The sequence below is a fragment of the Arthrobacter sp. JUb119 genome, assembly GCF_024807995.1.
GTDB lineage: Bacteria > Actinomycetota > Actinomycetes > Actinomycetales > Micrococcaceae > Glutamicibacter.
This window is the reverse complement of sequence record NZ_JANUFE010000003.1, coordinates 453,905-510,786: the sequence shown is the minus strand read 5'-3', so window position 1 is coordinate 510,786 and position 56,882 is coordinate 453,905. Positions and strand designations below refer to the sequence as shown.

The 56,882-nt window shown below is 60.9% G+C and carries 53 protein-coding genes (2 of these 53 running past the window's edge); 22 read left to right on the top strand and 31 right to left on the bottom strand.

Translation table 11 applies throughout. The features are described from left to right. The 3 genes in view from M2368_RS11340 to M2368_RS11330 are tightly spaced (at most 57 nt apart) and all read right to left on the bottom strand, a layout consistent with a single transcriptional unit that may run on beyond the window. A protein-coding gene (locus M2368_RS11340; protein ID WP_402741493.1) for an ABC transporter substrate-binding protein crosses the window boundary here: on the bottom strand, positions 1–1,394 show its 5' portion. The gene continues 142 nt to the left of window position 1, outside the view; 1,394 of the gene's 1,536 nt are visible here — the first part of the coding sequence; its start codon is at positions 1,392–1,394; its stop codon lies beyond the left edge, outside the window. A 57-nt stretch (positions 1,395–1,451) separates the two neighbouring features. After that, a complete protein-coding gene (locus M2368_RS11335; protein WP_133834755.1) occupies positions 1,452–2,126 on the bottom strand; it encodes an ATP-binding cassette domain-containing protein in 675 nt (224 codons plus the stop codon). Next, complete coding sequence (locus tag M2368_RS11330) at positions 2,123–2,827, bottom strand: ATP-binding cassette domain-containing protein (RefSeq protein ID WP_105662163.1); 705 nt, start codon at positions 2,825–2,827, stop codon at positions 2,123–2,125. The genes M2368_RS11335 and M2368_RS11330 overlap by 4 nt, the downstream gene beginning before the upstream one ends. A 196-nt stretch (positions 2,828–3,023) precedes the next feature. Here M2368_RS11330 and M2368_RS11325 point away from each other — a divergent pair, with 196 nt between their 5' ends. Together M2368_RS11325 and pstS are read left to right on the top strand one after the other, a co-directional pair. Beyond that, on the top strand, positions 3,024–3,185 hold the full coding sequence (locus tag M2368_RS11325; protein ID WP_166650852.1) for a hypothetical protein: 162 nt from the start codon (positions 3,024–3,026) through the stop codon (positions 3,183–3,185). Between the two features lie 210 nt (positions 3,186–3,395). After that, positions 3,396–4,472, top strand: a complete 1,077-nt coding sequence (gene pstS / locus M2368_RS11320) for a phosphate ABC transporter substrate-binding protein PstS (RefSeq protein WP_498724523.1) — start codon at positions 3,396–3,398, stop codon at positions 4,470–4,472. Between the two features lie 54 nt (positions 4,473–4,526). Here the strand turns inward: pstS and nhaA are convergent, their stop codons facing one another. The 6 genes from nhaA to M2368_RS11290 form a co-directional block, all read right to left on the bottom strand. Then, positions 4,527–5,804, bottom strand: coding sequence for a Na+/H+ antiporter NhaA (gene nhaA / locus M2368_RS11315; RefSeq protein WP_498724511.1), 1,278 nt, complete (start codon positions 5,802–5,804; stop codon positions 4,527–4,529). Between the two features lie 86 nt (positions 5,805–5,890). Continuing rightward, a complete protein-coding gene (locus M2368_RS11310; protein ID WP_166650850.1) occupies positions 5,891–6,052 on the bottom strand; it encodes a hypothetical protein in 162 nt (53 codons plus the stop codon). Between the two features lie 68 nt (positions 6,053–6,120). Then, positions 6,121–6,762 carry a GntR family transcriptional regulator gene (locus M2368_RS11305; RefSeq protein ID WP_498724510.1) on the bottom strand — a complete coding sequence of 214 codons (642 nt, stop codon included), beginning with the start codon at positions 6,760–6,762 and terminating at the stop codon, positions 6,121–6,123. 88 nt (positions 6,763–6,850) lie between these two features. After that, on the bottom strand, positions 6,851–8,338 hold the full coding sequence (gene tcuA / locus M2368_RS11300; protein ID WP_498724509.1) for an FAD-dependent tricarballylate dehydrogenase TcuA: 1,488 nt from the start codon (positions 8,336–8,338) through the stop codon (positions 6,851–6,853). 95 nt (positions 8,339–8,433) lie between these two features. Continuing rightward, positions 8,434–9,198 (bottom strand): response regulator, encoded by a 765-nt coding sequence (locus M2368_RS11295; RefSeq protein ID WP_498724508.1) that lies wholly within the window; start codon positions 9,196–9,198, stop codon positions 8,434–8,436. After that, positions 9,191–10,828 carry a sensor histidine kinase gene (locus M2368_RS11290; protein WP_498724507.1) on the bottom strand — a complete coding sequence of 546 codons (1,638 nt, stop codon included), beginning with the start codon at positions 10,826–10,828 and terminating at the stop codon, positions 9,191–9,193. Before M2368_RS11290 ends, M2368_RS11295 begins: the two co-directional genes overlap by 8 nt. Positions 10,829–10,983: 155 nt before the next feature. Between M2368_RS11290 and M2368_RS11285 the strand changes: the two genes are divergently transcribed. The 5 genes from M2368_RS11285 (at position 10,984) to M2368_RS11265 (ending at position 15,275) form a co-directional block, all read left to right on the top strand. Continuing rightward, the gene (locus M2368_RS11285) at positions 10,984–11,970 is read left to right on the top strand and encodes a Bug family tripartite tricarboxylate transporter substrate binding protein (protein WP_498724506.1); all 987 of its coding nucleotides are present in this window, start codon (positions 10,984–10,986) and stop codon (positions 11,968–11,970) included. Beyond that, the gene (locus M2368_RS11280; protein WP_498724505.1) at positions 11,967–12,533 is read left to right on the top strand and encodes a tripartite tricarboxylate transporter TctB family protein; all 567 of its coding nucleotides are present in this window, start codon (positions 11,967–11,969) and stop codon (positions 12,531–12,533) included. The genes M2368_RS11285 and M2368_RS11280 overlap by 4 nt, the downstream gene beginning before the upstream one ends. Continuing rightward, positions 12,534–14,063: a tripartite tricarboxylate transporter permease gene (locus M2368_RS11275; RefSeq protein WP_498724504.1), complete on the top strand. Its 1,530-nt coding sequence runs from the start codon at positions 12,534–12,536 to the stop codon at positions 14,061–14,063. A 189-nt stretch (positions 14,064–14,252) separates the two neighbouring features. Continuing rightward, complete coding sequence (locus tag M2368_RS11270; protein WP_498724503.1) at positions 14,253–14,807, top strand: type 1 glutamine amidotransferase domain-containing protein; 555 nt, start codon at positions 14,253–14,255, stop codon at positions 14,805–14,807. 159 nt (positions 14,808–14,966) lie between these two features. After that, positions 14,967–15,275, top strand: a complete 309-nt coding sequence (locus tag M2368_RS11265) for a DUF4193 family protein (protein WP_105662132.1) — start codon at positions 14,967–14,969, stop codon at positions 15,273–15,275. A gap of 152 nt (positions 15,276–15,427) precedes the next feature. Here M2368_RS11265 and M2368_RS11260 read toward each other — a convergent pair whose 3' ends face one another. Both M2368_RS11260 and M2368_RS11255 read right to left on the bottom strand, forming a co-directional pair. Next, positions 15,428–15,895: a DUF4383 domain-containing protein gene (locus tag M2368_RS11260; RefSeq protein ID WP_434689522.1), complete on the bottom strand. Its 468-nt coding sequence runs from the start codon at positions 15,893–15,895 to the stop codon at positions 15,428–15,430. Positions 15,896–16,136: 241 nt separating this feature from the next. After that, complete coding sequence (locus M2368_RS11255) at positions 16,137–16,931, bottom strand: YsnF/AvaK domain-containing protein (RefSeq protein ID WP_498724502.1); 795 nt, start codon at positions 16,929–16,931, stop codon at positions 16,137–16,139. Between the two features lie 420 nt (positions 16,932–17,351). On the opposite strand from M2368_RS11255, the gene M2368_RS11250 reads away from it, so the two are divergent. From M2368_RS11250 to M2368_RS11240, 3 genes are all read left to right on the top strand, one after another. Beyond that, positions 17,352–18,437, top strand: coding sequence for a carboxylate-amine ligase (locus tag M2368_RS11250; RefSeq protein WP_498724501.1), 1,086 nt, complete (start codon positions 17,352–17,354; stop codon positions 18,435–18,437). 184 nt (positions 18,438–18,621) lie between these two features. Continuing rightward, positions 18,622–19,986, top strand: a complete 1,365-nt coding sequence (locus M2368_RS11245; RefSeq protein ID WP_498724500.1) for an MFS transporter — start codon at positions 18,622–18,624, stop codon at positions 19,984–19,986. Positions 19,987–20,056: 70 nt separating this feature from the next. Next, positions 20,057–20,527, top strand: a complete 471-nt coding sequence (locus M2368_RS11240; protein WP_498724499.1) for a GNAT family N-acetyltransferase — start codon at positions 20,057–20,059, stop codon at positions 20,525–20,527. A gap of 201 nt (positions 20,528–20,728) precedes the next feature. Here M2368_RS11240 and M2368_RS11235 read toward each other — a convergent pair whose 3' ends face one another. The 3 genes from M2368_RS11235 to M2368_RS11225 all read right to left on the bottom strand — a co-directional run bounded on the left by M2368_RS11235 (position 20,729) and on the right by M2368_RS11225 (position 23,195). Continuing rightward, positions 20,729–21,277, bottom strand: a complete 549-nt coding sequence (locus tag M2368_RS11235; protein ID WP_498724498.1) for a DUF4822 domain-containing protein — start codon at positions 21,275–21,277, stop codon at positions 20,729–20,731. Positions 21,278–21,429: 152 nt separating this feature from the next. After that, complete coding sequence (locus M2368_RS11230; protein ID WP_400341522.1) at positions 21,430–22,056, bottom strand: response regulator; 627 nt, start codon at positions 22,054–22,056, stop codon at positions 21,430–21,432. Then, positions 22,053–23,195 carry a sensor histidine kinase gene (locus tag M2368_RS11225; RefSeq protein ID WP_498724497.1) on the bottom strand — a complete coding sequence of 381 codons (1,143 nt, stop codon included), beginning with the start codon at positions 23,193–23,195 and terminating at the stop codon, positions 22,053–22,055. The genes M2368_RS11230 and M2368_RS11225 overlap by 4 nt, the downstream gene beginning before the upstream one ends. Positions 23,196–23,405: 210 nt before the next feature. On the opposite strand from M2368_RS11225, the gene M2368_RS11220 reads away from it, so the two are divergent. After that, positions 23,406–24,125, top strand: a complete 720-nt coding sequence (locus M2368_RS11220; protein ID WP_498724496.1) for an ankyrin repeat domain-containing protein — start codon at positions 23,406–23,408, stop codon at positions 24,123–24,125. Positions 24,126–24,655: 530 nt separating this feature from the next. Here M2368_RS11220 and M2368_RS11215 read toward each other — a convergent pair. The 4 genes from M2368_RS11215 to M2368_RS11200 all read right to left on the bottom strand — a co-directional run bounded on the left by M2368_RS11215 (position 24,656) and on the right by M2368_RS11200 (position 30,020). Further along, complete coding sequence (locus tag M2368_RS11215) at positions 24,656–25,765, bottom strand: tartrate dehydrogenase (protein ID WP_426736142.1); 1,110 nt, start codon at positions 25,763–25,765, stop codon at positions 24,656–24,658. Between the two features lie 14 nt (positions 25,766–25,779). Further along, on the bottom strand, positions 25,780–26,718 hold the full coding sequence (locus M2368_RS11210) for a phosphoglycerate dehydrogenase (RefSeq protein WP_426736143.1): 939 nt from the start codon (positions 26,716–26,718) through the stop codon (positions 25,780–25,782). 176 nt (positions 26,719–26,894) lie between these two features. Then, positions 26,895–28,475, bottom strand: a complete 1,581-nt coding sequence (locus M2368_RS11205; protein WP_498724495.1) for an SLC13 family permease — start codon at positions 28,473–28,475, stop codon at positions 26,895–26,897. 357 nt (positions 28,476–28,832) lie between these two features. Continuing rightward, positions 28,833–30,020 carry a mandelate racemase/muconate lactonizing enzyme family protein gene (locus M2368_RS11200; RefSeq protein WP_402735013.1) on the bottom strand — a complete coding sequence of 396 codons (1,188 nt, stop codon included), beginning with the start codon at positions 30,018–30,020 and terminating at the stop codon, positions 28,833–28,835. Between the two features lie 129 nt (positions 30,021–30,149). Between M2368_RS11200 and M2368_RS11195 the strand changes: the two genes are divergently transcribed. Further along, entirely contained in the window at positions 30,150–30,878 is a 729-nt protein-coding gene (locus M2368_RS11195; RefSeq protein WP_498724494.1) for a GntR family transcriptional regulator, read from the top strand. A 693-nt stretch (positions 30,879–31,571) separates the two neighbouring features. Here M2368_RS11195 and M2368_RS11190 read toward each other — a convergent pair. From M2368_RS11190 to eat, 10 genes are all read right to left on the bottom strand, one after another. Then, positions 31,572–32,795, bottom strand: a complete 1,224-nt coding sequence (locus M2368_RS11190) for an MFS transporter (protein ID WP_498724493.1) — start codon at positions 32,793–32,795, stop codon at positions 31,572–31,574. Positions 32,796–32,841: 46 nt separating this feature from the next. Continuing rightward, complete coding sequence (locus tag M2368_RS11185; RefSeq protein ID WP_498724492.1) at positions 32,842–33,585, bottom strand: NADPH-dependent F420 reductase; 744 nt, start codon at positions 33,583–33,585, stop codon at positions 32,842–32,844. A 96-nt stretch (positions 33,586–33,681) separates the two neighbouring features. Further along, complete coding sequence (locus tag M2368_RS11180) at positions 33,682–34,191, bottom strand: flavin reductase family protein (protein WP_498724491.1); 510 nt, start codon at positions 34,189–34,191, stop codon at positions 33,682–33,684. Further along, positions 34,188–35,522, bottom strand: coding sequence for an NtaA/DmoA family FMN-dependent monooxygenase (locus M2368_RS11175; RefSeq protein WP_498724490.1), 1,335 nt, complete (start codon positions 35,520–35,522; stop codon positions 34,188–34,190). Before M2368_RS11175 ends, M2368_RS11180 begins: the two co-directional genes overlap by 4 nt. A gap of 380 nt (positions 35,523–35,902) precedes the next feature. Continuing rightward, a complete protein-coding gene (locus tag M2368_RS11170; RefSeq protein ID WP_400341501.1) occupies positions 35,903–36,304 on the bottom strand; it encodes a MerR family transcriptional regulator in 402 nt (133 codons plus the stop codon). A 646-nt stretch (positions 36,305–36,950) separates the two neighbouring features. Next, positions 36,951–37,751, bottom strand: coding sequence for a 3-oxoacyl-ACP reductase (locus M2368_RS11165; protein ID WP_498724489.1), 801 nt, complete (start codon positions 37,749–37,751; stop codon positions 36,951–36,953). Positions 37,752–37,806: 55 nt separating this feature from the next. Continuing rightward, positions 37,807–39,207, bottom strand: a complete 1,401-nt coding sequence (locus M2368_RS11160) for an aldehyde dehydrogenase family protein (RefSeq protein WP_498724488.1) — start codon at positions 39,205–39,207, stop codon at positions 37,807–37,809. Then, positions 39,204–39,974 carry a gamma-glutamyl-gamma-aminobutyrate hydrolase family protein gene (locus M2368_RS11155; RefSeq protein ID WP_498724487.1) on the bottom strand — a complete coding sequence of 257 codons (771 nt, stop codon included), beginning with the start codon at positions 39,972–39,974 and terminating at the stop codon, positions 39,204–39,206. Before M2368_RS11155 ends, M2368_RS11160 begins: the two co-directional genes overlap by 4 nt. A gap of 19 nt (positions 39,975–39,993) precedes the next feature. Beyond that, a complete protein-coding gene (locus M2368_RS11150; protein ID WP_498724486.1) occupies positions 39,994–41,385 on the bottom strand; it encodes a glutamine synthetase family protein in 1,392 nt (463 codons plus the stop codon). 49 nt (positions 41,386–41,434) lie between these two features. Next, positions 41,435–42,871 (bottom strand): ethanolamine permease, encoded by a 1,437-nt coding sequence (eat, locus tag M2368_RS11145; protein WP_498724485.1) that lies wholly within the window; start codon positions 42,869–42,871, stop codon positions 41,435–41,437. A gap of 174 nt (positions 42,872–43,045) precedes the next feature. Between eat and M2368_RS11140 the strand changes: the two genes are divergently transcribed. Then, a complete protein-coding gene (locus M2368_RS11140; RefSeq protein WP_498724483.1) occupies positions 43,046–43,771 on the top strand; it encodes a FadR/GntR family transcriptional regulator in 726 nt (241 codons plus the stop codon). Between the two features lie 393 nt (positions 43,772–44,164). Here M2368_RS11140 and M2368_RS11135 read toward each other — a convergent pair whose 3' ends face one another. After that, positions 44,165–44,962 (bottom strand): IclR family transcriptional regulator, encoded by a 798-nt coding sequence (locus M2368_RS11135; protein WP_287041613.1) that lies wholly within the window; start codon positions 44,960–44,962, stop codon positions 44,165–44,167. Between the two features lie 150 nt (positions 44,963–45,112). Here M2368_RS11135 and M2368_RS11130 point away from each other — a divergent pair, with 150 nt between their 5' ends. The 4 genes from M2368_RS11130 to M2368_RS11115 are packed head-to-tail and all read left to right on the top strand — an operon-like array spanning position 45,113 to position 49,264. Continuing rightward, positions 45,113–46,105, top strand: coding sequence for a 2-dehydro-3-deoxygalactonokinase (locus M2368_RS11130; protein ID WP_498724482.1), 993 nt, complete (start codon positions 45,113–45,115; stop codon positions 46,103–46,105). A gap of 41 nt (positions 46,106–46,146) precedes the next feature. Continuing rightward, positions 46,147–46,791, top strand: coding sequence for a 2-dehydro-3-deoxy-6-phosphogalactonate aldolase (locus M2368_RS11125; RefSeq protein WP_443453573.1), 645 nt, complete (start codon positions 46,147–46,149; stop codon positions 46,789–46,791). Continuing rightward, positions 46,788–47,936 carry a galactonate dehydratase gene (dgoD, locus tag M2368_RS11120; RefSeq protein WP_013350471.1) on the top strand — a complete coding sequence of 383 codons (1,149 nt, stop codon included), beginning with the start codon at positions 46,788–46,790 and terminating at the stop codon, positions 47,934–47,936. The genes M2368_RS11125 and dgoD overlap by 4 nt, the downstream gene beginning before the upstream one ends. Next, a complete protein-coding gene (locus tag M2368_RS11115) occupies positions 47,930–49,264 on the top strand; it encodes an MFS transporter (protein ID WP_498724481.1) in 1,335 nt (444 codons plus the stop codon). The genes dgoD and M2368_RS11115 overlap by 7 nt, the downstream gene beginning before the upstream one ends. Before the next feature lie 567 nt (positions 49,265–49,831). On the opposite strand, the gene M2368_RS11110 is transcribed toward M2368_RS11115, so the two are convergent. Beyond that, complete coding sequence (locus M2368_RS11110; RefSeq protein WP_365945408.1) at positions 49,832–50,776, bottom strand: HNH endonuclease; 945 nt, start codon at positions 50,774–50,776, stop codon at positions 49,832–49,834. 221 nt (positions 50,777–50,997) lie between these two features. Between M2368_RS11110 and M2368_RS11105 the strand changes: the two genes are divergently transcribed. Next, positions 50,998–51,504: a hypothetical protein gene (locus tag M2368_RS11105; RefSeq protein WP_498724480.1), complete on the top strand. Its 507-nt coding sequence runs from the start codon at positions 50,998–51,000 to the stop codon at positions 51,502–51,504. 475 nt (positions 51,505–51,979) lie between these two features. On the opposite strand, the gene M2368_RS11100 is transcribed toward M2368_RS11105, so the two are convergent. Continuing rightward, positions 51,980–52,960, bottom strand: a complete 981-nt coding sequence (locus M2368_RS11100; protein WP_498724479.1) for a hypothetical protein — start codon at positions 52,958–52,960, stop codon at positions 51,980–51,982. 208 nt (positions 52,961–53,168) lie between these two features. Here M2368_RS11100 and M2368_RS11095 point away from each other — a divergent pair, with 208 nt between their 5' ends. The 4 genes from M2368_RS11095 to M2368_RS11080 form a co-directional block, all read left to right on the top strand. Then, complete coding sequence (locus M2368_RS11095; protein WP_498724478.1) at positions 53,169–54,263, top strand: nucleoside hydrolase; 1,095 nt, start codon at positions 53,169–53,171, stop codon at positions 54,261–54,263. Positions 54,264–54,380: 117 nt separating this feature from the next. Beyond that, on the top strand, positions 54,381–55,187 hold the full coding sequence (locus M2368_RS11090) for an ECF transporter S component (protein WP_498724477.1): 807 nt from the start codon (positions 54,381–54,383) through the stop codon (positions 55,185–55,187). A 7-nt stretch (positions 55,188–55,194) separates the two neighbouring features. Further along, the gene (locus tag M2368_RS11085) at positions 55,195–55,953 is read left to right on the top strand and encodes an energy-coupling factor transporter transmembrane component T family protein (RefSeq protein ID WP_498724476.1); all 759 of its coding nucleotides are present in this window, start codon (positions 55,195–55,197) and stop codon (positions 55,951–55,953) included. Beyond that, a protein-coding gene (locus tag M2368_RS11080) for an ABC transporter ATP-binding protein (RefSeq protein WP_498724475.1) crosses the window boundary here: on the top strand, positions 55,950–56,882 show its 5' portion. The gene runs 468 nt beyond the window's last position; the window shows 933 of its 1,401 coding nt (coding positions 1–933); it begins with the start codon at positions 55,950–55,952; its stop codon lies beyond the right edge, outside the window. The genes M2368_RS11085 and M2368_RS11080 overlap by 4 nt, the downstream gene beginning before the upstream one ends.

Below are 56,882 nucleotides of genomic sequence, written 5' to 3'. Positions count from 1 at the left end.
GTGCCCAGGATCCGGGCTTCGGCCAGCATGATCTGCTGCTGGCGCTGTTCCCCGGCTTCGGTTTCCGAGGCCCGGGCGATCGCCTGGTCCACGTCCTTGTCGCAGAGCTGGGCGATGGCGAAGCCGCCTTCGCAGGTGAAGTCGGAGGCGAAGTACGCAACCGGGTCCCCGGAATCCAGCACGGTGGCGCGCGAGAGGATGAAGGCATCGAAGGCGCCGTCCAGTGCGTCGGCCTCGATGTACTGGTATTCGCGCACATCCTGCTTCACGATGAATCCGGCCGCTTCCAGCTGCTGCTCCAGGATCACCGCGACTTCTGGCAGTTCGGCGCGGTCGGTGAAGGTGCCCAGGGTGATTTCCACGTCCTTGACCTTGGCTGGTTCGGCACGCTGGGCCAGCAGCTGCCGGTATTCTCCAGAATCGCGCAGCCCGGCGGCGTAGGGCAGGGCCGGGCCGAGCAGGCCCTCGGCTATATCGGCGCGGTTCTCGTACACCGACTCCACGATGGCCGCCCGGTCGATGGCTTCGCGGGCCGCGGCGCGCACCGCCGGGTCGGCGAACGGGCCCTTCTCGGTGTTCAGGTACAGCGTGTTGGTGCGCGGCATCGGCACTTCGGTGAGCAGCTCCTGGTCCACCGTGGCGGCCTGCCCGGCGGGGATGGCCTCGATGACATCTGCTTCCGAGGTGCGCAGCGCGGCGGCGCGGGCGGTGCCATCGGGCACGAACTTCACGTCGATGCCCGAGGCTGCGGCCTTTTCGCCCCAGTAGCCCTCGTACCGGTCCAGGGTGGCCCCGGAAATCCCGTCTACGTCCACGATCTGGAAGGGGCCGGTGCCGTGGCCGGCCGGATCCACCCCGTTGGCGGTGTAGGCTTCGGCGGCGAAGATGGCCAGCTGCGGGCTGGAGAGCCGCTGGGGCAGCAGCGGGTCGGGGTCCGCGGTGGTGATCCGCAGTCCGTGCTCCCCGCGCACCGCGACCTTCAATGCGGTTCCGTTCAGGATGCGCGGCACCGGGGTCGAGTCGATGGCCCGCTGCAAGGAGTTCGCCACCGTTTGGGCGGTCAGCGGCTGGCCGTTGTGGAAGCTGACGCCTTCGCGGATCTCGAAGTCCCAGGCAAGCTCGCCGCTGCGTTCCCAGCTGGTAGCCAATGCCGGCTGGGCGTCCCCGGACGCGTCGAGATTGACCAGGGTTTCGGCGGTGGACCAGCGCGAGAGCTTGAACGCGTCGTCGCTGAGCGGGCTGAGCCCGGAGCGGGGCGGCTGCATGTGGGCTACGGAGATGCGGTCGGTGCTTCCGGCCTGCTCGGCGGCCGCGGAGAAGCAGCCGCTGAGGGCAAGTGCCCCGGCCAGCGGGATTGTGAGCAAAGCCAGGGTCTTGGGGCGGGGTCGATTCATGGGTGCGAGGTCCTTGGGGATGGGTGATCGGTGATGGGTGATCAGCTGGTGGGCGGGTTATCGGGACGGTGGGCGGATGGCGATGGTGCGCGAGCATTGCGCGGCCAGCTGCGGGTCATGGGTGATCAGCAGCAAGGCAATGCCCGAGTTGGCGGCGGTGGAGAGCAGCTGGCCGGCGACTGCCTGGGCGGTGTCCGGATCCAGGGCGCTGGTCGGCTCGTCCGCCACCAGCACCGAGGGGTTCACCGCCACGGCGCGGGCCAGCGCGGCCCGCTGCAACTGTCCTCCGGAGAGCTGGTGCGGGCACCGATCCAGCAGCGCCGTGTCGAATTGCGCCAGCTCGGCAGCCCGGTCGATGCCCGTTCCGGGGCCGGCTGGGGGAGCCAACCGGTGGATGGCCTGCTGCAGCGAGGTGCGGATGCTCCAGCGCGGCACGAAGGCGGCGGCAGGATCCTGGGGCACGCCCTGGACCAGCCGGCGGCGTGCTGGCGCGTGGCTGCGCTTCGGTGCGCTCCAGTGCTGGCCCAGCACGCGGATTTCTCCGGAGTCCGGCAGTTCCAGGCCCAGCACGATGTCGGCCAGGGTGGATTTGCCGGCGCCGGACGGCCCGGTGACGGCCACCGATTCGCCCGGGGCCAGCGTGAAGCCAAGGGGCTCCAGGACCAGTCGGCGGGCTGCGCCGTGCCCGCGCAGTGCGCTGAGCGCGGATACTTCCAATGCGGGGATGCTCAAGCCGGTACCCGTTCCAGCCGGGGCGCGCGGGTGCTGGCGATCTTCCCGGAGTCCAGGACTAGGTGCCGGGTGGCCAGTGCCTGGGCAACTGCCGCGTCGTGGGTGACCAGCACCAGGGCCTGCTGCTGGCCCAGCAGGGTGCCCAGCAGTTCCAGGATGAGGTCCCGGGCGGTGTGGTCCAGGGCGCTGGTCGGTTCATCGGCAAGGATCACCGGGGCCTGGCTGAGCACGGCCAGGGCTATGGCGGCGCGCTGTGCTTGCCCTCCGGAGAGTTCTGCGGGACGTCGTGCGAGCAGTTGCGGATCGCCCAGCCCGGCGTCTTGCAGGATGCCGCGGACTTGCTGCGCGCTGGCGCCGGTGGCCTTGCGCAGTTGCCGTCCCAGCGGCAGCAGCGGATGCAGGGCGTCCTGGCCGCGCTGCGGGATGTAGCCGATGCGCGTTGATCCGGGAGTGCGGGTTCCGGTGAATTCCAGTCCGGGTGCCCAGTTCCCGGTGATCATCGACAGCAGCAGCGACTTGCCAGCACCCGACGGGCCGGTGATGACCACGCGCTCGCCGGGAAGAAGCATGAACTCCTCGACGTCGAGCAGCGGGCTGGCGGCGCCGGGCAGTCCCAGGCGCGCGTTACGCAGGCACAAGGCCGGGCTGGGCGGCAGTGGGGCGCGGGGCTGGCGGGCGAGCCCGGGCTCTTCAAGAGTCATAATGAGAATCATTATCACTTAAGTTTTCTCGGCAGCGCAAATCAGCCTGCGGGATCGGCAAGGCGGCCGTGGCGGGCCGCGGCTGCTGGCCAAGCTGGGTGAATTCGCCTAATTTTCCGGTTCCATATCGTTCCTTGGCGCTTGTGCATACCGTGGAATCAGGGTGCGGCAGCAAACTGAGCAAGAGGAGAAAGCGATGATGGAGTCGTTATGGCAGGCGAAGCGTTCTTCCGGTGGCACCGGCCAATTCCAGCCGGGCGCAACCCATGACGCCATCGTCGTGTGCCCTGGGCTCACCGGGTCCGCTACGCAGGACCTCGCTGCCATTGACTCGAGGACTGGCACCGGAGGGGACTAGGTGTCTGGAAAAGCAATTCGACGCCCGCGGGCCCGCCGAGTATTCATCGGCTGTAACCAAGGAATGATTTCGGAAAGTGCAGGGATGATGATTCACTGGAATTTCAAGTTCATCCGCCGTTCACCTTGGACCCCAGGAGAAGTTTTGCGAACCACCGGACCTGCCCGGCCACCTCTGCCTCGAACCGCCGCTTTCACCGCGATTGCCAGCATGGGCCTGGTCCTGCTGCTTTCGGGCTGCGGGTCGGACTACCCGCTGGGAGAAGAGCAGCGCAAGGCCGCTGAATCGAATAGCTCTAGCCTCCAAGGCACGCTGACCGGCGGCGGATCCACCGCGCAGAATTCCGCCATGAACGCTTGGACCACCGAATTCTCCACCATGCACCCCCAGGTCCAGGTGCAGTACGCCTCGGTGGGCTCCGGCGCCGGACGCGCCGGGCTCCTGGCAGGCGGCACCGAATTCGCCGGATCCGACGCTTACCTGAAGGAAGAGGAAGTCCAGCGCTCCATCGAGACCTGTGGCCCGCAGGGTGCGATCAATATCCCGGCGTATATTTCCCCGATCAGCATCGCCTTCAACCTGCCGGGCATCAAGGAATTGAACATGGATGCCCCAACGATCGCCAGGATCTTCTCCGGTGAGATCCGCTCCTGGCAGGACCCGGCCATCGCCCAGCTGAACCCGCAGGTCCAGCTGCCCGACCTGCCGATCACCGGGGTGGCGCGCGCCGACGATTCGGGCACGACCGAGAACTTCACCGAGTACCTGCATGCGGTTGCTCCCGAAGCCTGGCCGCACGAGCCGGATGGCGGCTGGCCGGATGCCACCGGCCTGGAGAAGGCCCAGGGCAATGCCGGTGTGGTGACCACCGTGACCCGCGCCGTGGGCGCGGTCACCTATGCCGATGACTCCCTGGTGGATAAGTCGCTGGGCAAGGTGAAGCTGAAGGTCGGCGAGGAATTCGTGGCAGTCAGCGGGGAATCAGCGGCCAAGGCAGTGGCCGAATCGGAACGGGTCCACGGCCGCGGTGAGCACGATATCGCTCTGGAGCTGGACCGCAAGACCACCGCCGCCGGCGCGTACCCGATGGTGCTGGTCTCCTACCTGCTGTTCTGCAGCGGCTACGAGGATCCGCAGACCGTGGAACTGGCCAAGACCTTCGGCCAGTACGTCGTCAGCGACCAGGGGCAGAAGACCGCAGCCGACTCGGCCAAGAGCGCGCCAATGCCGCAGCAGCTGGCCGAAGATGCCCGCGAAGCCATCGATTCGATCTCCGCGCGCTCCTGATTCGGGCGAACAGCCTTGCTGCATCCATCCGCAGGATGGATGCAGCAAGGCTAGCTATGCAGCAGCCTTGGCTGCCGCGCGGTACGCGCGATTTCGCGACCCGAGCAGCGCCGCGCCGATGACCGCGGCTAGCAGCGAGCCGCACAGCACTCCGACCTTCACGTACTGCGCTTCCTCGCCGCCCTGGCCGAAGGCCAGCTCGCCGACCAGCAGGGAGACGGTGAAGCCGATGCCTGCCACGAAGGACAGCCCCAGCACATCAGGCCATTTGATGCTGCCATCCAGCTTGATTCCCGGGAGCCTGGTGATCAGGAAGGTGGCGGCGGTGATGCCCATCGACTTGCCCAGCACCAGGCCGGCAATGATGCCCAGCGCCACCGGGCTGGCCAGCGCTTCTCCCAGTCCGGACAGGCCGCCGACCGGAACACCGGCGGCGAAGAAGGCGAACACCGGAATGGCGATGATGGAGGAGGGAATGGACCACCGGTCCGCGAAGTGGGCGGCCAGGCCTTCGTGGATCGCTTCGCCCTGCTCGGTGCTCCCGGTGCGCACATGCGCCCGCTGGGTGGCAATCACCGGAACCATGAAGCCCAGCAGCACGCCGGCCACCGTGGCGTGGATTCCCGAGGCATGCACCAATGCCCAGACGGTGGCGCCGAGCGGGATCAGGACCCACCAGGCGCGGACCCCGCGCTGCACTGCCAGCGCGAATGCCGCCAGTGGCAGCAGCGCGAGGAGCAGCGGCAGCCAGGCCAGGTCATCGGTGTAGAAAATGGCGATGATGGAAATGGCCAGCAGGTCATCGACCACCGCCAGCGTGAGCAGGAAGGTGCGCAGGGCAGGGGGCAGGAACTTGCCCACCACTGCGATCACGGCGATCGCGAAGGCGATATCAGTGGCTGCGGGGATTGCCCAGCCGTTGATGGCGGAGCTTCCCGATGCGGAGATGACAAGGACGTAGAACAGTGCCGGCAGCGCCACGCCGCCTACGGCTGCGGCCACCGGAACGATCGCCGTGCGCGGATTGCGCAATTTGCCGACAACGAATTCTTCCTTGAGTTCCAAGCCGACAACGAAGAAGAAGATGGCGAGCAGGCCGTCAGCGGCCCAGGCTCCGACCGAGAGATTCAAGTGCAGGGACTCGGGGCCGAAACGGAAGTCGCGCAACCCCTCGTACCATGGGGCTGCAGGGGAATTGGCCAGGACCAAGGCGGCGAGGGTGGCGCAGAGCAGCAGCAGCCCGCCCATCGAGTCCTGCTTGAGGGTTTGGCGGATTCCACGCCACAGGGCGTGGGGTGCTTGGCGGGATACGCCAGTTGAGGGGTATGGCAAAGTAACGGGTCTTTCTGGGATCCGGGAAAAGGGCACGAGGGCGCGCGGAATCCACAGGAGAAAAACCAGGAATCGGGACCGCGCAACTAGTGGCGCGGTGGCGGGCAGCCGGCGATCTCGCCGTGGGCGTTGGTTCCCCAGGAACTCAACCACCCATTGGTGCCGCTGGCTAGCTTGGTCAGCAGTTTTCCCTTGGGGAAAACGGCAGCGAGAAGCCGCTGCGCATGCGTTGAGACAACCAGAGCCATGCTTCCAGTCTACAGACCAGCGATGCATTGGCCTAACTCGAGACGTCCCGGCTGCCGTGGGCCCGACGCTAATGCATCAGGCTGGCGAACATCTTCAAGCGCACCGCCTTGGCGGTGGCCATGTGCGCCTGGATGAGTCCGCTGGCCTTGGCGCTGTCGCGCTCGCGGATGTTCTCCACGATGCGCTGGTGCTCCTCCAGCGCATCGGTCCACCGCGAGCCGACCGAGAGCGTGGATGTAGGGGCATGGATCTGGTGGGTGGCCAGGCGCTCCAGCAGATCCTCCAGCACCGGGTTGTGCGCGGCGCGCCAGAGCGCGCGGTGGAACTCGATGTTGGTGGCCAAGCGGGTGGCGTCATCTGGTTCGGCCAGTGCGCGGTCCCGGTCAACCAGGGCCTGCAGCCGCATCAGGTCCACTTCGGTGCGCACCGAGGCGGCTTCCTGGGCGGCCTGGCCCTCGAGCAGGATGCGCAGGTCGTAGACCTGCATGATCTGCTCGGGGTCGATTTCCTTGACGAAAAGACCGCGGGCGCGGCGTTCCAGCAACCCTTCATGCAGCAGGCGGGTCAGGGCTTCGCGCACCGGGGTGCGGGAAACTCCAAAGCGTTCTGCCAGGGCGACCTCGCGCAGGGCATCCCCGGGCTGGAATGCGCCTTGCAGCAAGTCGTCCTTGAGCTGGGCATGGATTGAATCCGAATCGAGCTTGGCCATGATCCCCATTCTCGTCTAAGGCTGGATGGCGGGTAAAACCATTGTTCCGCCAGTACAGGCGTACTGGCGGAACAAGGGGATTTAGTACTTAGGCAAGGTTACCGGCACGCCGGCCGAAGACCACACCGGCAGCCAGGCCGGAACCGCCCGGGTAGTTGGCCGAGAACAGGCCGCCGAGCATTTCGCCGCAGACGTACAGGCCTTGGATGATCTTGCCGTTCTCGTCCAGCACCTGGCCGTCGGTGTTGCCCTTCAGGCCACCGAAGGTGAACGTGATGCCGCAGGTGACCGGGTAGGCGTAGAACGGGCCGGTCTCAAGCGGGTTGGCCCAGTTGCTCTTAGGCGGAGTTACCTTCGCGGCGCGCCCATCGAGCACGTTCGGGTCGTAGGCGATGGAGGTGTCGATGGAAGCATTGAATTCCGAGACGGTCTTGGATAGCGCCGCTGGATCCACGCCGATCTTCTGCGCCAATTCCTCAACGGTGTCGGCGATGACCTCGGAGATCTCCGGCATCTCGTACTCTTCGGCGCGCAGCATCGGACGCAGCGAAGCGTCGAAGACCTGGTAGGCGATGGAGTCCGGCTGCTGCAGGATCACCTTGCCGTACTTGGCGTAGGTCAGGTTGCGGAAGTCCGCGCCTTCATCCAGGAAGCGCTCGCCGCGGTTGTTCACGATGATCCCCAACGGGTAGGACTGGCGGGTCAGGCGGTTGGTCAGCTCGCGGTTGGATTCGTTCTTCGGGGTCAGCGCGTCCCATTGGACCGAGTGGCAGGTGCTCCAGTCCCCGCCCTTGGCAGCGCCGATTTCCAGGCCGGCGGCCAGCATCTCGCCATTGTTGAATGGGGTGCCGCGGACCTTGGCGTTCTGCCAGCCTTCGCCCAGGTGCTCCTGGCGCCATTGCGGGCTGGATTCGAAGCCGCCAGCGCCGAGGATGACCGACTCGGCGCGCAGTTCCTGCTCTTCGCCGTTGGCGCGGACCTTGACGCCCACCACCTTGCTCTCTTCCACGATCAGGCCGTAGACGTCCTGCTCGAAACGGACTTCGGTGCCCAGCTTCTGGGCTACTTCCAGGTGGTCCTTCATCAGGCCTTCGCCGCCGTCGACGTTGCCCACGTGCAGGCCGCCCCAGAACAGGTAGCCGCCCTCGGGGGTCTTGTAGGTCTGGCGTTCGTACATCAGCCGGTACTTCAGGCCCAGAGATTTGAGCCAGCGCAGGCCGGGTGCTGCTTCCTTGACCAGGACTTCGGCCATTTCCTTGTCGTTGCGGCCTTCGGTTACCTTGGCGATGTCGCCGGCGTAGTCGGCCTCGGAGTAGGGCGGAACTTCGGAGAGCGGGTGGCGCTCATCGAATTCGACCAGGTCCTGCAGGTCTTCCAGGCCGTTGTGCGCGATGCGGGTTGCGCCTGCGGTGTAGTAGCTGTTGCCACCGAACTGGTCGCGGGGTGCCTTCTCCAGGAGCAGTACCTTGCGGCCGCGGGTCACTGCTGCGTGTGCTGCGGTGAAGGCCGCGTTGCCGCCGCCGACCACGATGACGTCTGCGACGTTGGCAGCGGTTTCCTGAGCATGGGTTGTCATGGGATGACCTTTCGGAAATGAAGACGTGGGAAAACGTGGATCCGAAATTAGTGTATACACTAATGTGCATTAAAAGCCAGTGGAGTGCAGGAAATTTAGCCGACCCACGAATACCGGTGCTCGGGACGGCCTGCCGAACCGTAGCGCGGACGCAGCTGAGCCTTGCCCGCCGTGACCAGGAAGTCCAGGTAGCGCCGGGCACTGACCCGGGAGATCCCGCAAATTTCGGCAACCTCCAAGGAAGACAAGGTGCCATCCGGCTGGCCCGGTGCGCTCCGCAAGGCTTCTCCGATCAGCGCCATGGTCGGTGCGGTGAAGCCCTTGGGCAACCGCTCGGTTTGCGCGCCGGTAACTGCCCCGGGTGCAAGTTCGAGGACTTCGGGGATCCTGGCCTCCCCTCGTCCACTGGCGGCCTGGAGCAGCTGGTCGATCTCGGCCTGGCCCAGCTCGTCGATCTGCTCCTCTGGCTGCGCCACTGCTTCGGGCTGCTCCGAAACGCGCTGGGCATAGAGCGCCAGGCGCTGCTTGAACTCGTCCACGGTGAAGGGCTTGACCAGATAATCCTCGACGCCGTGGCCCACTGCTTGGCGCACCGCATCGCGTTCATTGTTGGCGGTAATCATGATGACATGCGCGTCGGATCCAGCTGCGCGCAGCTGGGCCAATACTTCCAGCCCGGTCAGATCCGGCAGGTGCACATCGAGCAAGACCAGATCCACCTGACCGGACTGCACAAAGGGAACCACGCCGGAACCGCGCTCCAGCACGCCGACCACTTCAAAATGCTCCATGCCCTGCAGATAGCGGCGGTGCAGCCCGGCCACTGCGAAGTCGTCATCGACCACGAGTGTCTTAATCATTGAAGTAATCTCCTTGCACGGGAATGGGAATGCTCTGCTTAACCATAGGTCCCTTCAACGGAGGCCAGGCGGCGATGACCTCGGCTCCGCCCAGATCGCTGGACCCGAACTTCAGCACGCCACCGCGCCGGGTCCGGATGCGGTCGACCAGGGCCAGGCCGATGCCCCGTCCGTGGACTGCGCCCGGCGCGCCGGTCTTGCTGCTGTAGCCAAGCTGCACCAGGCGGGCCGCCTCGCCTTCCTTGATGCCCGGGCCGGAATCGCTGACCGCGATGCGCACGCCGGTGGGCCCGGCGTTCAAGTGCAATGACACCACGCCGCCATCGCCGGCGGCCTCGATGGCGTTGGCCAGCAGGTTCGCGGCGACGGTGATGGCATCGTCGTCAATTACGGTTCCGGGCACCACTGCGGAGAACGGGTGCAGTTCCAGCCGGACCCCGGCTTCGCTGGCCACGGCCTGCTTGGCAACGAAGAGCGCTGACAGGGTGGGGTCGCCCAGATGCGTTTCCGGATGCTCGCCGCGAGCGCCGGAGAAACGCTGGATATGCTCCTTGGCTTCTTCGTATTCGCCGATGGACATCAGCCCCGAGAGCAGGTGCAAGCGGTTGGTGAATTCGTGGGCCTGGGCGCGCAGCGTATCGGCCAAGGACCTCTGGCCGCGCAACTCGCGCAAGGTCTCTTCCAGCTCGGTATGGTCGGTCAAGGTCAGGGTGCGTCCATAGTGCTTGGGACCCAGCATCGCCTCGCGGCGGGTGGCAATCAGCACCCGTTCTCCGGAAAGCACGTTCTGCACCGATTCGGCCTCGGGGGAGTCGCTGCGCAGCAGGTCCACCAGGCTCTGGTCCAGGACCTCTTCGGCTTGCTGGCCCACAGTGTCTTCGGGAAGATCCAGCAACCGGCGCGCTTCGCCGTTGACCAAGGTGAGCCGGCCGTTGCCATCCACGCCCAGCACGCCGTCGCTGACTCCGTAGAGCACGGCCTGCTGCGCCTGCTTCAGCGAATCCACCTCTTCGGGATCAACCCGGTAGATCCTGCGGATGGCCCGTTCCACCAGCGCGGCCGCCAGGGAGCCGATGGCCACGGCCAGGATAATCCACGGCGCGAATGCCCAGACGATATCAACCAGGCTGGCGCGCACCTTGCTTTGCAGGATGCCCACGGAGATGGTGCCAACGATCTTCCCCTCATCGAAGACCGGTTGCTTCACCCGCAGGGTGACGCCCAGGGGGCCTTCCTCCACACCTCTGAAGGTTTCGCCGTTGCGGATGGATTCGTGATCCGAGGAAACCGGCTGGCCGATGGACCCGGGATCGGGGTGGGCCACGCGGATGCCGTTCAGATCGGCAATGGTCACATAGTCCACTCCGGATGCCGATTCGGCCAGGTGGGCCAGCGGGGCGACGACTTCGGCTGCGTTTTCGGGATCTTTTGCCAGCGCGTGGCCAATCGGGGCCAGCCGGGCCGTTTCCTCGGCCACCAGGGCGACGCGGCTGAAAGCGCTGTCCTCCACCCGGTTGATCTCGAAGCGCATCACGATCACCGAAACTGCCAGCAGCGTGATCAGCACGATGGCTAATTGCAGGAACAGGATGCGAACCCGGAAGCGCTGGCTGTTCTTTATCCATTGCATGGTGGACCCGCTTGCTCCCGTTGTTTTTATTTTCTTAATTGCCAGTTATGACCAGAACCGCATTCCCGGTGTGTTTCGGCTCACTTTGACTGCACACTGGGAAAGGCCGCACCGGGAATCGGTGAGGTGAATCACTAACAATGAGGTTACGGAAAATGGTGAGCAAACGCAGCTTGAGCCGGTCCCTGTACGGCGTTGTCGTCGTGGCGGTAGCGGGACTCGCATTCACCAACGCGGCAGCGTCGGGCGGAGAGTCCTCGGCGCGGAACAAGTTGGTCATCATGGCCCCTGCCTCGCCCGGCGGCGGCTGGGACGGCTTCGCCCGTGAAGCCCAGCAGGCACTGAAGTCCATCGGCGCAGTGAACAACGTGCAGGTCACGAACATCCCCGGAGCTGGCGGCACCATCGGCTTGAGCCAATTCGTGCAGATGACCGGGCGCCACGACATGCTCATGGCCACCGGCGGGGTGATGATCGGCGCCATCGAGCTGGCCAACTCCGAAGCCACCATGAAGGACGTGGAGCTGATCGCGCGCATGTCTGATGACTACGCGGTGCTGGTAGTGCCGGCCAAGTCCGAGATCAAGACCCTGGACGAGTTCATCGCGGCCTGGAAGAAGGACCCGGGGAAAACCTCGATTGCCGGCGGTTCGCTGGGTTCGATTGACCACCTGCTCACCGGTGCGGTGGCCCAGGAAGTGGGCATCGACCCGTCCAAGGCCAACTACATCGCCTACTCCGGCGGCGGCGAGGCACTGACCTCGATGCTGGCAGGCACCACCGTTGGCGGCATGTCCGGCTACAACGAAGTAGCTGACCAGATCGAAGCCGGAAACCTGCGGGCGCTGGCCATCTCCTCCGAAGAACGGCTGCCGGGGGTCGACGTCCCGACCTTCAAGGAACAGGGAGTTGACGCGGTCATGGCCAACTGGCGCGGCTTCGTCGGTGCCCCGGGCATCACCGAAGAGGACAAGCAGGTCTTCGTGGACATGGTCCACGAAATCCATGAATCCGAGCAGTGGAAAGATGCGCTGGAGCGCAATAACTGGACCGACAGCTTCATGATCGGCAAGGAATTCGAAGACTACGTGGACAGCGAAATCGAAGTCACGGAACAAATCGTCAAGGGACTGGGACTATGAGCATTCAAGCACCCCAAGCAACAGAGGGCACCGGCAACGGCACCGGCACCCGCCGTAACGCCGCCCCTGCCCAGAGCTTCTTCAGCGGGCGCAGCGAACTGATCGTCCCGGCTCTGGTACTGGCCCTGGCGGTCTTCCTGACTTGGCAGACCGCCACCATGGAGGTACTGGGCAAGTCGGTCCCCGGCCCGCAGTTCTTCCCGACCATTGTGTGCGTGCTGCTCTACGGCGTGGTCATCGCCCACACCATCCAGATTTTCCGCTCCCCGCGCGGCGGCGCAGCCGCGCCGGCCGCGGAAGAAAAGCAGTACAAGACCCAGTCGGACTGGAAGACCATGGGCATGGTGGTTGCCGGCGTCGTCGGCTTCATCCTGATCCTGCCTTATGCCGGCTGGATCCTCAGCGCGGCAGCCCTGTTCTGGGTCGTTGCCCGCGCACTGGGCAGCAAGAAAGCGCTATTCGACGTGAGTATTGCACTGCTCTTCTCTTGCGTGATCCAGCTGGCTTTCAACGCCGGACTGGGATTGAACCTGCCTGCGGGATTCTTGGAAGGACTGCTCTAGATGGAACAGATCAATCTGCTGCTTGAGGGATTCTCAAACGCACTGACCCCAATGAACTTGCTGTGGGTGCTGCTTGGCGCCCTGCTGGGCACCGCCGTAGGCGTGCTGCCCGGCCTGGGCTCGGCAATGGCCGTGGCGCTGCTGCTGCCTATTACCTTCTCGCTGGATCCCACCGCGGCATTCATCATGTTCGCCGGCGTCTACTACGGCGGGCTGTTCGGCGACTCCACCTCCGGCATCCTGCTCAATACGCCGGGCAATTCCTCGGCGATCGCCTCGACCTTCGAAGGCCACCGGATGGCCCGCAGCGGCCTGGCCGCCAAGGCCCTGGCAACTGCGGCCATGGGCGCCTTCATTGGCGGCCTGCTGGCCACCACCGTCGTGGTGTTCTTCGCCCCGACCCTGGTCAAGCTGGCCACCGCTTTCGGTCCGGCTGAATACTTCGCGCTGGCGGTCTTCGCCTTCCTTGCAATCTCTTCGGTGGTTTCCGACTCGATCGTCAAGGGCCTGGTGGCCCTGGGTATCGGATTGGTCTTGGCCATGGTCGGGGTGGATGGGCCTTCGGGAACCATCCGCTACACCCTGGGCCTGCCGCAGCTCTTCGACGGCATCTCCATTGTGGTGATCACCGTGGGCCTGCTGGCCCTGGGCGAAGTACTGCACATTGCCTCGCGCATCCACCGCGATCCGGAAGCCGTGAAGATCAAGCCGAGCGGCCGTCCGCGCCTGCACCGCCACGACATCAAGAAGGCCCTGCCGGCATGGCTGCGCGGTACCGCTTTCGGCCTGCCGTTCGGCATCATCCCTGCTGGCGGTTCCGAGGTGCCGACCTTCCTGGCCTACGGCACCGAAAAGCGCCTGGCCAAGCGCCGCGGCGATATCGAATTCGGCCAGATCGGTTCCATCCGAGGCGTGGCTGCTCCGGAAGCCGCTGGCAACGCCACCGCGGGCACCGCCATGGGCGCCTTGCTGGCCCTGGGCCTGCCCACCAGCGCTACTGCGGCCATCATGATCGCCGCCTTCCAGCAGTACGGCATGCAACCAGGCCCGCTGCTGTTCGAACGCAGCGGCCCCATGGTGTGGACCCTGCTGGCCTCGCTGTTCATCGGATTGGTGATCCTGCTGGTCATGAACATGCAGTTCGCGGTGCTGTGGGCCAAGCTGTTGCTGGTCCCGCGCCACTACCTGTACGCAGGCATTACCGTGCTCTCGGTCCTCGGCGTCTACGCCATCAGCGCCGCGCTGCTGGATCTGTGGATCCTGCTGGGTGTGGGACTGGTTGGGTTCGTGATGCGACGCTACGAGATCCCCTTGGCTCCAGTACTGATTGCAGTGATCCTCGGCCCGCTGGCCGAAACCGAGCTGCGCCGTGCACTGACCGTCTCGGAAGGCGATGCGGGCATCCTGGTTTCCAGCGGAATCACGATTACCCTGTACTCGATCCTCGCACTGACGCTGGCATTCACCGCCTACAAGCACGTGCGTGCTAGCAAGAAGGCCAAGGAAGATGCCCAGCTGATCAACGCCTGATCATCTCCTTTACAGCACAGCAGGCCTTGCCGCCTCCACCGCGGCAAGGCCTGCTGTGCGCGTTCAAGGCCCATGGCAGCGCGGCGAAAGCCCGATCCGAAGCCGGCAGCTGGATGCTTCCTGACTGCGGCTTGCCTGCGGTAGCTGCCCAGAGCACAGTGGGCTGTGGACGATGAAAGGAGCATGAATATGCCAGACCTAGCAGGCAAGAAAGTTCTTGCGGCAGTTTCCAACCGCGGAGTCGAGCAGGATGAGCTGAAGAAGCCAGTGGAGCACTTGCGCCAAGCCGGTGCGGAAGTGGTGATCGCGGCCCCGGAGGCCGGCCAGGTCAAGTCGCTGGTCGGCGATTGGGATCTGGGGGAGGTCTTCGAAGCCGGTGAAGCGCTGGCGGCAGTGAACGAACAGGATTTCGACCTGCTGCTGATCCCCGGCGGGACGCTGAATGCCGACAATCTCCGCTTGGATGCCGATGCCCAGCGCATTGCCAAGTCCTTTGCCGGTTCGGGCCGGCCGATCGCTTCCATCTGCCATGGGCCATGGCTGCTGGTGGAAACCGGATTGGCCAAGGGCAAGACCTTGACCTCGTACACCTCGATCAAGACCGATGTCGTCAATGCCGGCGGCACTTGGAAGGACGAACAGGTTTTCCGCTGCCCGGCAAACGGCTTCGTGCTGATTACCTCGCGCAATCCAGGCGACCTTGATGCGTTCAACAGCGCCATTGCCGCGGAGCTCGGCTCCTAGCAATTGGCCGCCAGCCGGCCAAGCCGCCGTCTAAGCCAGCCTTCCGGACGGCGGCTTCGCTGCGCTGGACCGGAGCCCGCCTTCCAGGGCTTTGGCGATCGAAGCGCACGCCACCACGCTGTGGTTGTCGCGTATTTTCCCACCTGTGGAGGCAGGAACATGGCTGCAGATTATGACGAGGTTCGTCCGGATTTCGCCGCGGCGTCCGAGAAGACGCTCAAGGACGTGCAACAAGCCGATGCCCCCGACGCGAAGAGCGTTGTGGCCGAGCTTGAAGAAACCGACCTTTCCGATGGCGTGGAGCTCCCTGGCGCCATCGTCGAGGAAGAGCTGAGCGTTGAAGTCCTCCCGCAAGCAGCGGATGAGTTCCTCTGCGCCAGTTGCTTCACTATCCGCCATCGCAGCCAAGCCGTGCAGAAGACTGGCCTAGGCGTCATCTGCCGCGACTGCGCCAGCGAACTCGCCTAGATTCCTGGGATTCCCAGAATCCCGGCGTCCGGCGATCTTGGCGTTCCAAGACGTTGGGCATGGCGATGACGCTGAGGGCTTTGCCATGGACTGCATGGAAAAGCGGACACCCCGGCATGCCGGGGTGCCCGCCTCAGCAATTCAGCATCTGGTCAAGCCGCGTGCGGGTCCCGATGCTGTCCGGTCGCCTTGCGGGAGAGGAGCAATCCCAAGATGATCATGAGCGCACCGAGCCCCAGATGCAGCCAGTTATCGGCATCGTTCAGCGGGATGAAGTTGGCGGCGCTGTCGAAATCAATGACCAGCCCGTAGACCCATAGGGCCAGGTAGATGATTCCGCCGCCAATGAGGTAGCTGCGGGCAGCAGGCACGGTTCGCGCCATCAGGTAGCCGGCAACACCGAAGAGCAGATGCACGGCATTGTGCAGGTACGAGACCTGGAAGATGCCCAGCAACTTGGCTTCAGAGTGGTGGCCGGCACCAGAGAGCGATTCGTAGTTGGTGGTGATTCCCGGAATGAATCCGAGGACACCGACCAGGAAGAACACGATGCCGACCGCCAGGGCGGCCTTTTGCACCATCGGACGTGTTGCTATGACAGGATCTTTTGGATGTTCCATGATCTTGCTCCTTCATTCTGGCTGTTGCGATCGGAAGGAAACGTTGGCCCGGTATGCCGGCCGCCGTCATGCTAGCCACGCTAGGGGATTGCCGGCTGGATGGCACGGGAATCTTCCAGTACCTAGGGAACGTCCAGCAACGGAGGTGCGTGGATCGGGGCGGAACCCGGCACCCGCCGGATTCCGCCCCGATCACCGCTGCGTGCAGGTTCAGCTCCTGCGCTAAGCCAGCGCGCCGGCGCTAGCGGGTTTGCCGGCCGCCTTCCCAGCCCTCAGCCTGCACCTGTTCCTTGCGCAACTGCGCTTCGAGGCGTTCTTCCTCGATGACTGTTTCCTTTTCCAGGCTGACCCGCTCAACTGGCTCAACAGTCTTCTCTACGACGGGGCGCTCCTCGTGCAAGGTCACCTCCTGCTCGTCTTCAGCCAGTTCTCCGCTGGTGCCAGCGGCTTCGGAATCCGTGATGGGCTCGCGCTCAAGCCGAACTTCCTCATGGCTCACCGGCACCGTGGTGGCCACACCCTCGGTGACCACGTGCTTGCGCAGGCGCACCTTGCCGGTTTCCACGCTTTCGGTTCCCACATGCAGCCGCTCCTCGGAACGGATGGCAGAGGCCTGGGAAGTGCCGGCCACCGGATCACGTTCGTCTTCCCGCGAATACTCGGCGCGGGCATCGGTCTCCGGGACGCCGGGCTGCACGGCGGCCTGGTCCGCTTCCTGGTAGGACAGGCTGTAGTAGTGGTAGAGCTCCTGTTCCTGCTCTGGGGTGAGCTGGCCCTCCGGATCGATGTTCGGGGCGTCCTTGACGGTCTGCTTGCCATAGGGCACCGAGAGCGTATCGCCGGCGACGGTTGCCTGGCTGAGCGGAACGAAGCTCTCGGAGAGGCCGAAGAGGCCCGTGCGGACGGTCGCCCATTCCGGCCGCCCGCTGCGGTCGTCAAGAAAAATCTGGCCGAATTTGCCGATCTTCTGGCCGTCGGGGCCAATGACGGTGCCGCCAATTGCGCTGAGTTCCTGAAGTTGTTCTGTGCTGATCATGGGTCTGTCCTCCTGCTGCGTTCGACTTCGGATCAATCCAGTAATTCCAGTCCGGCTGGCCAGTGGCCGGCCGGCTGAAGCTGCGCCTCCAAGTGGGCGTGACGGCCCGCAGCTTGGCTTCTTGCAGTGCATTGACAAGCCACGGTGATTAGAGCGTGGCACACTTTGCAAGCCCTTGCACTCGGGCTTGTGCTTGCATGGCCGCAAGCTCAGTAGCAGCTGTGAAAAGCGGTCAGCAGGTGCCCGGGGCAGCTATCGGGCGTAGGGCGAGGCGGGTGAACGGGCGCCTGAGAACAGCCGCGTCCGCACCTGCGGCGAAGCTGGAAAATCGCTGGGTTTCCTGCCGGGAACGGCCGTCGGGGCCAGCTGCCGTCTAATGTTCAGTTCGTATTGCTGTACAGGGAAGGCGAACCAGCATCCATGACCAGGACCTTTGGGATCGAAGAGGAATTCTTCCTCGTGGATCCGGAAACTGCCGCCCCGGTGCCGATGTCCGACGAACTCAGCGCCCAGCTGCTTGGCCTCGATCTGCAGGGCACCACGGTCCACCGCGAACTTCTGGCCAGCCAGCTGGAAATCGTCACCGGGATCTGCACCTCTGCGCAAGAAGCCGTGGAAGCGCTGGTGCGGCGGCGCGCCGCCATTGACCGGATCTGCCGCGAACACCAGGTGCTTCCCTTTGCGTCGGGAACGGCGCTGGGGCTTCCGAGCTCTACGGAGTTCACCAAGGGCCAGCGCTACGCAACCATCCACGAGTTCGTCCCGGGGATCGCCCGCGAGCATTTCATCAACGGACTGCACATCCATGTGCATGTCCCGGATGCCGCCGCCGGAGTCCGGGCGCTGAATGCCTTGCGCGGCTGGTTGCCGCTGATTGCGGGAATGGGCGCGAACTCTCCCATCTGGAACGGGGAGCCGACCGGCTTCGCGTCGTGGCGGACGGTGCACTACCGCAGATGGTCTGCGGCAGGCATCCCGCCGGCGTTTGCGACGGCGCAGGAATACCAGCAGCGCATTGAGGACATGATCACCTCCGGGGCGTTGCTTGATCCGGGACATATCGGCTGGTTTGCCCGCTTATCGGTGAACCATCCGACCATTGAAGTGCGGGCGGCGGACACGCAGATGGCAGCCGGCGAATCCGTGGCCCTGGCTTTGCTCATCCGGGCCATCGTGGATACTGCCTCGGCAACACAGAACCCCGCCAGCACGGCAGCGTCCGAGGTTCTCGACCTGGGCCTGTGGCAAGCGGCGAAGTCGGGGGTGGAAGGCACCTATTTCGATAGCGAATCCAGGACCCCCGTGCCTGCCAAGGCCATGATCCAGCGGGTGCTCGATTACGCGGGCCGTCAATTGCAGCGCAATGGCGATGAACAGTTCGTGGCCGATTACCTGGACTCGCTCGCGAATCTCGGCAATGGCGCCACGCGCCAACTCGAGAGCTGGAACCAGGGCGGAGCGAAGCAGGTCGTGGCTGATGCCGCCAAGCTGTTCGCGCAAGCCTGACAGGTTTTCGCAGGAGCAACGCGAACAACCAGGGGAGCGGCGCGCAAGGAGAAATACCGCTTGTAGCGGGTTCGGCAGAGGCCTACTATCAAGGCAGGGAGTCGATCCTGCATGAACGGCCAGCACGGGGGTGCTCGGGCGGAGGAAAGTGATTCCTGCATGCTCGCAACAACGAGGGGGAATCATGAGCACTCCAGCTGCAGTACCCGGGCGCATGACCAAGGAGCAGAAACGCGTCGCGGGAGCGACCATGGTGGGCACCACCGTGGAGTGGTACGACTACTTCATCTACGCCAATGCGGCGGCCCTGGTCCTGGCCCCGCAATTCTTCACTCCCGCCGAAGCGTCGCTGGGCTCCATCATCGCTTTCGCCACCGTCGGCATCAGCTTCCTCTTCCGCCCGTTGGGCGCGATCGTGATGGGCCGGGTGGGCGACAAGTACGGCCGCCGAGCGGTGCTGATCATTACCCTGGTCCTGATGGGCGTCGGCACCACATTGGTGGGCTTGCTACCCACCTATGCGAGCATCGGCATCTGGGCTCCGATTCTCCTGATCTTCCTGCGCATCGTCCAGGGCTTCTCCGCCGGCGGCGAGTGGGGCGGTGCGGCATTGATGGCAGTGGAGCACGCGCCGGATCATGCCCGCGGCAAATTCGGCGCCTTCCCGCAGCTCGGCGTCCCGGCCGGCATGCTGCTGGCCTCCGCGGTCAGCGCCATTATCGCCGCCGTTCTCTCCCCGGAGCAGTTCATGGCCTGGGGCTGGCGCATCCCGTTCCTGCTCAGCTTCGTGCTGATCCTCATCGGCTACTACATCCGCCAGCGCGTGGAGGAATCCCCGGTCTTCGAGGAAATGGCCCGGACCAAGCAGACCGAGTCGGCGCCGCTGTCCACGCTGTTCAGCAAGCACCCCAAGAAGGTCATCCAGGCGACCCTGGTATTCATGGGCAACAACACTGCCGGGTACATGCTCACCGGCGGCTTCATCCTGGGCTATGCAACGAACAAGCTGGAACTGCAGGCTGGCGACATCCTGAATATCATCACCATCGGCTCGCTGGCCTGGCTGATCTCCACCTGGATCGGCGGAGTGGTCTCGGACCGTATTGGCCGCAAGAAGATGTTCATCATCGGCTGGGTGCTGCTGCTGGCCTGGCTCTTCCCGTTGTTCCTGCTTATCGAAACCCGGAACCTGGCCTGGGTCACCGTGTCCCTGGTGGTCTTCGGCGCTTTCATGGGCTTCTCCTACGGTCCGTTGCCGGCGCTGTATGCCGAGCTGTTCCCGGCCCGCATCCGCCTGAGCGGTTCCTCGATCAGCTACGCCCTGGGCTCGGTGATCGGTGGCGCGTTCGCCCCGACCATTGCCGCGGCGCTGGTGGGCCAGTTCAATACCACCGTGGCGGTCTCGACTTACCTGTTCATCTGGGTGGGCGCTTCGCTGATCGCAACCCTGACCTTGAAGGATCGCACCGGAGCTGATTTGTATCCGCAGGAGGGCGCAACCGGAGAATCGGGAGGCCACACAGAAGAAGCAGGTCCCGAGCATTTATGAGGTCTGATGGCGATAGGGCAACTAGCTGCCCGTAACATCTGCGATACAAACTGCTGATATCTTGTCGCTCATGACGTTGTCCATTGAACCCGCAGACTTCGAGGATCCCTCCCTGAGAGCCTTCCTCGAAGCCCACCTTGCTGACATGGCGCCGCAGTCGCCGCTGGAGTCCCAGCATGCCTTGGACTTGGCTGCGCTACGCCAGCCAACCGTCCGGCTCTGGACAGCGCAGAAGGACCAGCGCATCGTGGGCACTTGCGCGTTGGCGGTATTGGAGCCGGGCCACGAGGAGCTCAAGAGCATGCGGACGGACCCGGACTTCCGCGGGCAAGGCGTCGCTTCCCGGTTGCTGCTCCATGCTCTGGAGGATGCCGCGCAGCGCAAGCTATCGCGCATATCCCTTGAAACGGGAGCTATGGAGTTCTTCGCACCTGCACGCTCGCTGTACCGAAAGCACGGCTTCCAGCAATGCCAGCCCTTCGGTTCCTATCTGGAGGACCCCAACAGCATCTACATGACCCGGATCCTTGAACTGGACTAACTCTTGGGCAGGGCACTGCCAAGAATCCTTGTACCCGCAGAGCCAAAGGCCATGAAGGACACCAAATTCGGTCGTTTCCGGGCAAGGCTGGAGCGCTGGCGAGGACTGGCTGAATCTAACTTGCTTGCCGACTGTCCATCAGCCCGCCACTTCCGGAGGGTTCCTAGCAGTGGTGGGCTGATGGATTGCTTAATATGATCGTCAGGAGACAGCTGGCTCGGGGTGGCTGGTCGGGGTGTGGATGATATCGAAGTAGACATCGGTCTTTTCAGGATCTGGGAAGACGCGGTAGGTGAATTCTTCGCCGGTGAGCGTGACGATCTGAGAATCGCGGGTGAACAGCACCTTGCCAGCGTCATCCTTGGCGACGATGCTGCGGGTCTTGCCATCGTCGCTGACGGTCCAATCGCCCTGCATCTTGGGAGAGTCATCCAGGTTGTACATGTCGAAGGTTCCATCGGCGCGGAAGTAGGCGTTGCCCACGAAGTTGCTGACATCCTTGTCGGAGAGCTCCACTGCTTCGCCCTGGGCATCCGTGGCACGGGTGGTTTCCCAGGCGGTGGAGGACAGGATCTCGGACGGGGTCATGGTGCCGGTGGCTGCTGATGCGCCCTGCATGGCTTCGGCGGTGCTGCCTGCGTTGGCCTGCCCGGCCTCGGCACCGGAGGTGCACCCGGCCAGCAGCCCGATGGCCAAGGATACGCCGCCCAGCGACATGAGCAGCTTGGAGGTATTGATGTGCTTCTTCATGGGTTCTGCCTCGATTCACAAAAGATGATGTCCACTAAGGCCCGGTGGGGCTTGGTAATAAATCAATCTTGTCGTTTCAACCCAGCAAAGACATCGGCCATCAAGCTGGGACTGGCGGCCTGGTGGATGAGTCTTCCAGCGCCTTGCGGTACCTAGCGCATGCCCTCCCGGCGGAGGGCGGTGGTGATCGCCTCGACGCGTGTTTCCACGCCCAGCTTGGCATAGATATGGGCCAGGTGGGTCTTGACCGTAGCTTCCGAGATGAACAGCCGCTGGCTCAGCTCCTTGTTGCCAAGCCCCTCGACCAGCAGGCTGAGCAATTCCGCCTCGCGGGGAGTCAGTGCCTCGTCGGGGTTGCGCAGCCTGCGGAAGAGCTTGGAGGCCACCGGGGCGCTCATCACGCTCTTTCCATTGGAGGCACCGCGCACGGCGCTGAAGATCTCCTCCGGAGCGGCATCCTTGAGCAGGTAGCCCATGGCGCCGGCATCCACGGCCCGCACGATATCGGCATCTGAATCATAGGTGGTGAACACCAGCACCGCCTGCTTGGCGTTGCGCTGGCGGATTTCCTTGATCGCGTCGATGCCGTCCATGCCCGCGCCCATGGCCAAATCCATGACAATGACATCCGGGGCGAGGGTTTCAAGCTGCTTGAGGGCGGCCTCGCCGGAGTCGGCTTCAGCGATCACCTCGATATCCGGCTGGGTATCGAGCAGCGCCTTCAGGCCGCTGCGGACCACGAGATGGTCATCGACCAGGAGCACCGAAATTGTTGTCATGAGAAGTTCTCCTCGCTGGGGATCTGCGCGGCGATGACGGTCCCGGAACCCGGGGTGCTTTCCACCGAGAATTCCCCGCCTAGTTGTTCCACGCGCTGCCTCATGGCGCGCAACCCGTAGCCGCCGGACTGGGAGGGGGCCTGGAGCTTCTCCGGGGTGAAGCCCCGGCCGTTGTCATGGATGTCCAAGGTGACGGTGTCCTGGAGGAAGCCGATGGTGACGGTGGCCTGATCCGCCCCGGAATGCAGCTTCACGTTGGCAGCGGCGCTTTGCACCACGCGCAGCAGGGCATGGCGGACCTCGGCGGATACCGGGCGCTCCGTGCCAACGAGATGCAGCTGCAGATTCGGGACGTAGGCGGACGCGGCTTCGCGGAGCACCTCGGGCAGCGGACCGGTATCCGTGGCCGGCGAGGCCAGGTCATGGACCAGCCGCCGGGTTTCCATGAGATTGTGCCGGAGCAATTCGCTGGCCTGGCGGACCTCATCCTGCGAGGAGGTTGTTGGCCAGTTCCGGTTGGCGGCTTCCAGCAGCAGCAGGCTGCTGGCCAGGCCCTGGGTCACCGTGTCATGGATTTCCCGGGCAACGCGTTCACGCTCGGTGATGATGCCGGCGCGGCGCTCGCTGGCCGCTAGCTGCAGCTGCGCACTGGAGATCTCTTCGTTCAGCCGGCGCTGCTCTGCCGCGTCCTGTTCCATCCTGTCGAAGATCAGGGTCAGCATCGCGCCGATGGCGATGGGCCCGAGAAGCATCACGATGTCCCTGTCATCGCTGAACATGTACCAGCTGAACGCCGCGGCCAGGATGGCCAGCCCGCCGGCCAGATACCCGGCCAATCCGCGCAGCGTCCTGCGGCACAGGAAGAAGAGTCCGAAGGAGCACCAGGCGAAACTCGGTGCGAGGAGCACCAGAACGGAGGAAGTCGCTACCAGCACGATGACCCACCGGCCCTGGCCCGTTCCTCGGTTCACCAGGAATGCAGTGACCAGATAGAGCGCGCAGACCACGCCGGCGAGCACCATAATCCAGAGATTTTCCACCGGATCATGGCGCAGGACGTAGCGGATGAGTGCGGTGAACATGAGCACGGCAAAGCCGACATGCACCAGGGTGTCGATGTTGGCTCGAGGCGCAAGCATGAATTTAGGGGGAGCAGTAGCGGTAGGAATGGCAAGACCTTTGTCGTGATGTAGATGCTTTCCCCATGGTAGGACCTGGGACAGGTTTTGTGCTCCGCCTTCTGGATGGTTTTCATCGCCTATCGGACGATGCCCGCAGCAGCCGTGGTGCTGGATGATGGGAGGAAGCCCGTTTTCCGGACTACGGGAGATCCCCAGCAAGGAGCGCTCATGAGCAAGAACCAGAACCCATCAACTGCCACGGAGATCAAAGCTACTGGCCATGGAAGGAGGGCCTTGGGCATCGGGGCGCTGTCTCTTGCGGGTTTGGCTGTTCTCGCGGGGTGTTCCATGGCAGCGCCTGAAGCTAAACTCGTGGGTCCTCCGGCACCGTCCAGTACCGAATCCGCATCTCCAGAAACCACGGCACCGGAAGCGAGCCTCACCGCCGTGGAGCAGGATGAATTGGATCAGTGGCTGATCCGCGCGGCCAAGGGCAATGACGTGGAATTGGTGCGGGACCTGATTGCCGCCGGTGGGGACGTCAATGCCAAGGATGATCTTGAGGATTCGACCTTTCTCTATGCCGGGGCCGAGGGTTTCAACGAGGTTCTGGAACTAGCGCTGGAGGACGGGGCGGACGTTGAAAGCCTCAACCGCTATGGAGGGACCGCGCTCATTCCGGCCAGCGAGCACGGCCATGTGGAGACCGTGAAGATGCTCATCGAGGCAGGTGTTCCGCTTGACCATGTGAACAATCCGGGATGGACCGCGCTGCAAGAAGCCGTCTTGCTTGGCGATGGAGGGCCAAACCAGCAAGAGGCCGCCAGGCTGCTGCTGGCCGCCGGGGCGGATCCGGGGATCACCGACCCGCAGGGGCGCACCGCCCTGGAGAATGCGCGCCGGCTCGGATTCGACGAGCTGGCCGAAGCCATCGCCGCGCATCAGTAGTTCCCCGGTGCAAGATTGAGCCGATCGCCGTGCTGCCTGGCGGGGTGGCTACTAGTCGTTCATCCTGAGTTTCCTCACGAGTACGGCAGTCTCGTAATTCGTTGTCACTTTCCGGTGTTTGAGTATTGGTGATCTCGAAATCGAGGACACTCGCACCGTTCTAAAGGGTCCGCCTCCTGCGCCACCCCGCGCTGGTTCCCATGAACCTGCTCGGCCTCGCAGTCCTGGCCCTCACGGGTTGCCAAGCCGCAGCTACGGTGGCGGCTGCCTATTGCCGCTGCATTGCGATCAAGAATGGAAAAGGTACCGCACGCATCGATCTGGATGCCGGCGCCGGCTTGGATTCCTTGGCAGAAGTAACGTACGGCCAACTGGTCGAAGCATCCACGACTGCGATAGTGCGCTGCTTGCTTCCAAGCGTAGCTGGTTCGCGTCGAGAGCCACAGTGAAGTGCACTGAGCGGGGCCATGGGGATTGAAGAAATCAGCATGACCCGGTCATCATTCAACGAGTGAGCCGGGTTCCGCGGTTCAATGCTTGGAGCTGACTAAAGCTGAGACTACGGCTGCCCCTAATTCTGCGGTTGACGCTTTGCCGCCCATATCCGGTGTAAGCACTGCTTGCCCTTGGGACAGCACGGACTCCATGGCATCGGTAATAGCAGTGGCGGCTTTGGTTTCACCTAGGTGATCCAACATCATGGCAGCGCACCAGATTTGTCCGACAGGGTTGGCAATCCCCTTGCCGGCAATATCGGGTGCTGAGCCGTGCACGGGCTCAAACAAGCTCGGATATTTGCGTTCCGGATTGATGTTCCCGCTGGGTGCGATGCCGATGGTTCCGGTGCAGGCAGGTCCCAAATCGGAGAGAATGTCGCCAAAGAGATTACTGGCGACAACGACGTCGAACCACTCGGGATGCATAACGAAATTGGCAGCCAGAATATCAATGTGGAACTTATCGACGTTTACGTCGGGATATGCGTAAGACATCTCCTGAACACGTTCGTCCCAGTACGGCATGGTGATAGAAATTCCGTTGCTCTTCGTCGCCGAGGTCAGATGCTTCTTCGGACGGCTTTGGGCCAGCTCGAATGCATACTTGAGAATTCGGTCTACTCCCGTGCGGCTCATGACGGTTTCCTGCATGACGATTTCACGGTCGGTTCCGTCGAAGAGCTTTCCGCCGATACTGGAGTATTCGCCCTCGGTGTTCTCCCGCACGACATAGAAATCTACGTCCCCGGGCTTAGGAGTAGCCAACGGACTAGGCACACCCTCCAGAAGCTTGACTGGGCGCAGGCTCACGTACTGGTCGAAATGTCGCCTGAACTGCAGGAGGCTTCCCCAAAGCGAAACATGGTCGGGAACGACGTCCGGCCAGCCAACTGCTCCGAAGAAGATGGTGTCGAATCTATTGAGCTGTTCGAACCAGTTTTCCGGCAGCATTTTGCCATGCTGGCTGTAGTAGTTTGCTGATGCGAAATCGTAGTGCTCGTATTCGAGATTGAAGTCGAAGATTTCTGCAGCGGCATCCAGGACACGCAGGCCCTCCGGGACCACTTCGGTTCCGATTCCGTCGCCAGGAATGACAGCGACGCGATGAATTTTTGACATGATTTTCCAATCTGCTTGTTGCATGGGGCAGAACACTGCTAGTTGACAGGATGATCCGGTTGGCGGTTGGCTAAGACGTCGATGACTGCCTGGGCGGCGATCATCCCGGCGCGTAATCGGGCTTCTACGGTCTGCCCTGCCAGATGGGATGTGATTATCAGATTTTCCAGTCCCCGAAGGGGGCTGGAATCCGTCATTGGTTCGTGGTCGAGAACGTCGAGCGCGGCACCTGCAATCGTGCCATTGCTAAGTGCGGCAGCCAGAGCGGACTCATTGATCAGCGATCCACGTGCAGTATTGATGATGATCGCCGAATCCTTCATCAGCTCAAACTTCGCCTCATCGACAAGCGGGCCAGTACCGCTTGCACGAGAATGCAGGGATAGATAATCGGCGGACTTGAACACTGTATCGAGGTCGGTGAAGCTAATTTCCCTATCTGAGCTGCTCGGATGTGCTGTGCTTACCAAGACTTTCATGCCCAGTGCGAGTCCCAGCTTTGCTGTGGCCTGCCCGCTCGGCCCGTACCCGATAATGCCCAAGGTTGCTCCATGCAATTCGTGGCCCGCTTTGCGTGGCCACTGCCCTAGCCGAACTGCGCTGGTGACATTCGCCAAATGTCGTGCTGACATGATGAGAAGGCCGATGGCCATTTCAGCGACGGAATAATGATTGCTGCCTGGAGCGTTGCAGACTCGTACCCCATAGTGGCTTGCGGCTTGGACATCAATGGAGTCGTAGCCGACGCCGCTGCGGGCCAATACCTTGAGGCTGGGTGCTGAAGCCAGCATGTCTCGGGTAATTGGTTCACTGGCAATAATTGCGGCGTCAAAACCGGTGAGCAAGGACATCTGCTGAGTAGTATCGCGCTTCGATTCAAACGGGGCGAAAGTTGTTTCGTGACCGTGCTGCTTGAGCAAATTGTCGATGTCGTCGTTGGGGCGAAGGTAGTCCGTGGTGATTAGCACGCGGCCCATGATTAGTGGTTCTCCATCTTTGAAAGTAAAAATTGATATTCATTGCAAGTCTGAACGTTGGGAATACAACTTCGGGACCCCGGCAGGGCGGCTGCCGGGAATCAATAGTTTCACGGCAGCAGCCCTGCCCCAGTGGCGGTCTGAGAATCATCTGATACTCGTGGACCGCCATGGGCTTACTGGAAGTCAGCTGGAACGGACATCAGATCGATACCCCACAACACAGGAAGTAGGTAAAGAGCGGCGATGACAATCAGGGCCAACGCGATGAAGTTGAGCCACATTCCAACTCTGACCATTTCGGTGATCTTCACTTTTCCGGTGGCGTACAAGATCGCATTTGGTGGAGTGCCAACGGGAAGCATGAACGCGCAGTTGGCAGCCATAGCGCAAGGGACCATCAACGCATATGGGTGAATTCCGAGTGCCAGCGCGAAAGCTGCCATAACGGGGAGGATCATCGTTGCAGTGGCGGCGTTCGAGGTGATTTCGGTCAGGAAGAGGACAAGAGCGGTTGCCAAGATGATGATGACCACTACATTGGCACCGTCGAGCACGCGCAGCTGGTCACCGATCCAACTCGACAGGCCACTTTCGACAAAGCCTGCGGCAATGGCTAGGCCACCGCCGAACAGCAGGAGGATTCCCCACGGGATCTTCCTCGAATCATCCCAGTTCAAGATCTTCGGTTGCTCGGCCTGCCGTGTGGGAAGCATGAATAGCACCACTGTCGCCATGATGGCGATAATGCCGTCGCTGATTCCCGGCAATAAGTCTTCCCAAATGAATGAACGGGTGACCCACAAGAAGGCAGCGCCGAGGAAGATCGACATGACGGCCTTTTCTTCGCGTGACATGCCACCCAGTGCATTGCGTTCGCTTTTAATGAGTTCCGCACCGCCTGGAAGATGCTTGAATTTCACTTTGAAGGCCACATGGGTCAAGTAGAACCAGGTGAAAGCCAGAAGCAGGATAACGATAGGGATTCCGAAGAGCATCCAACCGCCGAAGGAAACTGATTGGTCAAAAAGCTCGCCTGAAGTTGCGGCGAAAATGGCCAGTGGTGGTGTGCCAATGAGGGTGCCGAGGCCACCGATAGTAGCCGCGTAGGCAATACCGAAAACTATGGATTTCTCGAATTTCGACAAATCTGCAGCATGCTCACCGCCACGAAGGGAACGCGCGGCCTGATAGGCGACCGCCAAGCCCACGGGGATCATCATCATTGTTGCCGCTGTATTGGAAACCCACATCGACAAGAATGCTGTTGCCACCATGAAACCGAGAACAATGCGTTTAGGGCTGGTGCCGATTGCTGAGACAATCGCCAGGGCGATGCGCTGGTGCAAATTCCACTTCTCCATTGCGATCGCCAAGGAGAACCCGCCAATGAACAAGAAGATAATGTCATTGCCGTATGCGGAGACAACCAGATCCCCGTCCAGGCCACCCGTCAGGGGAAGGAGCACCACTGGCAAGAGGGAGGTAACTGGAATGGGTATGGCCTCAGTGATCCACCAGGTGGCGACCCAAAGCGTCACGGCAAGTACCGCTTGGCCTTGCGGCGAAAGGCCTTCGGGGGAGAAGAAGAACATTGCCAAGATGAACAACAGGGGTCCGAGAATCAGGCCGACAATGCGTGAAGGCGTATAACCGGGGCCGGGGCCTTCGGGGTTGGCGTTGGCACCAGGAAGCAGGTCGGTATTCTTTGCTGGGGCGTCGTCGCCCTGCAGGAGCTGCGCGGCCTGATTACTCATGACAAGTTGGGATTCAGCGCGGTGCCGGAATTTGGGAAGGGATAGCAGGCTTTTGGTCTGTCGGTGCGAGTTCCATAGGCTTCCCCAGAGGGAATGCAGAGCAGGATTTTCCATGGCGGCACTTTCTAAGATTGGTTGTTAGAAGGGTATGACGAATAGGCCGAACTTTGCGTAAAGGTTCCCGGAATGCGGGAGAGCTGATGGGGCAGCTGAAAACGAAACGGAGCCGCGTACCGAGAACGGGAGTGGCCAGGCTGCGTTCAGAGGGGCACTAGAGCGTGCAGGAAAAACTTAATTCGAGAAGAACTGGGGGCGGCGATTCCCGTAGACCCGGATGGCAACGGGAATCGCCGTTGATTAGTGAGCTAGAACCGGCTGCTTAGTGTGCAAAGCACGCAGGAGCTCGTAGAACTCTGCCTTGCCTTCGAGCCCGATACCTGGCAGTTCGCCGGGTGCCACTCGGCTGTTGACGATGACTGCGTCGTCGGTGAAGCCGCCGGTGGGCTGGAACTCGCCCGGGTAGGATTCGTTGCCGCCGAGCTTGAGGGCTGCGGCGATGTGCAGGGAGAACTGGTGCCCGCCGTGCGGAATGCAGCGGCGTGAGGACCAGCCGTGCTGGGCCAGCATGTCCTGGATCCGTCGGTATTCGGTTAGTCCGTAGCTCAGCGCTGGGTCCACCTGGATGTAGTCGCGATCCGGGCGCATTCCGCCGTGGCGGATCAAGTTGCGGGCGTCTTGGAGGGAGAAGAGATTCTCCCCGGTGGCGATGGGGTTCTTGTAGTTCTCGGACAGCGTGGCGTTCAGCGAGTAGTCCAACGGATCGCCGACTTCTTCGTACCAGAACAGATTGTACTTATCGATGGCCTTGCCGTATTCCAGCGCGGTTTCGAGATCGAATTTTCCGTTGACATCCACCATCAGGCGGGTTCCGTCACCATCGAGGACTTCCAAGACAGCTTCGATGCGCTTGATGTCATCGGCGAGGTCAGTGCCACCGATTTTCATCTTGACGATGTCGTAGCCTGCGTCCAGGAATCCGCGCATCTCGTTCTGCAGGTCTTCCAGTGTCTTGCCCGGGGCATAGTAGCCGCCGGCGGCGTAGACAAAGACGTCTTCATCCGGGTTGCCATCGCCGTAATGATCGGAGATCCACCGGTATAGAGGCACTCCGGCGATCTTCGCGGCCAAGTCATGCAGTGCCATATCCGCTACGCCCACCGCAACCGAGCGCTCGCCGTGGCCGCCGGGCTTTTCATTGCCCATCATGATGTCCCAAGCCTTCTCGGGGGACAGCTCATCTGCATCGTCCAGTAGATCCTCAGGTGCGGCATTGAGCAGTCGTGGAATCATGCGTTCTTCGAGGATCGCCGTGGCGTTATAGCGTCCATTGGAATTGAATCCATAACCAACCAGCGGTTTTCCGTCAACGATGACGTCGCTGACGAGTGCAAGAATCGTGCAGTCCATTTTGCTGAAGTCGATGTATGCGTTGCGCATGGACGAGCTGATAGGGATAGTTCCGGTGTGTGCAGAGACAATTTTCACGATGTTTCCTTCTCTCGGGAGTTCCGCTTATAAGGCTCTTATAAGAGTCTTATAAGATATTTAGGTACACTATACTGAAAGTGATGCGGGGCACAACCCCTGAGTCCATATAAGAACAAGTAGGGAAAAATGAGTGCAACGAGTACCTTCAGCAGCAAGGGTGCTATGGCATACAGCGAATTGCGCCGCCGGATTGTCTCAGGCGAATTGAAGCCAAGCTCGCGTCTATCGCAGTACGACCTCGCTGAAGAGATGGGCATGAGTATCACCCCATTGCGCGAAGCGATCAGGCAGCTGGCCAGTGAGGACTGGGTGGAGATGGATACGCACCGCGATGTTCGCGTGTCGCCTATGAGTGGTTCTGAGGCTCGTCAGCTGCTTGAAGTTCGCCTTTCAATGGAGCCGGTAGCGACACAACTCGCGGCGCTGCGTCGTACTGACCGTGATATTGAGGAAATGAAGAGAACTGCAGCCGAGCTCCTGCCCGTAACGCGTACCTGGGGTGAGGAAGCGGTCGCTGCGCACCGGGCGTTTCATCGTGCAATTTATGTCGCGTCGCATAATGACGTCATGATCCGGCTGCTCGATGACCTATGGGATAAGACTGACAGGTATCGCCGCGTGGGACTGGAGCTGCCGGCCGGAAATGAGCCAAGAACACTCGATCTAAACCAGCACTACGAGATTCTCGATCTGGTGATTGCCGGCGACGCTATGAGTGCTGCTGAACTGTCTCATGCCCACATCGTCAATAGCCTGACCGCTGCCGTGACCGGCGCATTGGAAGATCGCGAATACCGCATTTCCGGCGAGGTCCCGCAGTCACTGTGGGGTCCGTCAAATGTTGGAAATATCTGATCGAAATTGCTGGCTCACCTGTGAGTCGCGTAAGTCGTGATCTGCGCTGGCAATAATCGTCGGAGGGGTAATGAGTGCTTGCGCTTGTGCCTGCGCGGCAGCTGCGTCGGCTGACCGCGGATGGCAATGCCCAATAAAGTGAGATAGAAAAACGCTGACGTAGGCGTAGTTTGCCGCATCATTGCTTGCGGCAGGCATCCGATGCCAGCTGGTGCTTCAAGGTGTTGGAATTCTCCACTGTAGTGAAGGCAGCAGGCATGGCTTGCGGTATCGCGTGCCCTCGGGCCAACCGCGAAGTGGATTCGGCTACTCGTGAATGGATCTGGTTTAAGTGCTGTCGAGAATCCCACCGGGCGCCGCGGATGCAAGTCGTGCGACCGACTGGCTGCAATTCTCGAGCGCACGGCCTTTGGGCCTCCGCTACCCGCCGCAGTGGAGCTGTTTGCGTTATTTGGCGCGGGGGATGCTCCACTAAGAGCCATCCGTTGGTGATGCACCTGATTGAACGCCCGAGGTGAACGGTGCGAATTAGTGGCCGGCCTAGGCAGGCCCACCGACGACCCCGCGCTGGACAATAACTTCTTGAACTGGCACGATTGTGCGCCGATGGGCCGGAATATCGGAGGGCTGCGCAGAATGCGGCAGGAGGGTAACCCAGCACTCCTACCGCATTCCGCGTTTATGATTCTGGGATCAACCTGCCAGTGGCCGGGGTTTGACCAGCACCAGGATCACGGCGCCGAGCACGGCGGTGAGACCGCCAAAAACCAGAGCGGTTTGCACGCCCGCACCATCAACCAGGAGCCCGCCCAGGAATGCACCGAGGGCGACCGCCACCTGGAACACCCCTGTTTGGAGCCCACCGATGCTCTCGAGGCGGTCCGGTTCGGCTCGTGCTAGCCAGGCCGAGAAGATGGTAGGCAGAGCGCCGAAACCGGCTCCCCAGAGTGCGGCGGCGACGAAGAGCAGACCGGTGCTGCTGCCGAGCTGGGCGAAGCCGATCATTGCTAGACCGAGCAGCAGCGGGAAGATCAGCGAAGCGCCGCGCAGCATGCGGTCAGCCAGCGGCCCGGCGACCACGTTGCCGCCCACGATTCCCAGACCGTACACCAGCAGCAGGGCCGCGAGTTGCTCCGGATCCAGTCCGCCCAACCCGGTGGCTGCAGGGCGGATGTAGGTGAAGCCAGCGAAGTGCCCGGCACCCATCAGGGCCAGGGTGAACAGGCAGATGGCAATCAGCCGGGAACGCAGGGTCTGCCCCAGTGCTCGGAAGCCTCCCGAAGGGCCGGCCAGGACCGATGGTAGGGTGACTGCCTGGATGATGACCGCGAGGATGCTCACGCCGGCGGCCAGCACGAATACCGCGCGCCAGCCCCACACCTCGCCGAGCAGCGTGCCCAGCGGGACGGCGGCAACGGTGGCCAGCGAGACGCCGAGGTTCACGACCGTCAAGCCCAGTCCGAGCTTCGCGGGCGGAACCAGCCTCGCGGTGATCGAGATCGCCAGCGACCAGAAGCCGCCAATCGCGATGCCCAGCAGGACGCGGGCCGCGAGCAGGACCGGGTAAGCCGGGGCGAACGCCACCAGCAGGTTGGAAGCCACTGCAAGGGCCGAGAGGATGATCATCAGGCGCCGACGGTCCATTTGCGGGATCAGGACGGGAATGAGCAGGCCGGAAACCGCTGCGACGATGGCGGTGATGGCGACGGACTGGCCGGCCAGGCCCTCTGTCACCGACAGATCCGCGGCAACCCGGGAGAGCAGGCTTGTCGGCAGGAATTCGGCCGTCACGAGGGCGAAGACGCCCACGCCCAGCGAGGCTACCGCCGCCCATGATGCGCTCTGCGCCGGGGCTGGATTGCCGGAGGATGATCGGCCGCCGACTTCCTGTATTGCTGTCGATTCGTGAGGAGTCACTCGTTATTCTTCCTGGTTTGTAGGGTGAAGTGTGGCGTCTGCCGCGTCAGCTGTAGCAGGCGCGGTTGATCGCGACGAGGAACTTGCCATCCGGGGTGCCTCCGGCGGCGATGTAGCCGCCGATGGCCTCCATGGCCAGATCCGGGCGCTGCGGCACGCGCTCCTTGTCCGCGGCTGCCAGGAAGGCGGGCATCGCCTCGCGCGTACGATCCGTGCAGTAGACCGGTGCGCCGGGTTGCTGGCGCCAGGACTCGGCGAGGACCCCGGCATCGACGGCATCGAAGCCGGTTTCTTCGACCAGGGACATCGCGAGGCTCCGGTGGTCCTCACGGTCGGCCGCCACCGGAATGGCCGCCCGGTCCGTATGGCCCGCCTCGGTGGCTTTCGTATTGAAGGACTGGGAGGTGATGGCATTCCAGGCTTTGGCAACGGGGCGGCCGAACAACCGGGAAGACCAGACGCTCTCAGGTTGCCCGGCTTCAAAGGCGGGGATTATGCCGTCACGGAACGGGTAGGAGTTGGAGGTGTCGATGACCACCGCGGATCCGGGGGCGCGCCGGACGTAGGCGGCGATGTCCTTGTTGCGGTTCATCGGAACCGAAAGGATCAGGACATCAACGCCGTTGGCAACTTCGTCGGCGTTGACCGCTCGCGCACCGGCGCTCAAGGCCGCGGCGGGGATGGTCTGCGGGCCGCGGGAATTCGCGATGGTGACGCTGTGTCCGTGGCGGCTGAGCCGCCGGGCGATGGTCGAGCCGATCGAGCCGGCGCCGATGATTCCGATTTCCATAATTCTCCTTTGCGGGATCTGTGCTTCTCAATTCTCAACCTTGCCATTGATGTGAAGGTCAAGTCCCGAGTCTGCGAATGTGACCAAAACGTGGTGCTACCAGCGAAGTTCGTGGAATTTGCCTTGGAAGTACAGCAACGGTTCAGTGTGGCCGCTAGGTGAGGTTCCCACCTCTGTCACACGCCCGAGCACAATGCAGTGGTCCCCGGCATCGTGCTCGGCGAAGATGGTGCAGTCCAGCCACGCCAGGGTGCCATCGAGGATCGGGCTTCCCCGTACCGCGGTGCTCCATTGGATGCCATCCCATTTGTCTCCGCCTTTTCGAGCGAACTGATTGGCGACTGCCCCCTGCCCGCTCGAGAGCACGTTGACCGCGAAGCTTCCGGTGTCGCGGATCCGCGGATAGCTGGCGGAGGTTTTCATCACGCTGAAGGACACCAGCGGCGGATCGATGGAGACGCTGTAGAACGATTGGCAGGTGAACCCGACGGGCCCGTGGCTATCGTGGCCGGTGATGACCGTGATGCCAGAGGCAAAGCTGCCGACGGTACTGCGGAATATATCCTGGTCAATTTCGTGGATGTGGTTGCCCTCGGTGGCACTCATTGCGCAGGGTTCGCCAGTCGGGTATCCAGGCCGTACTGGGCCGGGGCGCCGAGGTGCTCGCGCAGCGTACTGCCTTCGTAGTCCTCGTGGTACAGGCCGCGCTGCTGGAGCAGCGGGATAACCTCGTCGACGAAGGTATCGATTCCGTCCTCGTAGACATCTATGGATACCCAGAAGCCGTCGCAGGCGCCCGCCTCGAACCACTGCTGCATGTGATCCGCAGTGACCGACGCTGGACCAACAGGAGTGGGGTGGTAATCGATAACTCCGTGGGCCAAAACCTCACGCAGTGTCCACCCTTCACGTGCCACCCCGAGAGCACGTGGGGCACGTGGGTCGAAGGGGCTGGGCTGGGCACGCTCCAATTGGGCGCTCCGCAGCGGCTCGTCGAGCTGGCTCTCATCGAGAGCCAGCCCCAGCATGGAGCCCAGATAAGGAACCAGAGCCACGGCGGCTCGATCGCCCAAGGCAACTCGGCGATCCACGGCGGCTCGTTTGGTGGCGCCGATGGCCGGCATGACTCCGGCGATGAACTTCACCTCGTCGGGGTTGCGTCCGGCCTTGCGCGCCGCCTCCCGGACGGCTTCACGCTGGGCGCGCGCTTCCTCGATGGTGAACACGGCGCCGATGACGGCGCTGGCGTACCGGCCGGCAATCTCCAGGCCGTTTGCACCTCCGCCGGCCGAGAAGATCACCGGTTGCCCCTGCTCCGAGGGCGGGATGGGCAGCGGCCCGCGGGAGGCGACATATTCACCTTGCAGGTTGACGGCATTGATCTTCGCTGGATCGATGAACTGGGCGTTCGCTTTGTCCTTGATCCAGGCATCCTGCTGCCAGCTGCCCCAGAGCGCCTGGGTGATCTGGATGCTCTCGTGCGCCCGCTGGTAGCGTTGCGGCCGGGGTGCTATTTCCTGCCCGAAGTTCGCGGCAGAGGCAGGGTCGCTGGTGGTCACGGCGTTCCATCCGGCGCGGCCGTGGCTCATCACGTCCAGGGCCTTGAACTGGCGGGCGAGGTTGTAGGGCTCGTTGAAGGTCGTGGATCCGGTGGCCACCAGGCCGATGCGCTCGGTCGCGCGGGCGATGGCGGCCAGGGTCAGCACCGGTTCAAGGGTCAGCATTGGCGCCTCCTGCATCCCATCCGCCTTATAGGCCAGGAAGTCGGGCAGGAACAGGAACGCGAACTTGCCGCGTTCGGCCGCCTGGGCGTAGCGCACGTGTGCGTCGAAATCGGCGTAGTTGGCCGGGTCCACGCCGGTGCCACGCCAGGCCGCGCCATGGGTTCCGAACCCGTTGCCCAGCTGCATACCGAGAATCATTTGGGAAGTTGACATGGGTGTTCCATTTCTGGCCCTCATGCGGGCCTTGGGCAGTTAATGGGTGTAAATACCGGGGTTGCTGCGACCGCGAACGACAGGTTCTGCGGCCGGATGCAGTAGTGAGTCGTGGTCTTGCCCACGAAGAGGGTTCTCCTGGGGAAAGTCGGGGCGCAACGCGGCGGACGCCGTCGCTATCGGCGTCATCAGTTATATGGGACCGGAGAGTCGACTCGTTCGGGTGCGGAAGCGCGCCCCATGACTGCGCGGGCGCGACGGAAGCCCGTGCAGAGGCTGCTCGAAAACGGCTACCGCCGGCGGTCGAAGGTGGGTAGGAGGAAATCACCTACCCATTGTGCAACCCTCTCACCAATGTCAAGGTCAAATCGGGAGCCCTGCTACGACGCTTTTCGGTCCGAGGTGGCGCCTTCCTGGGCGCTGGATGCGGCCTCCAGCGCCTGGATATAGCGGGTGATCGCCTCCCGGTTCTGGGACAGGACATCGATCTTTTCGGTCATCCGGTCCCGTTCGCGCTGCAGGACCACCAGAAGTCCCGGATCCGGATCGTCGACGACGACCGTTTGCGGCTGGTTCAGGCAAGGCAGGATGAGGCTGATGATCCGCGTCGGGATGCCAGCGTCGAGGAGTCCGCGGATCTTCCCAACCCGGTCCACCAGGTATTCGTCATATTCCCGGTAGCCGTTGCTCAGGCGGCGTGGTGTCACCAAGCCTTGCTCCTCGTAGTAGCGCAGCATTCGGGCTGGCACCCCGGATTTCTGTTCCAGTTCTCCAATGCGCAAGAAGCATCCTTTGTTAGTGGCGGCGGAAGCCTGATCTAAGTATCACACCAGTGTAAAGGTTGAGTTTGGTGTTGGCTATCGGCTGGAAGGAAAGAAATTTCATCAAGATCGGCGCGGGCCGGTTTGTCTCGGGCTGGCTTCCCCGGCTAGGTGCATTGTGCAGACTGGAGGCCGCTATGCGATCCAGCAGTCGTGTGCAGTTACCGTGTGTTGCCTGCAACCGGAGGGGAGTCCTGCTGCTATGTGTTGCGAGAGTTGAAGCCGCTTGGTTGGAGCTTGCGATTGCCGCCTCGCTGGCTGGAAACAAACCCGAGCGTGCATTCCTGCGGGCGAAGCCTGCCGGCAACGGACCTTGGCTGGCAGCTCCGGGTTCCGGTCATTTTGAACTGCGAACCAGCTCTTTGGCGGACGCTACGCTGAAGCCCAATCCGAATTCGGGGGCCAAGTTCTCGGCCTAGGAGAAGACCGGGATGAGCCTCACTGGCTGGGTCGTTTCATCCGGCAGCCCTCGGGCCGTTGCCCGCCGATTAATTGGGGATGCTGGAGCACATCGAGTTGGCAGAAGGGCGTTGGCAAAGAAATATAGGCACGAGTGCTCCCCAGATCTGGACTATCAGTTGCCAGTTTCTGGGGAGCGTTTCGCTATTTACAGTGGGGTGACGTAAGCTCCCGCGATGCCGCCGTCCACCAGGAACTGGCTAGCGGTGATGAAGGAAGAATCATCGGAGGCGAGGAACGCCACCGATGCCGCCAGCTCATCCGGTTCTGCGAAGCGACCAAGCGGCACATGCACCAAGCGGCGCGCGGCGCGCTCCGGGTCCTTGGCGAAGAGATCCTTTAGCAGCGGGGTGTTCACCGGGCCGGGGCAAAGCGCATTGACCCGGATGCCCTGCCGGGCGAACTCGACACCGAGTTCGCGGCTCATGGACAGCACCCCGCCCTTGGAAGCCGAGTAGCTGATCTGGCTTGTCGCCGCACCCATGACAGCGACGAAGGACGCGGTGTTGATGATGGAGCCCCGGCCCTGTTCCTGCATGTACGGCAGCACGTGCTTGCAGCAGTAGTACACGCTGGTCAGGTTGACCTCCTGGACCTTGCGCCAGGCGTCGATGCCGGTATCCAGGATGGAAGCGTCGTCTGCCGGGGAAATCCCCGCGTTGTTGAATGCGATATCCACCGAGCCGTAGGTCGCCTTGGCGGTGGCGAACAGGTTCTTGACGTCTTCCTCATTGGTGACATCGGTACGGACGAAAAGCCCGCCGACTTCCGCGGCGGCTTTCTGGCCGATGTCCTCGGCGCAGATATCGCCAATGACTACCTTGGCGCCTTCATGAGCCAAGCGCTTGGCCGTGGCCAGCCCGATGCCGGAGGCTCCGCCGGTAATAGTGGCGACTCGTCCGGCAAGCCGATTGGTGACCAAGCCGTTGTACGGGGCAGTTTCGCTCATCTGATGGTTCTCCTTGCTAGTGATTTGTTTTAGTTGGATGATGCTTTGCGGTAAATCAGCTTTCGGTGTCAATGAAGACGTTCTTGACTTCACTGAAGGCTTCGAGAGCATCTGGTCCCAGCTCGCGGCCGAGTCCGGATTTCTTGTAGCCGCCGAAAGGAGTGGAATAGCGCACCGAGGAATGGGAGTTCACCGACAGGTTCCCGGCCTCGACCGCGCGGGCCACGCGCAGGGCGCGGCCCACATCCCGGGTCCAGATTGATCCGGAGAGCCCGTACTCCGAGTCATTGGCAATGCGGATAGCATCGGCCTCATCCTCGAATGGGATCACCGCAACGATCGGTCCGAAGATCTCTTCGCGCAGGATCCGGTCCTGCGGATCTTCGGGAACCACGACCGTAGGCGGGAACCAGTAGCCCTCGCCCTGCGGGATCTCGCCCTGGTAAGCGATATCGTTGCGGGGGTTTCCCTGCTCATCGAGCAGGAAGGAGGACACCGTCTGCAGCTGCTTGGCGGAGACCAAAGGGCCCATCACCGTAGCCTCGTCGCTCGGGTCCCCGACGGTTACCGCCGCGACGGCCTGGGTGAATCGCTCCATGAACGCATCCAGAACGCTGCGCTGCACCAGGATCCGGGACCGCGCGCAGCAGTCCTGTCCGGCATTGTCGAAGACACCGCCCGGTGCCTGGGCGGCTGCCTTGTCGAGGTCGGCATCGGCGAAGATGATATTGGCGCTCTTGCCGCCCAGCTCCAGGGTGACACGCTTCAGCTGGTCCGCGCATCCGCGCATGATGCCCTGGCCCACTTGGGTGGAACCGGTGAAAACCACCTTGCGGACGTCGGGATGGGTGACAAAGCGCTCGCCGACTACCGAGCCCTTGCCCGGGATGACGGTGAAGACACCCTCGGGGATGCCGGCCTCGCGCGCCAACTCGCCCAGGCGGATGGCGGTCAGAGGGGTCAGCTCCGCTGGCTTGAGCACGACAGTATTGCCCGCGGCCAGTGCCGGGGCGAACCCCCACCCCGCAATCGGCATGGGGAAATTCCATGGCACGATGATCCCGACGACACCCAACGGTTCGTGGAAGGTCACGTTCACTCCGCCTGCTACGGGAATCTGCTTGCCGAAGTTCCGTTCCGGGGCGGCTGCGTAGTAGTTCAGCACATCCCTGACGTTTCCGGCCTCCCAGCGTGCGTTGCCGATGGTGTGCCCGGCATTGAGCACTTCCAGCTGGGCCAGATTCTCCAGATCGCGGTCTACTGCGGCCGCGAATCTGCGCAGCAGCGCGGCGCGCTCAGCAGGAGCGACCTGGCTCCAGGCGGGAAAAGCCTCGGAGGCCCGGGCAATTGCGGCATCCGCCTGCGCGGTATCAGCCAGCGCGACGTCCTGGACTGCTTGCCCAGTCGCCGGGTTGATCACGGTAAAGGTGTCTTTCACTGCGGTATCAGTGCTCATAGCGCTTCCTGTGGTGTCGAAATAGATTTGCTGGTGGCGTAGTCATGCGCAGCCTGGACGAAAGCCTGCATGAGCCGGATATCTTCCAAATTCTCTTCCGGGTGGAATTGCGTGCCCAGAACCCAGCCTCGGGCCTGCGGCATTTCAACGATTTCCACCGTCCCGTCGCTGGCGCGGGCGGTGACCTCAAGGCCTTTGGCTACCTCCTGCAGGGACTGGTGGTGGTAGCACGGAGCACTGGCCTGGTTGCCCAGGATCTGCTCCGCCAGAGAACCCTGCGCGGTGGTGAAATCCACTGTGCCGAAGACCCCGGGAGCTGGCTGGTACTTTTCGGCAGCATCCGGAAGGACATCGGGCAGGTGCTGGTTCAGGGTTCCGCCCTGCTGCACGTTGAGCACCTGGGCGCCACGGCAGATGGCGAACAGCGGAACGGCCCGCTCCAGCGCGGCGGCGGCCAAATCCATGTCGTGCAGGTCCCGCTCCGGCTGTGCCGCCGTGCGCGGGTGCGGTTGCTGGCCGTAGTTGGCAGGATCCACATCCACGCCGCCAATGACTATCAGCCCATCCAGGACGTCCAAGACAGAGATGTCAGTGGCAACCGGTGGAAGAAGCATTGGCGTACCACCGGCTGCAACTACTGACTTGATGTACTTGCCCGGGACAATGGCCGCGGTACTTTCCCAGACACCCCATTTGGCTTCCTGCCAGTAGGTGGTCAGCCCGATGCGCGGCCTGCGCTGCGCTGCCGGGTCCGATGGATAGTTCACTTGTAGTTGTCCTTCGTGATCAGTGGCGTTCGAAACCGCGGGAGACTTCCCAGTCGGTGACCGCCGCGTTGAACTGCTCGATTTCCACGTCCGCGTAGCGGGTGTAGTGCTCCACTACTTCCTTGCCGAAGATTTCCAAAGCGATTTCCGAGTTCGCGAAGAGCTCTCGGGCCTCGGCCATGGTTTGGGGCACATGCTGGGATCCGGAGTCGTAGGCGCTTCCGGTCACCATCTCGGGCAGTTCCAGCTTCTTCTCCATGCCGTAGAGACCGGCCGCCAGCATGGCGGCCATGGCCAGGTACGGGTTGGCGTCCGCTCCGGGCAAGCGGTTCTCCATGCGTGCGCCGTATCCCTTGCCCACCAGCCGGACCGCGCAGCTGCGGTTGTCCAGGCCCCAAGCAACGGCGGTAGGCGCGAAGGACCCCTTGGCGAAACGCTTGTAGGAGTTGATATTCGGGGCGTAGAACAGGGTGAACTCCCGCATGGTGGCCAAGACTCCGGCGATGAAGTGGTTGTACATCTCCGTGCGTTCTCCGCGGGCTTCGTCCCAGAAGGCCAAGGATCCGTCGAGCTTTCGCAGCGACATATGGATATGGCAGCTGGAACCTTCGCGCTGGTTGGGCTTGGCCATGAAGGTGATGGATTGCCCGCGCTGCGAGGCCATGTGCTTGGCCGAGAGCTTGTAGAAGGTGTGGTTATCGCCAGTGGTGACCACGTCGTCGTATTTGAAAGCGATCTCGTGCTGCCCGAAGTTGCACTCGCCCTTGGCCGATTCGACGATCATGCCCGATTCGTACATGGCGTTGCGGATATCGCGCAGCAGCGGCTCGACACGCATTGAGCCCAGGATCGAGTAGTCCACGTTGTGCTGGTTGGCAGGGGTGAGGTTCCGGTAGCCGCGCTGCTGCGCATCTTCGTAGGAGTCGTTGAAGATCAAGAATTCCAGTTCCGTACCTGCCATGGCGCGCAAGCCCAGCGCAGCGGCTTTCTCCTGCTGCGCCTTGAGCAGGGACCGCGGGGCCACTGGAACCGGACGTCCGTCCGTGGTGGCCAAGTCGGTCTGGATCAGTGCTGTGCGTTCCAAGTACGGGACTGGGCGGATGGTGTCGTAATCCAGCACGAACTCCATGTCGCCGTAGCCGGTGTCCCAGCTGGTCAGCGAGTAGCCTTCCACGGTGTTCATCTCGGTATCTACTGCCAACAGGTAGTTGCAGGCTTCGGTGCCGTGGTTGAGCACGGTGTCGAGGAAAAACTGGGCGTGGACAATCTTGCCTTGGAGGCGTCCTTGCATGTCGGTGAAGGCCAGAATAACTGAGTCGTAGGTTCCGTTTTTGATGCCTTCGGTGAGCTGCTCAACGCTGAGCATGCGATGGTTTTTTGTGGCTTTGACGAGTTCTTGGATGTCTTGCATGGAATTTTCCTTTGATGCTGGGAGAAGTTGGGTGAAGGTGGGGTTCGTTTTATTTCAGGGCATTTTCTTCAGATTCCAGGATGGCGAATTCTTCTTCGGGTGCGCTGGCTACCAGGTGGTGCCGGCTGTAGAACCAGAAGTATGCCAAGGCCAAGATGAAGACTCCTGCGGTGATCCCTGCGGCGAGGATGTCCACGACGAATGTTGCGATGAGCGCAATGACTGCAAGTACCAAGGCGATGGAGGTGGTGACGATGCCGCCAGGGGTGCGGTATCCGCGAGGCAAGTTAGGTTCCTTGATGCGTAGGACAATGTGGCTCAGGTTCAGCAGGACGTAGGAGACCGTTGCGCCGAAGACTGCGATATTGATCAGCTGATCGCCGTTCCGGATGACGGCTGCGAGGATAAAGCCGATGGTGCCTGGAACCAGCAGGGCTACCCACGGTGTGTGTCGGGAGCCGGTCAGGGAGAGGACCCGGGGCAGGTACCCGGCACGGGAGAGCGCGAAGAGCTGGCGGGAGTAGGCGTAAACAATGGAGAAGAAGCTGGCGACAAGTCCGGCCAATCCTGCATAGTTCACAAAGTTTGCCAGTGCAGAATTCTGTCCGTAGGCCACACGCAGGGCTTCTGGAAGCGGGGAACCGGAGGTACTCATGGCCTCGGCGCCAGCAACTCCTGGGACCAGGATGAGCATGGCCGCACCGGAGAAGACTAAGAAGATCACTGCAGTGATGATGCCTTTGGGCATATCGCGTTTAGGATTTTGTGATTCTTCGGCGGCCAGTGGAACGCCTTCTACGGCGAGGAAGAACCAGATACCAAAGACTAAGGCGGCCAGAGTTCCGGAGATGCCGAAAGGCATGAAGGCGGAGGAACCAGCCGAACCGTCTGGCACGATGTCGAAGAGATTGCTTGGCTCAAAGTGCGGTATCAGGCCAAAGACGGTGACTATTAAGGCAACGATAGCGATCGCGGTAATGCCGAACATGAGTTTCAGCGCTTCGCCGACACCCCACATGTGGATGCCGATGAAAACAATGTAGGTGACCAGGTAGACGGGCCACGAATTGGTCATCCCGAACAGGCCGAGGGCCTCGATGTAGCCGCCGATGAAGGTGGCGATAGCGGCAGGGGCCACGGCGTACTCGATGAGCACCGCCATGCCGGTGGCGAAACCGCCCAGAGGTCCCATGGCCCTGCGGGCGAATCCGTAGCCCGCACCAGCTGTGGGCAGCGTCGAGGACATTTCTGCCAGACCGAACACCATGCAGGTGTACATGATGCCCATCAGCACGAAGGCAATGAGCAAACCACCCCAGCCGCCAGCAGCCAAGCCGAGATTCCAGCCTGAAAAATCACCGGAAATAACGTAGGCGATGCCCAACCCGGCAAGCAGGATCCAACCTGCGGCGCCCTTCTTGAGCTGCCTATGTCGTAGATAGTCTTTGTCGACCGATGCGTAGTCGATATGTGAATTCTTGGTCATGTGAGCTTCCTCGGTCCATGATTCCTGAATCTAATGGACTGAAATCAGTCCTTTGCATGCGCTCAACTGTGGCAGGGGTCACGAAGGAAAGTCAATAGGTTATTTTGAAAATAGAGCTGGTAAGAGAAAATGAAAGGTGTTTTCTTGAACCAAATTGTGTGCCATTCTTAGATCATGGCCGAAACTAAACCATTGGATTCCCGGGATGGGATGAGGTTCCTTGGGCAAGTGCGTCGGGGAAACGTCTTCGAGGAGACTCTCGGGCAACTGTTGCGCGCCATGAGGCTAGGTGTATTCCCGCCCGGTGAAAAATTGCCTGCGGAGAGGGAACTTGCCGAGGCCCTGGGTGTTTCACGAGCAACATTGCGCGACTCGTTGGCGGAATTGCAGAGCGCAGGCTACTTGCAGGTCCAGCGAGGTCGCTACGGTGGAGCAGTTGTTGCGGCTCATCCGAATTCGCATGAGAATCCATTGGATGATTCGGACCGTGCACGCATTGAGGATGTGCTTGCCTTCAGATCGGTCGTGGAACCTGCCGCAGCTGAATTGGCCGCGGGGGCATCGCTCACTGCAACCCAGCGAAATAATTTGATGCTGGCGCACGAAGCCGTCAATTCGGCCGACGCGACGAACTACCGGCCACTGGATGCCCGGCTCCATGTCATGATCGCCGATTTGTCAGCTTCGAGCATGCTGGCAAAAGCGGTTGCAGAGGCGCGCGACGCAACCAGCGAGCTGCTGGATCGGATTCCGTTCCTGAAGCCGAATATCGCGCACTCCAGCCGCCAGCACGAGGACATCTTGAACGCCATCCTCCGCGGCGATGGAGTCAGCGCGAAGAAGCTGATGCAAGAACATCTTGATGGCACTGCGACGCTGCTTAGGGGTTTCTTGGACTAGGGGCAAAAGCTGCCTCCGAAAGGCGGTCGATACCGATGGGCCGGTTGCATCTATGTGCACAAATTGTGAATTCAAGCTTTAACTCAAGAGCATTCGGAGTGGCAGGTACTGGCTGACCGCACTAGATATCCTCGGTGCATTCATTCGTCGTTCGGAAGAGGCGTGCCGAATGGCGTGAAGTGATACTTCTGCTCCGGCGAATTGGTGTGAAAGCGTTGATGTTCGATGCCAATGATGCTCCTGCGTTGAGCACCAGGCAACGGGACGACCGTCACCAATAAATTCGATTCAGCTACAGCTGCGCACCAAGCTGGAGCCAGAACCCTCCACCCTCCGCTATTCCCTCACCGAACTGGACATGGGCTACCGCTTTACGTCGTGAGCGGGTAGGGGCTAGAAAGTCTTGCCCGAGTAGCCGAGCTTGCGCGAAATTTGCGTGGCGGTAGATCCCATCACGGACTTGAGCGCTTTCATCCGCTCGTCAGGCATGTAGGGATTAGTGGCAGACATGCTGATGGCGGCGATGATCTGGCCGCTGCCGTCGCGGATCGGTGCGGCGACGCATCGGATGCCAGGCTCATTGTCTTCCAGGTCCAAGGCGATGCCTTCTTTTGCGTAGGCTTTCATCCTGGATAGGAACGCCTCCTTGGTTTGATGCGAGGCCTGTTCTACAGGCGACTCGGAATCAAAGGTGGATTCCCAGCGCAGGGGAGTATCAAGCAGGAGCGCTTTGCCGATGCCGGTGCGGCTCAGAGGCATGCGCTGTCCGACTCGTGAGCGCATTTGCGCGCCGCGAGTTCCGGGGACTTTGTCGACATAAAGCACCTGTGCTTCGTCTTCCACCGCCAGATGCACCGTGTCCTGGTACTTGCGGGCGAGCTCTTCCAAAATGGGTTTCGCAATAACAGGGACCGGGCTTTGATAGAGGGCGTGGAAACCCAGCTCGATCAGTGCCGGGCCCAGGCTGAAGTCGGTGCCATGGGTGCTGCGCAGGAATCCGCGCTGCACCAAGAGCTTCACCATGCGTTGCGCAGCGCTCTTTCCGATATTGGCTGCGGCTGCCACTTCATTCAGATTCGTCGCACCGCGGCCAACAGCGCGCAGAATTTCCAGTCCTCGAGCAAGTGTGAGCGTGCCCGGAGGAGGAGCGTCAATTGAATCGTCAGTGGTGGGTTCGGGATTCATGGTCATGACGTGTTCCTTGGTATGAAATGATCAAAGTATTTCATCCCACTATATACAACGCCTTTTGAACTATTGGGATACCTCGGACACTATTCAGATGTGAAGGGGAGCACAGCTGAACGATCTTGTGCAGTCCATGAAATGAAAACAGGAGTTATGACAAACATCGCCGAAGCCCAGTTGATCGCCTTGGACTGGGGAACTACGTCCGCACGCGCCTACCTCATGGGCGCCGATGGCCACATCGTGGCGGAACGCAGTGCAGCTCTTGGCATCATGCAAGTGGCCTCGAAGGCACAAGCCGAGAACCAGTCCCTCGATGAGGCCTTCAAGGCGACGCTGACCGAACTGTGCGGCGATTGGCTGGATAACTTCGAGAATGTCCCCGTGATCGCCTGCGGAATGGTGGGCAGTCAGCAAGGCTGGACCGAAGCGGCCTACCGACCAGTTCCAGCCAATTTGGCTGATCCAGAATTCGAGTTGGCATCAGTGGAGATCGCTCCGGGCCGAACGATGCAGATCATCCCCGGCGTCTTGGACCTCAAAGAACTTCCAGACGTCATGCGGGGCGAAGAAACTCAAATCCTCGGTGCCATTGATTTTGCCGCCCTGAACGCAGATGACTCCGAAGAGCAGCTGTTCCTGCTCCCGGGGACGCACTCCAAATGGGTCAAGGTCTCCGGACGCACGATTACCGAATTCTGCACTTCCATGACTGGTGAGACGTTTGCACTGCTCAGCACCCAGTCCATCCTCTCCAAGCTCATCGAGCCAGCACCATCGGCGAATTGGTCGGCCTTTGAGCGAGGTGTGAAGGTATCGCAATCGGGCGAGGGCGCTGCGGATCTGATGCTCACGGCCTTCTCCGCGAGAACCTTGGTTCTGACCGAGCGTTTGGAAAAAAACGAAGTCAGTAACTATCTCTCTGGCATGATGATCGGTGCTGAAATCCGTTCCGTTCTTGGCAAGCAAGCCACCAACGACGCCCTGTCGCTGACCATCTGCGGCAATAAGGAACTCAGCTCCAGGTACACCAGGGCGCTGAATATTTTCGGAATTGATCAGGTGCGCGAGCTGCAAGGCACAGCCCCTCGGGGAATCTGGGCCGTTGCAAGCGCACAAGGACGCCTGCAGACCGCCTCGGACTGAGCCACCAACTAGCCACACGATTTATCAAGAAAGGTTTTGCCGTGAATGAACTGACGACAACTTTGAAGGCTGCCGGACTCGTAGCCATTTTGCGAGGCCTTTGTCCTTCAGAAGCTCAAGGCGTTGGTGAAGCGCTCTATGCCAGCGGTTTTCGGTCTTTGGAGGTACCGCTGAATTCCCCGGAGCCATTGAAGAGCATCGAAATTTTACGCGGTGCGCTACCTGAAGACGCAGTAGTTGGTGCAGGTACTGTGCTCACCGTAGACCAAGTTCGCTCGTGCCACGAGGCGGGCTCCCAAATCATTGTTTCCCCAAATACCAACGTGCGGGTTATCCAAGAAACGGTGGCGCTGGGCATGGATTCGTTCCCAGGTGCTGCTACTCCGAGCAACGCCTTTGATGCCATTGAAGCCGGAGCGAAGAACGTCAAGATTTTCCCTGCCGAGCAAGTAGGCCTGGCGGGATTCAAGGCGTGGACCGCTGTGATTCCCTCCGGCATTGGCCTGATCCCTGTCGGGGGCATCAACGAGGAGAACATGGCGCAATGGTTGGAAGCCGGAGCCACAGGTTTTGGCATTGGCTCCTCCCTTTACAAGTCCGGACGAAGCCTTGAAGACCTGAAAACGAGGGCAGGCAATCTTGTCTCTGCCTACCAAACGATCCATGAGATGAGGAAGTCTGCATGAAAATTACAAAACTGACCACGTACATGGTGCCACCTCGCTGGTTGTTCCTGAAGATCGAAACCGACGAGGGAATTGTCGGTTGGGGCGAGCCAGTACTCGAAGGCCGCGCATCCACTGTTGCCGCAGCAGTTGAGGAACTTTCGGATTACCTCATCGGCCAGGATCCGCGAAACATCGAGGACCTGTGGACGGTAATGTACCGCGGCGGCTTCTACCGCGGTGGCGGCATCATGATGAGCGCCCTGGCCGGCATCGACCAGGCGCTGTGGGACATCAAGGGCAAAGCCCTTGGGGTTCCTGCCTACGAGCTGCTCGGTGGCAAGGTGCGCGACAAGATCCGCGTGTACTCATGGATTGGCGGCGACCGCCCGTCGGATACCGCAGCCGCCGCGAAGGCCGCTGTTGAACGTGGCTTCACTGCAGTGAAAATGAACGGCACCGAAGAACTCCAGTACATCGATACTTGGGACAAGGTTCAGGGGTGCTTGGAGAATGTTCAGGCTGTCCGCGACGCAGTAGGCGAGAACGTAGGCATCGGCGTTGACTTCCATGGTCGAGTGCACAAGCCAATGGCCAAAGTCCTGCTCAAGGAACTAGAGCCCTTCAAGCTGATGTTCATTGAAGAACCGGTACTCAGTGAAAACGTGAACTCCATGCTGGAGCCATTGCGCAATTCCAGTACTCCGATTGCCTTGGGCGAGCGGCTGTTCTCCCGTTGGGACTTCAAGGATGTCTTGGCCAGCGGAGCGGTGGACATCATTCAGCCGGATCCCTCGCACTGTGGCGGCATCACCGAAGCCCGCAAGATTGCGGCGATGGCTGAAGCCTATGACGTTGCAGTCGCCTTGCACTGCCCACTGGGCCCAATCGCTCTAGCCGCGAACCTGCAGATCGATGCCGGTGCATACAACGCCTTTATCCAGGAGCAATCCCTGGGAATCCACTACAACAAATCCAACGATCTCCTTGACTACGTCAATGATCCGTCGGTCTTCGCCTACGAGGATGGCATGGTTGCCATCCCTGAAGGTCCGGGTCTGGGCATTGATGTAAATGAAGAGTACGTCATTGAACGCGCAGCTGAAGGTCATCGCTGGCGCAACCCAATTTGGCGTCACAAGGACGGATCCTTCGCAGAATGGTAAATCGTATGTCTCAGTCGACACTGTCGTCAGCTGCAACACTCAAGAGCGCTGGCAAAGCTACAAAGACGCGCTACGCCGTAGCCTTCATGTTGTTCCTCACCGTAGTAATCAACTACATGGATCGTTCAAACCTCTCGGTTGCAGCGCCGTTGATCTCCGAGGAATTCGGCCTGGACACAGCACAGCAAGGCCTGTTGCTCTCTGCCTTTGGCTGGACCTACGCGGCCATGCAGCTACCGGGCGGTTGGCTGGTAGACCGAGTTCAGCCTCGTCTGCTGTACCCAATTTGCCTGGTGCTGTGGTCGGTGGCCACAATCTTCATGGGCATGGCCGGAAGCTTCATTGCTTTGATCGTGTTGCGAATGGCTGTCGGTGGCTTCGAAGCCCCTGCGTACCCAATCAACAACAAGGTGGTCACTGCCTGGTTCCCTGAACGTGAGCGCGCCACCGCTATTGGCTTCTACACCTCTGGCCAGTTCATAGGTCTCGCGCTGCTGACCCCCGTCCTGCTGTGGCTTCAGCATGCATTGACCTGGCACTGGGTCTTCGTGGTCACCGGTGCGGTAGGCGTCGTATGGGGCCTGATCTGGTTCGTCATGTACCGGAATCCGGTGGATTCCAAGAGAACCAATGCCGCGGAAATCGAGTACATCCGCGAGGGCGGTGGACTTGTTGACCTTGGCAGCAAGAAGACCAAAACGGTTGCACCGAAGCTGAGCAAGGCTGACTTTGCCTTGGTTTTGGGACGCAAGAAGCTGTGGGGAATCTATATTGGCCAGTTCTGCCTGACCTCCACGTTGTGGTTCTTCCTGACCTGGTTCCCAACCTACTTGGTGACCTACCGTCAGATGGACTACATCAAGACGGGATTCCTGACGTCGCTTCCATTCATCGCGGCGTTGGCCGGTGTACTGATCAGTGGTGTTCTCTCTGACCTCATGCTCAAGCGTGGGGTGAGCCTGGGTACTTCCCGCAAGCTGCCAATCATCACCGGACTGTTGCTCTCCATGAGCATGATTGGTGCAATCTTCACGGACAGCACCGCACTGGTCATCACCTTCATGTCTATTGCCTTCTTCGGCAATGGTCTGGCTTCGATTACCTGGTCCTTGGTATCTGCACTGGCACCGTCTCGCCTGATTGGTTTGACCGGTGGCATGTTCAACTTCATCGGCAACCTGTCCTCGATTGCCACTCCAATCGTGATTGGCTTGCTGGTCTCTGCGACCGATTTCGGCCCAGCCTTCATTTACATGACGGTCATTGCCGCGGTTGGCATCCTCTCCTACGTGTTCCTGGTCGGCAAGGTTAAACGCGTCGAGGGCTAATCAACGCGAACTACAGATAAGGGGCCAGTTTCAGAACTCAGAATTGAAACGGGCCCCTTATTTCGCATTTCGAGGACTACTCTCGGCTAAGCGAATGCTTAGTGGGCTGATCATTACGTGCGTTGATTGCCTAATCGCCCACACTCAATCGTGGGTAGGCAGTAAAGTCTGCTTTGCTCTCCACCTACTGAGAATCTCCCGGAACAGCAACAAATCCGGGTATTTTCCGGGCTGTGAGACCTCAATTGCTTGCCTACCCAAGATGATTCGAACATTGCCGCAGGGATTCGGAACTGCAAAGAGGTCCGCTACTTGTTGTGCTGGTCGGATGTAGGTCGGTTCGCATCAGCGAAATAATGTCTGACCTGCGGATTGATCTTGTTTTCATCTGGCTTGCGACGAAGTTACAGCGGGTCCTGGCAAAGCCGACCTCGACTACGGCTACCAGAGGCGCAAGCGTTGGTGTTAATCGCCGTATGAGCGCGACCAGCCTATCGCCGCAGTTGCAGTTGTGTCCGGTGCAGCCACTCATGAAATTTGCCGTGAGCGTGGACTATGTACCGGGTGCTAGGCCGTTTGAGCTAGGAGAAACTTGTCGTAGGTGACTTTGAGTAGCTCTCGGTCTGGCCGCTCTTTGGCAGTGCGAGGAAGCATCATCAGCTTTTGCTTGTGTCGTTGTTTTAGTCCGTGTTCGAGCATGGGTCCGTCGACTTCGTCGAGCAGATCGGGTCGAATCTCGACAGTGTAGTCCGGGGTGATGCCCAGGATATGCGAATCGAAAGCTGCATGATGGATTTTGCAAAGCGTGAGGCCGTTAGTTACAGCTGCGATACCGTCTTCGTCCGCATCGGGAATGATATGTGCGGCGTCAAGGAGCTGTGCGTGCCCCAGGTTGCAAACGGCGCAACGCACTTGGTAAGCGCGGATCACCGAAGCTCTGAACACTGGCTGGTGAAGTCGGGCTTTAGTCTCACGGACTAAATACTTCTTGACGATCGTGTCTGGACCGTCGGGTGCTGTGAGTTCAGCAAGGGACAAGCCCTTTTCGGCAGCGATGCTCAGAACGAACTGCTCTTGATCGGCTTCTTCGCCCACGATCTTGACAGGACAGAGAACATGGAACCGCATTGGTGAGCCGCCTACTCCGATAAACCAAATAAGCGGTAGATCCCGCTCTTTAGCAAGACGAAGACCAGCGTTCGTGTTCTTGTGGGGATCGCTGCCCTCCCATTTATATCTCGGCATACCATCAGGTCCGACTTCGTCGGCGTACGGGCGTTCTTCGCCAGGTTTCCGGAAGGAGGTCATGATGCTCAGTGCGGTGTCGAGCACCTGAGGCTTTCTGATCCCCTTCATGGGATCGATAAGTTTGAACGGTTCACCGTCGAAGAAAAAGTCGTTGATCTCTTCACGAGTGAGTGAGTATTTACCGTCATCTGTGCGTACACGAAGCCATTCGATCGCTTCAAGGCGCAATCGCAAATCGTCAAGTTGAGACCATTTGCGTGGCATTGAGTGATTCTCCTTCAGTGACAATATGATTGAACAATAGCAGCATGAGCAGGCAAATTACGAGTAGATGCATCCGAATTATGCTCGTGATTAATTGAGATCCACTGTCAAAAGCGTCGCATTGACGCCGAGTCAATTGAGACACGTCCAAGAAGCGAAGCGATGCGCTCACAGGACATATGATGCATTCTAAAAGTAATCAAAATATGGGGTAATCCAAAATGGAAACTGCAATGAATGGGACCTTGTCCAGATCGCAATTGTCGCCGAATGACCAGGACTACCATTCGTTCTCGAGGGTCAAGAACCAGACATCCTGTGTGCCGGCGGTAGAGGCCGAGTTCCAGAACTGGCTGTCGGAAAAAGGCATCGCGTTATCAAGCGGTACCCAACGCTCGGGTAGCGGAACAGCTAAAGCAACCGTCGAGTCAAGCAAGAATGGTCAGTTTGACCTAGTGTTTTGCAAGCTGGTTGAAGACACCCCAGTGGGCCTATTTACCACCGAAATTTACGCGTCTTCGGAGGGATGGATAAACATTACCGTGCGTAGCACGGAGGGTAAGTTCGTTAGTGTCCCACGAATAGCCAAAGCGCTGATGAGAAGGCTCGAACTTTTCGATGCCACGCTCCAGTTCCTTGACACACCAATTACTTGGGACATTGACAAGGTCGACGATCTTGTCGAGCTGCTGGAAGATGGTGACAGGCATGGCCCGGTTTGGACGTAGAGCGTTACCGGTATTAGACGCTGCAGTAAATGGTAAGGCACTGCCAATAAGCCAGTAATCATTAGCACGCATTGATACGGTCATGCAAGTATTCGGGTATCCGCTTGGAAGCTCACATGACCGTTACAGTGTGTGAATAAACGAAATGGTTTGATCCTTGAGTCCAGATCTGAACTAATCACTTTTGTCTGATCTGATATCAAATACTAAACCTATTATCGTCATTTTCGCGTATGCCGAGTGCGGTCAGTAGGTACATCTAATCGGAGCAGACGTAAAGTAGTTGAGACCCGCTGTCTACGAAGTTCCGAGACTTAAAGCCAGGTAGCCGGCCGTGAGAAACTAGCACACGTTTTTGAAAACATCTTTCCGGTGCTCGGCAGCAGACTAATAGATCTGAATCCCAAGGTATCGAATTCGTCCGTCGGGATGCTGGTTTCAGGGCAGCCGACGAGGGCTTCGGAAAAGTAGTTGACTACTGCCCGTCATTCGGATTTGGATAGTCGGGTATCCAAGCAACAATCAACGATTCAGCCTCGGACGCTGTCAGCTTTATAAATCCGTCGTTATCGTTGAGCTTCATGAGAAGTTTGTCGAAGCCATCTGCACCAAGACGGCATCGATTTCGTACCGTTTGCTCTTTTAGATCGCGCCCGTACCATCTTGAATTCAGAGTTAGTTGACACATTCGAGATTCGTCAGACTCCAAGAGGATAAGGTCGCTTTCAACCCTAACAGGACCACTGATGCTGCCATCTTTCACCCAAATGATCACGTCGTCCCTGCCAAAACTCTCCTCACGCGAAGTGACCTGAAGTATATCCAGATACTGATCCGGTTGACGTTGACCCGATTTGTTCTTCGTATAAGGCGCGAGCTCTGCCAACTCTGCTCCGGTAAAATCTGCGTCCGCCCACGTACTCAGGTAAGCATGTTCGAGACTCCCCGGAAATTTTGTCGACTCAGAATTTATGCCAGTTGTCTGTGGCTTTTTTGGACGATCATCATAGAGTTTCTTGAGAATTTCTATCAGTTCAGCATCTATGATCGGGCCAGACTTCGTGGACTCGTTTTGTACGAAATTCCTAACGTCTTTCCGGATGCTTTGCTCATCTGTGAGGATGATGGCTTCGGTGGAGGACGCCGAACTTGCGGATGCATTGGCCGAACCGATCACGGCGTGAGTGTCGGTTGAAATTACTTTCGCGTGAAGAGAATGAGATGAAAAAACCTTCACACCAGAATTTAGAAAACGTTCAATGGCGTAGGGGTTGGTTGCGCCCGAAGATATATTAGAAGGCTTGGCATTGACCAACAAGGTGTCTCCTTGACTAAGAGGCAAACGATCCGGTGCATCTTCGCCCAGAAAGGAGATCGCGGCATATGTTCTGTTGGCTTGAGCCACTATTTCCGTAATGCGGGGCCATACAGAATTTGAATGAAAAATCATGGACATGAACACAATCTATCCATACTGCAAGGCCGACACCGACTCCAGGGGCGTCACAATTACTGCCATCAGGCAGGGGCTCAGGCCACAGTTGACTGAAACTGCTAATCCGTGGGTAGGCGCTCCTTAACTCTGAATCGTCAGATCAGAAGTTTGGGCAACTAGGGTCGTGCGAGATCCAGGAATAGGATTAGCACGGAATGAGAGGGAGCTGATGACTGTTTCTAACAGGGGCTTTGGTACTGAAGTACTCCACAAAGCCCGATTACTCATTGATAACGACACCGGAATCGACGACGCGTTGGCTTTGGCCTACCTCTGTTCTCTCGGAAACGTACAGATTGAAGCAGTCACCAGTACCCCAGGAAACATCGACGTTGAACAAGTCGCCGCAAATAATTTGGCTCTACTCAAGCTCTGCGGAATGTCTGAAATTCCGGTTCTCATAGGTGCTCGCGAACCGCTGGAAATTCCGTTGGTGACTACCCCTGAGACCCACGGGCCTCAGGGTGTTGGCTATGCAACTTTGCCTGTTCCTGGACCAAGCTCCATCGCTGGCAATGACGCCGTGGATTACTGGATCGAGGCGGCCCGCGCCAGCCCAGGAGAGCTCACGGTGCTCTTGACCGCGCCGCTGACAAACTTCGCTGTGGCACTTCGCCGCGAGCCACGTCTTCCTTGGCTGGTGCGCAAAGTAGTGATTATGGGAGGAGCCTTCTACTACCAAGGCAACACCACTCCGACCGCAGAGTGGAACACTCATGTAGACCCGCACGCCGCAAAGGAAGTTTTTGCTGCCTACACTGCTGCCGCTGAACAAGGATTGGACTCTTCGAAGTTGCCGATTGTCTGTTCGCTGGACACCACGGAACGCTTCGAAATGCAGCCGGACTTCCTGACGAAGCTCTCCGAAGAAGCTGGATGCGCTGAACCAGAGATCGTCCAGGCTAGCGACCCGGAAGGGACCTTGAGCAAGTCCTCCAATCCGCTTGTGCGTTATCTCTCCGATGCCCTGCGTTTCTACTTCGAATTCCATCGCCAATACGACCAGGGCTACATCGCTCACGTGCATGACTACTTTGCCGCTGGCGTTGCCGCGGGGACGCTCAAATACGAGACCCGCCCCGCAACGGTGGACGTCGAGACAGAATCGACATTGCTCTTTGGTACCACCGTGGCCGATTTCCGCGGACTGTGGGGCAAGCCGGCGAACGCCCAGGTGGTCGTCGCAAATGACCCCGTAGCAGGGTTTGCCGAACTGGTCCAGCGCCTCGGTGCGCTGGCAAGGAAACTCAACGAGAATTCCTGAGCGCAGGCAGGTGGGCTAGAATCGTCTACCGGGTCGAGGTGACATAGACCCGCCATTCGCGCGTTGCGGGAGCAATCCTGCGCGCAGCCAAACTCGTATCCCCAGGATTGCCTCATCATGTCACCGAACCTTCTTTTGCCCGAAGCATCAGCGACCCAGCTCCTGCGCCGCAGGGTGCTCGGCGCAGCTGGAACCCTGTTGCTCGTCGGAACCTACCTGTTCCTGGTCATCACCCAACCCGCGGGAATCGTCGAGGGCCTGGGCCAGGGAGTTGCCTTGGCAACTTTCGCTGCCTACCTGATTGCAGCCGTCCTGCTGCTGCTCGCTGTGCTGCCGGATCTGCCGGTCTCCGCTCTGACACTGATCCCGGTCGCGCTGGCACTGAACATCATCCTGGGCCAATTCGTCGGGTCCGTCATGGTCCCGCTCTACCTGGATTCCATCGGCACCGTACTGGTGGGCTTCCTGGCCGGCCGCCGTGCCGGTGCCGCCACCGGTGTGCTCAGCACGCTGATCTGGTCGCTATTTGCCCCCACCGTCTTGCCATTTGCTGCCGGAGCCGCACTGGTTGGTTTCCTTGCGGGAACCGCCGCTCGCTACGGCGCTTTGCGCCGGCCATATCTGGCCCCAATCGCGGGTCTGGTTTCTGGTGTAATGGTTGGCGTGGTCTCTTCCCCGGTGGCTGCCTTCGTCTATGGCGGCACCTCGGGTGTCGGTACCGGCGCAGTGGTTGCGGCCTTCCGCTCCATGGGTGATTCGCTGCTCTCCGCGGTCACCAAGCAGGCCCTGATCTCCGACCCGGGAGACAAGGCAATTGTCTTCCTCATCGCGGCGTTGCTGGTCTTCGCCTTGCCGAAGCGCTTGAGCGGTTCTTTTGAATTCATCCGCCGCTACAAGGTGCTGGGCAAGAGCGGAAACAAGTAGGCCACCTATGAAGCGCCGCATCGCTGATTTGCATCCTTTTACCGTGCTTTGCCTAGCCGTGCTCACCGTTTCGGTGGCCACGGCTGCCAGCCGCTGGTGGCTGAGTTGTGCGGTGATAGTGCTTTGCTTGGTCATTGGGGCGGTTGCGGGCAATGCCCGCAAACTCGCGGCACTCAGCGGTGCCATCATGCTCCCGACCCTCCTGTCCTTGCTGATGATCCATGGACTGGCTTCACAGGATTCTTCGGCGGTGATCGCGGCATGGGGGCCAGTCAGCCTGACGCTTGGGGGAGTGGAAATCGCCATGGCCCTGGCCTTGCGCACCGCCGTGCTGGTGGTGGCGGGTTTGCTTTGCGGTCTGCTGATCGACAAGCACCAGCTGGTGGCAGCTATCGACTTGTCTCCGGCTCCGCCGCAGGCGGGATACCTGTTGGCATCCACGCTGTTCCTTCTTCCGCAGATGATGGAAAAGCAGCATGCCATCGGCCAAGCCCAGGCCTTGCGGAAAGCAGGAACCGGCCGGGGTTTGGCCGGGTGGCTGCAGCGCCTGAGGCTGCGAGCCGTACCGCTGGTGCTCTCCTCGGTGCAAGATGCCCATGACCGTTCGATGCATCTGGCCGCGCGCGGTTTCCCCGCCCGCGGCGAGCACAGCAGATTGCGCCACGTCGCAGACTCGCAGATCCAAAGGGGCGTCCGCTGGGTTGCCCTGCTCTGTTCGGTGCTGGTGCCGGTAGCGATTCTGGTGCCACTCGGGGGAGCCTCATGATGGATGCGGAACACCGTGCACCTGCCGGAACCACCGCGGCGCTGCACCTCAGGCTGGGAAGCTTCCGCTACTCCGAGGCGCACGCCGAGACTTTGCGCGAGATCGAGTTGGAATTCTCTCCGGGTTCCCTGACTGTCATCGCCGGCGACTCTGGATGCGGAAAGTCCACGCTGGGCGGAGTATTAGCTGGCATGCTTCCGCGGCCGGGAGCGGACCAATGCCAGGGAACGGTCACCCTGGCGGGGCAACGGATCGATTATTCTCCGGAGCATTCGCCGCGAATCGACGTAGCTGGCTGGGCCAGGCATGTGGGATTGCTGCCCCAGGATGCCGGGCTCTACCTTTCGAGGATTCGCCAGACGGTTGCCGAAGAGCTGATCTTCGCCCGGGAGAATGAAGGAATGCCCCGTGAAGAGATGGCAGACCTCATCGAAGAGCTATCCACGCGGCTTTCCCTGGAACATCTGCTGGAACGCGATCCCGCCAAGCTTTCAGGAGGCCAAGAACGCCTGGTCGCACTGGCCGCGTTGTCCGCAGCCAAACCGTCCATCATTGTGCTCGATGAACCGTTGGCCGGGTTGGATTCCAAGGCAACTCAGGCCGTGACTTCGATGATCACCAGGTTGCGTGCCGAAGGCACTGCACTTGTGGTGCTGAACCGGACGGCAGAAGCATGGGAAGCCGAAGCGGATTCACTGTGGAACATCGCGGACGGAGCTTTGCAGCGGGCAACTGCAGGCGCTGCAGCCACTGCGTTGCCTTCCAAATCAAAAAGACCATCTGTCCCCGCCGCATCCGCAAAGCCTTTGCTGGACTTTGCCGGCGTGCAACTCGGTTACAAAGACGCCAGCGCACCGGTCCTCTCCAATCTTGACCTGGAAGTCCGTGCCGGAGAATGCGTGGGACTGGCCGGCGCCAACGGAACGGGC

Coding starts and splice junctions, on each gene's coding strand:
- M2368_RS11330 (WP_105662163.1), bottom strand. CDS start 2,827: ATGACTCTTGAAGAGCCCGGGCTCGCCCGCCAGCCCCGCGCCCCACTG.
- M2368_RS11325 (WP_166650852.1), top strand. CDS start 3,024: ATGATGGAGTCGTTATGGCAGGCGAAGCGTTCTTCCGGTGGCACCGGC.
- pstS (WP_498724523.1), top strand. CDS start 3,396: ATGGGCCTGGTCCTGCTGCTTTCGGGCTGCGGGTCGGACTACCCGCTG.
- M2368_RS11310 (WP_166650850.1), bottom strand. CDS start 6,052: ATGGCTCTGGTTGTCTCAACGCATGCGCAGCGGCTTCTCGCTGCCGTT.
- M2368_RS11305 (WP_498724510.1), bottom strand. CDS start 6,762: ATGGCCAAGCTCGATTCGGATTCAATCCATGCCCAGCTCAAGGACGAC.
- tcuA (WP_498724509.1), bottom strand. CDS start 8,338: ATGACAACCCATGCTCAGGAAACCGCTGCCAACGTCGCAGACGTCATC.
- M2368_RS11295 (WP_498724508.1), bottom strand. CDS start 9,198: ATGATTAAGACACTCGTGGTCGATGACGACTTCGCAGTGGCCGGGCTG.
- M2368_RS11290 (WP_498724507.1), bottom strand. CDS start 10,828: ATGCAATGGATAAAGAACAGCCAGCGCTTCCGGGTTCGCATCCTGTTC.
- M2368_RS11285 (WP_498724506.1), top strand. CDS start 10,984: ATGGTGAGCAAACGCAGCTTGAGCCGGTCCCTGTACGGCGTTGTCGTC.
- M2368_RS11280 (WP_498724505.1), top strand. CDS start 11,967: ATGAGCATTCAAGCACCCCAAGCAACAGAGGGCACCGGCAACGGCACC.
- M2368_RS11275 (WP_498724504.1), top strand. CDS start 12,534: ATGGAACAGATCAATCTGCTGCTTGAGGGATTCTCAAACGCACTGACC.
- M2368_RS11270 (WP_498724503.1), top strand. CDS start 14,253: ATGCCAGACCTAGCAGGCAAGAAAGTTCTTGCGGCAGTTTCCAACCGC.
- M2368_RS11265 (WP_105662132.1), top strand. CDS start 14,967: ATGGCTGCAGATTATGACGAGGTTCGTCCGGATTTCGCCGCGGCGTCC.
- M2368_RS11260 (WP_434689522.1), bottom strand. CDS start 15,895: ATGGAACATCCAAAAGATCCTGTCATAGCAACACGTCCGATGGTGCAA.
- M2368_RS11255 (WP_498724502.1), bottom strand. CDS start 16,931: ATGATCAGCACAGAACAACTTCAGGAACTCAGCGCAATTGGCGGCACC.
- M2368_RS11250 (WP_498724501.1), top strand. CDS start 17,352: ATGACCAGGACCTTTGGGATCGAAGAGGAATTCTTCCTCGTGGATCCG.
- M2368_RS11245 (WP_498724500.1), top strand. CDS start 18,622: ATGAGCACTCCAGCTGCAGTACCCGGGCGCATGACCAAGGAGCAGAAA.
- M2368_RS11240 (WP_498724499.1), top strand. CDS start 20,057: ATGACGTTGTCCATTGAACCCGCAGACTTCGAGGATCCCTCCCTGAGA.
- M2368_RS11235 (WP_498724498.1), bottom strand. CDS start 21,277: ATGAAGAAGCACATCAATACCTCCAAGCTGCTCATGTCGCTGGGCGGC.
- M2368_RS11230 (WP_400341522.1), bottom strand. CDS start 22,056: ATGACAACAATTTCGGTGCTCCTGGTCGATGACCATCTCGTGGTCCGC.
- M2368_RS11225 (WP_498724497.1), bottom strand. CDS start 23,195: ATGCTTGCGCCTCGAGCCAACATCGACACCCTGGTGCATGTCGGCTTT.
- M2368_RS11220 (WP_498724496.1), top strand. CDS start 23,406: ATGAGCAAGAACCAGAACCCATCAACTGCCACGGAGATCAAAGCTACT.
- M2368_RS11215 (WP_426736142.1), bottom strand. CDS start 25,765: ATGCAACAAGCAGATTGGAAAATCATGTCAAAAATTCATCGCGTCGCT.
- M2368_RS11210 (WP_426736143.1), bottom strand. CDS start 26,718: ATGGGCCGCGTGCTAATCACCACGGACTACCTTCGCCCCAACGACGAC.
- M2368_RS11205 (WP_498724495.1), bottom strand. CDS start 28,475: ATGAGTAATCAGGCCGCGCAGCTCCTGCAGGGCGACGACGCCCCAGCA.
- M2368_RS11195 (WP_498724494.1), top strand. CDS start 30,150: ATGAGTGCAACGAGTACCTTCAGCAGCAAGGGTGCTATGGCATACAGC.
- M2368_RS11185 (WP_498724492.1), bottom strand. CDS start 33,585: ATGGAAATCGGAATCATCGGCGCCGGCTCGATCGGCTCGACCATCGCC.
- M2368_RS11180 (WP_498724491.1), bottom strand. CDS start 34,191: ATGAGTGCCACCGAGGGCAACCACATCCACGAAATTGACCAGGATATA.
- M2368_RS11175 (WP_498724490.1), bottom strand. CDS start 35,522: ATGTCAACTTCCCAAATGATTCTCGGTATGCAGCTGGGCAACGGGTTC.
- M2368_RS11165 (WP_498724489.1), bottom strand. CDS start 37,751: ATGAGCGAAACTGCCCCGTACAACGGCTTGGTCACCAATCGGCTTGCC.
- M2368_RS11160 (WP_498724488.1), bottom strand. CDS start 39,207: ATGAGCACTGATACCGCAGTGAAAGACACCTTTACCGTGATCAACCCG.
- M2368_RS11150 (WP_498724486.1), bottom strand. CDS start 41,385: ATGCAAGACATCCAAGAACTCGTCAAAGCCACAAAAAACCATCGCATG.
- eat (WP_498724485.1), bottom strand. CDS start 42,871: ATGACCAAGAATTCACATATCGACTACGCATCGGTCGACAAAGACTAT.
- M2368_RS11140 (WP_498724483.1), top strand. CDS start 43,046: ATGGCCGAAACTAAACCATTGGATTCCCGGGATGGGATGAGGTTCCTT.
- M2368_RS11135 (WP_287041613.1), bottom strand. CDS start 44,962: ATGACCATGAATCCCGAACCCACCACTGACGATTCAATTGACGCTCCT.
- M2368_RS11130 (WP_498724482.1), top strand. CDS start 45,113: ATGACAAACATCGCCGAAGCCCAGTTGATCGCCTTGGACTGGGGAACT.
- dgoD (WP_013350471.1), top strand. CDS start 46,788: ATGAAAATTACAAAACTGACCACGTACATGGTGCCACCTCGCTGGTTG.
- M2368_RS11115 (WP_498724481.1), top strand. CDS start 47,930: ATGGTAAATCGTATGTCTCAGTCGACACTGTCGTCAGCTGCAACACTC.
- M2368_RS11110 (WP_365945408.1), bottom strand. CDS start 50,776: ATGCCACGCAAATGGTCTCAACTTGACGATTTGCGATTGCGCCTTGAA.
- M2368_RS11105 (WP_498724480.1), top strand. CDS start 50,998: ATGGAAACTGCAATGAATGGGACCTTGTCCAGATCGCAATTGTCGCCG.
- M2368_RS11100 (WP_498724479.1), bottom strand. CDS start 52,960: ATGTCCATGATTTTTCATTCAAATTCTGTATGGCCCCGCATTACGGAA.
- M2368_RS11095 (WP_498724478.1), top strand. CDS start 53,169: ATGACTGTTTCTAACAGGGGCTTTGGTACTGAAGTACTCCACAAAGCC.
- M2368_RS11090 (WP_498724477.1), top strand. CDS start 54,381: ATGTCACCGAACCTTCTTTTGCCCGAAGCATCAGCGACCCAGCTCCTG.
- M2368_RS11085 (WP_498724476.1), top strand. CDS start 55,195: ATGAAGCGCCGCATCGCTGATTTGCATCCTTTTACCGTGCTTTGCCTA.